The organism is Marinomonas foliarum, assembly GCF_003337275.1.
In the GTDB taxonomy this organism is placed as follows: Bacteria; Pseudomonadota; Gammaproteobacteria; order Pseudomonadales; family Marinomonadaceae; genus Marinomonas; species Marinomonas foliarum.
Window position 1 is genome coordinate 115,344 of record NZ_QPJQ01000003.1, and the last position, 57,671, is coordinate 173,014.

54 protein-coding genes (2 of these 54 cut by a window edge) are annotated in these 57,671 nt (G+C 42.4%); 35 read left to right on the forward strand and 19 right to left on the reverse strand.

The features are described from left to right. From DFP77_RS02480 to DFP77_RS02510, 7 genes are all read left to right on the forward strand, one after another. On the forward strand, positions 1-1,313 hold the 3' portion of the coding sequence (locus DFP77_RS02480) for a malate synthase G (RefSeq protein WP_114410716.1). Its footprint begins 874 nt before the window's first position; only the last 1,313 of its 2,187 coding nucleotides appear in the window; its start codon lies off the left edge, out of view; its stop codon occupies positions 1,311-1,313. 60 nt (positions 1,314-1,373) lie between these two features. Then, positions 1,374-2,975: an isocitrate lyase gene (locus tag DFP77_RS02485; RefSeq protein WP_114410717.1), complete on the forward strand. Its 1,602-nt coding sequence runs from the start codon at positions 1,374-1,376 to the stop codon at positions 2,973-2,975. A gap of 169 nt (positions 2,976-3,144) precedes the next feature. Beyond that, entirely contained in the window at positions 3,145-4,980 is a 1,836-nt protein-coding gene (locus DFP77_RS02490; RefSeq protein ID WP_114410786.1) for an ATP-binding protein, read from the forward strand. Positions 4,981-5,171: 191 nt separating this feature from the next. Then, positions 5,172-6,590, forward strand: coding sequence for an esterase-like activity of phytase family protein (locus tag DFP77_RS02495; protein WP_114410718.1), 1,419 nt, complete (start codon positions 5,172-5,174; stop codon positions 6,588-6,590). Positions 6,591-6,885: 295 nt separating this feature from the next. Continuing rightward, positions 6,886-8,874 (forward strand): cache domain-containing protein, encoded by a 1,989-nt coding sequence (locus DFP77_RS02500; protein ID WP_114410719.1) that lies wholly within the window; start codon positions 6,886-6,888, stop codon positions 8,872-8,874. Between the two features lie 94 nt (positions 8,875-8,968). Further along, positions 8,969-9,463 carry an MgtC/SapB family protein gene (locus DFP77_RS02505; RefSeq protein WP_114410720.1) on the forward strand — a complete coding sequence of 165 codons (495 nt, stop codon included), beginning with the start codon at positions 8,969-8,971 and terminating at the stop codon, positions 9,461-9,463. Then, complete coding sequence (locus DFP77_RS02510) at positions 9,464-9,892, forward strand: GNAT family N-acetyltransferase (protein WP_114410721.1); 429 nt, start codon at positions 9,464-9,466, stop codon at positions 9,890-9,892. It abuts the gene before it with no gap. A 1-nt stretch (position 9,893) separates the two neighbouring features. Here DFP77_RS02510 and DFP77_RS02515 read toward each other — a convergent pair whose 3' ends face one another. Further along, complete coding sequence (locus DFP77_RS02515) at positions 9,894-10,937, reverse strand: GGDEF domain-containing protein (RefSeq protein WP_114410722.1); 1,044 nt, start codon at positions 10,935-10,937, stop codon at positions 9,894-9,896. Positions 10,938-11,210: 273 nt separating this feature from the next. On the opposite strand from DFP77_RS02515, the gene DFP77_RS02520 reads away from it, so the two are divergent. Then, positions 11,211-11,942 carry a YccT family protein gene (locus tag DFP77_RS02520; protein WP_114410723.1) on the forward strand — a complete coding sequence of 244 codons (732 nt, stop codon included), beginning with the start codon at positions 11,211-11,213 and terminating at the stop codon, positions 11,940-11,942. A gap of 79 nt (positions 11,943-12,021) precedes the next feature. On the opposite strand, the gene DFP77_RS02525 is transcribed toward DFP77_RS02520, so the two are convergent. Then, complete coding sequence (locus tag DFP77_RS02525; protein ID WP_114410724.1) at positions 12,022-12,897, reverse strand: carboxylate/amino acid/amine transporter; 876 nt, start codon at positions 12,895-12,897, stop codon at positions 12,022-12,024. A 313-nt stretch (positions 12,898-13,210) separates the two neighbouring features. Here DFP77_RS02525 and DFP77_RS02530 point away from each other — a divergent pair, with 313 nt between their 5' ends. Both DFP77_RS02530 and DFP77_RS02535 read left to right on the forward strand, forming a co-directional pair. Further along, positions 13,211-13,822 carry an OmpW family outer membrane protein gene (locus DFP77_RS02530; RefSeq protein ID WP_114410725.1) on the forward strand — a complete coding sequence of 204 codons (612 nt, stop codon included), beginning with the start codon at positions 13,211-13,213 and terminating at the stop codon, positions 13,820-13,822. Positions 13,823-13,984: 162 nt separating this feature from the next. Continuing rightward, positions 13,985-14,623, forward strand: coding sequence for an HD domain-containing protein (locus DFP77_RS02535; RefSeq protein ID WP_114410726.1), 639 nt, complete (start codon positions 13,985-13,987; stop codon positions 14,621-14,623). A gap of 29 nt (positions 14,624-14,652) precedes the next feature. Here the strand turns inward: DFP77_RS02535 and DFP77_RS02540 are convergent, their stop codons facing one another. The 5 genes from DFP77_RS02540 to DFP77_RS02555 all read right to left on the reverse strand — a co-directional run bounded on the left by DFP77_RS02540 (position 14,653) and on the right by DFP77_RS02555 (position 16,744). Then, positions 14,653-15,453, reverse strand: a complete 801-nt coding sequence (locus tag DFP77_RS02540) for a molybdenum ABC transporter ATP-binding protein (protein WP_114410727.1) — start codon at positions 15,451-15,453, stop codon at positions 14,653-14,655. Beyond that, entirely contained in the window at positions 15,408-15,668 is a 261-nt protein-coding gene (locus DFP77_RS02545; RefSeq protein ID WP_181858484.1) for an ATP-binding cassette domain-containing protein, read from the reverse strand. Before DFP77_RS02545 ends, DFP77_RS02540 begins: the two co-directional genes overlap by 46 nt. Beyond that, positions 15,665-16,033, reverse strand: coding sequence for a molybdate ABC transporter permease subunit (locus tag DFP77_RS02550; RefSeq protein ID WP_309477152.1), 369 nt, complete (start codon positions 16,031-16,033; stop codon positions 15,665-15,667). Before DFP77_RS02550 ends, DFP77_RS02545 begins: the two co-directional genes overlap by 4 nt. Before the next feature lie 3 nt (positions 16,034-16,036). Further along, positions 16,037-16,207 carry a hypothetical protein gene (locus tag DFP77_RS19940; RefSeq protein WP_309477151.1) on the reverse strand — a complete coding sequence of 57 codons (171 nt, stop codon included), beginning with the start codon at positions 16,205-16,207 and terminating at the stop codon, positions 16,037-16,039. Between the two features lie 207 nt (positions 16,208-16,414). Further along, a complete protein-coding gene (locus DFP77_RS02555; protein ID WP_114410729.1) occupies positions 16,415-16,744 on the reverse strand; it encodes a Rieske (2Fe-2S) protein in 330 nt (109 codons plus the stop codon). A gap of 365 nt (positions 16,745-17,109) precedes the next feature. On the opposite strand from DFP77_RS02555, the gene DFP77_RS02560 reads away from it, so the two are divergent. Together DFP77_RS02560 and DFP77_RS02565 are read left to right on the forward strand one after the other, a co-directional pair. Further along, on the forward strand, positions 17,110-19,326 hold the full coding sequence (locus DFP77_RS02560; protein ID WP_258861050.1) for a transglycosylase domain-containing protein: 2,217 nt from the start codon (positions 17,110-17,112) through the stop codon (positions 19,324-19,326). A gap of 281 nt (positions 19,327-19,607) precedes the next feature. Further along, entirely contained in the window at positions 19,608-20,441 is an 834-nt protein-coding gene (locus DFP77_RS02565; protein ID WP_114410731.1) for a substrate-binding periplasmic protein, read from the forward strand. 30 nt (positions 20,442-20,471) lie between these two features. On the opposite strand, the gene glgA is transcribed toward DFP77_RS02565, so the two are convergent. Further along, on the reverse strand, positions 20,472-21,908 hold the full coding sequence (gene glgA / locus DFP77_RS02570) for a glycogen synthase GlgA (protein WP_114410732.1): 1,437 nt from the start codon (positions 21,906-21,908) through the stop codon (positions 20,472-20,474). A 93-nt stretch (positions 21,909-22,001) separates the two neighbouring features. Between glgA and glgC the strand changes: the two genes are divergently transcribed. The 8 genes from glgC (at position 22,002) to acpS (ending at position 29,896) form a co-directional block, all read left to right on the forward strand. Then, positions 22,002-23,258 carry a glucose-1-phosphate adenylyltransferase gene (gene glgC, locus DFP77_RS02575; RefSeq protein WP_114410733.1) on the forward strand — a complete coding sequence of 419 codons (1,257 nt, stop codon included), beginning with the start codon at positions 22,002-22,004 and terminating at the stop codon, positions 23,256-23,258. Between the two features lie 324 nt (positions 23,259-23,582). Next, positions 23,583-24,215 carry a riboflavin synthase subunit alpha gene (locus tag DFP77_RS02580; RefSeq protein ID WP_114410734.1) on the forward strand — a complete coding sequence of 211 codons (633 nt, stop codon included), beginning with the start codon at positions 23,583-23,585 and terminating at the stop codon, positions 24,213-24,215. A 246-nt stretch (positions 24,216-24,461) separates the two neighbouring features. Continuing rightward, entirely contained in the window at positions 24,462-26,267 is a 1,806-nt protein-coding gene (gene lepA / locus DFP77_RS02585; protein WP_114410735.1) for a translation elongation factor 4, read from the forward strand. 50 nt (positions 26,268-26,317) lie between these two features. Further along, positions 26,318-27,142 carry a signal peptidase I gene (gene lepB / locus DFP77_RS02590; protein ID WP_114410736.1) on the forward strand — a complete coding sequence of 275 codons (825 nt, stop codon included), beginning with the start codon at positions 26,318-26,320 and terminating at the stop codon, positions 27,140-27,142. A gap of 18 nt (positions 27,143-27,160) precedes the next feature. Continuing rightward, positions 27,161-27,844, forward strand: a complete 684-nt coding sequence (rnc, locus tag DFP77_RS02595; protein WP_114410737.1) for a ribonuclease III — start codon at positions 27,161-27,163, stop codon at positions 27,842-27,844. Further along, entirely contained in the window at positions 27,837-28,739 is a 903-nt protein-coding gene (era, locus tag DFP77_RS02600) for a GTPase Era (RefSeq protein WP_114410738.1), read from the forward strand. Before rnc ends, era begins: the two co-directional genes overlap by 8 nt. Before the next feature lie 5 nt (positions 28,740-28,744). Beyond that, positions 28,745-29,488, forward strand: coding sequence for a DNA repair protein RecO (gene recO, locus DFP77_RS02605; protein WP_114410739.1), 744 nt, complete (start codon positions 28,745-28,747; stop codon positions 29,486-29,488). A gap of 21 nt (positions 29,489-29,509) precedes the next feature. Then, positions 29,510-29,896 (forward strand): holo-ACP synthase, encoded by a 387-nt coding sequence (gene acpS / locus DFP77_RS02610; RefSeq protein ID WP_114410740.1) that lies wholly within the window; start codon positions 29,510-29,512, stop codon positions 29,894-29,896. Here acpS and DFP77_RS02615 read toward each other — a convergent pair. Then, entirely contained in the window at positions 29,863-32,664 is a 2,802-nt protein-coding gene (locus tag DFP77_RS02615; RefSeq protein ID WP_114410741.1) for a response regulator, read from the reverse strand. The two genes, acpS and DFP77_RS02615, sit on opposite strands and share 34 nt — an antisense overlap. Before the next feature lie 447 nt (positions 32,665-33,111). Between DFP77_RS02615 and cysM the strand changes: the two genes are divergently transcribed. The 9 genes from cysM (at position 33,112) to DFP77_RS02665 (ending at position 44,522) form a co-directional block, all read left to right on the forward strand. Beyond that, complete coding sequence (gene cysM / locus DFP77_RS02625) at positions 33,112-34,005, forward strand: cysteine synthase CysM (protein ID WP_114410743.1); 894 nt, start codon at positions 33,112-33,114, stop codon at positions 34,003-34,005. Between the two features lie 103 nt (positions 34,006-34,108). Then, positions 34,109-35,425, forward strand: coding sequence for a 23S rRNA (uracil(1939)-C(5))-methyltransferase RlmD (gene rlmD, locus DFP77_RS02630; protein WP_114410744.1), 1,317 nt, complete (start codon positions 34,109-34,111; stop codon positions 35,423-35,425). Between the two features lie 16 nt (positions 35,426-35,441). Then, a complete protein-coding gene (gene relA / locus DFP77_RS02635) occupies positions 35,442-37,691 on the forward strand; it encodes a GTP diphosphokinase (protein WP_114410745.1) in 2,250 nt (749 codons plus the stop codon). Then, the gene (mazG, locus tag DFP77_RS02640; protein ID WP_114410746.1) at positions 37,688-38,491 is read left to right on the forward strand and encodes a nucleoside triphosphate pyrophosphohydrolase; all 804 of its coding nucleotides are present in this window, start codon (positions 37,688-37,690) and stop codon (positions 38,489-38,491) included. The genes relA and mazG overlap by 4 nt, the downstream gene beginning before the upstream one ends. Positions 38,492-38,563: 72 nt before the next feature. Beyond that, a complete protein-coding gene (gene ppc, locus DFP77_RS02645) occupies positions 38,564-41,194 on the forward strand; it encodes a phosphoenolpyruvate carboxylase (protein ID WP_114410747.1) in 2,631 nt (876 codons plus the stop codon). A 224-nt stretch (positions 41,195-41,418) separates the two neighbouring features. Further along, the gene (adk, locus tag DFP77_RS02650) at positions 41,419-42,075 is read left to right on the forward strand and encodes an adenylate kinase (protein ID WP_114410748.1); all 657 of its coding nucleotides are present in this window, start codon (positions 41,419-41,421) and stop codon (positions 42,073-42,075) included. Positions 42,076-42,082: 7 nt separating this feature from the next. After that, positions 42,083-42,790, forward strand: a complete 708-nt coding sequence (tsaB, locus tag DFP77_RS02655) for a tRNA (adenosine(37)-N6)-threonylcarbamoyltransferase complex dimerization subunit type 1 TsaB (RefSeq protein WP_114410749.1) — start codon at positions 42,083-42,085, stop codon at positions 42,788-42,790. A 6-nt stretch (positions 42,791-42,796) separates the two neighbouring features. Next, positions 42,797-43,600 (forward strand): undecaprenyl-diphosphate phosphatase, encoded by an 804-nt coding sequence (locus tag DFP77_RS02660; protein WP_114410750.1) that lies wholly within the window; start codon positions 42,797-42,799, stop codon positions 43,598-43,600. A gap of 130 nt (positions 43,601-43,730) precedes the next feature. Then, on the forward strand, positions 43,731-44,522 hold the full coding sequence (locus DFP77_RS02665; RefSeq protein WP_114410751.1) for a class I SAM-dependent methyltransferase: 792 nt from the start codon (positions 43,731-43,733) through the stop codon (positions 44,520-44,522). 11 nt (positions 44,523-44,533) lie between these two features. Here DFP77_RS02665 and DFP77_RS02670 read toward each other — a convergent pair whose 3' ends face one another. After that, positions 44,534-44,746, reverse strand: a complete 213-nt coding sequence (locus DFP77_RS02670) for a SlyX family protein (RefSeq protein ID WP_114410752.1) — start codon at positions 44,744-44,746, stop codon at positions 44,534-44,536. A gap of 286 nt (positions 44,747-45,032) precedes the next feature. Here DFP77_RS02670 and DFP77_RS19945 point away from each other — a divergent pair, with 286 nt between their 5' ends. Next, positions 45,033-45,503, forward strand: coding sequence for a cold-shock protein (locus tag DFP77_RS19945; protein WP_114410753.1), 471 nt, complete (start codon positions 45,033-45,035; stop codon positions 45,501-45,503). Between the two features lie 26 nt (positions 45,504-45,529). After that, the gene (gene tpx, locus DFP77_RS02680) at positions 45,530-46,027 is read left to right on the forward strand and encodes a thiol peroxidase (RefSeq protein ID WP_114410754.1); all 498 of its coding nucleotides are present in this window, start codon (positions 45,530-45,532) and stop codon (positions 46,025-46,027) included. A 98-nt stretch (positions 46,028-46,125) separates the two neighbouring features. On the opposite strand, the gene panD is transcribed toward tpx, so the two are convergent. Genes panD through dapE form a run of 4 tightly spaced genes read right to left on the reverse strand, consistent with a single transcriptional unit; the run spans position 46,126 to position 48,383 of the window. Then, positions 46,126-46,506, reverse strand: a complete 381-nt coding sequence (gene panD / locus DFP77_RS02685) for an aspartate 1-decarboxylase (RefSeq protein ID WP_114410755.1) — start codon at positions 46,504-46,506, stop codon at positions 46,126-46,128. Positions 46,507-46,550: 44 nt separating this feature from the next. Next, the gene (locus DFP77_RS02690; protein WP_114410756.1) at positions 46,551-46,925 is read right to left on the reverse strand and encodes a hypothetical protein; all 375 of its coding nucleotides are present in this window, start codon (positions 46,923-46,925) and stop codon (positions 46,551-46,553) included. Positions 46,926-46,929: 4 nt separating this feature from the next. Further along, positions 46,930-47,169, reverse strand: a complete 240-nt coding sequence (locus DFP77_RS02695; RefSeq protein ID WP_258861051.1) for a hypothetical protein — start codon at positions 47,167-47,169, stop codon at positions 46,930-46,932. A 56-nt stretch (positions 47,170-47,225) separates the two neighbouring features. Further along, on the reverse strand, positions 47,226-48,383 hold the full coding sequence (dapE, locus tag DFP77_RS02700) for a succinyl-diaminopimelate desuccinylase (RefSeq protein ID WP_114410758.1): 1,158 nt from the start codon (positions 48,381-48,383) through the stop codon (positions 47,226-47,228). 79 nt (positions 48,384-48,462) lie between these two features. Here dapE and DFP77_RS19460 point away from each other — a divergent pair, with 79 nt between their 5' ends. Further along, positions 48,463-48,657, forward strand: a complete 195-nt coding sequence (locus DFP77_RS19460; protein ID WP_147270545.1) for a hypothetical protein — start codon at positions 48,463-48,465, stop codon at positions 48,655-48,657. On the opposite strand, the gene DFP77_RS02710 is transcribed toward DFP77_RS19460, so the two are convergent. The 5 genes from DFP77_RS02710 to map all read right to left on the reverse strand — a co-directional run bounded on the left by DFP77_RS02710 (position 48,654) and on the right by map (position 54,973). Next, positions 48,654-49,001: an ArsC family reductase gene (locus DFP77_RS02710; RefSeq protein ID WP_114410760.1), complete on the reverse strand. Its 348-nt coding sequence runs from the start codon at positions 48,999-49,001 to the stop codon at positions 48,654-48,656. The two genes, DFP77_RS19460 and DFP77_RS02710, sit on opposite strands and share 4 nt — an antisense overlap. 58 nt (positions 49,002-49,059) lie before the next feature. Further along, positions 49,060-50,097 carry a 2,3,4,5-tetrahydropyridine-2,6-dicarboxylate N-succinyltransferase gene (gene dapD, locus DFP77_RS02715; protein WP_114410761.1) on the reverse strand — a complete coding sequence of 346 codons (1,038 nt, stop codon included), beginning with the start codon at positions 50,095-50,097 and terminating at the stop codon, positions 49,060-49,062. 45 nt (positions 50,098-50,142) lie between these two features. Further along, complete coding sequence (dapC, locus tag DFP77_RS02720; RefSeq protein WP_114410762.1) at positions 50,143-51,330, reverse strand: succinyldiaminopimelate transaminase; 1,188 nt, start codon at positions 51,328-51,330, stop codon at positions 50,143-50,145. 6 nt (positions 51,331-51,336) lie between these two features. Further along, positions 51,337-54,030: a [protein-PII] uridylyltransferase gene (gene glnD, locus DFP77_RS02725; RefSeq protein ID WP_114410763.1), complete on the reverse strand. Its 2,694-nt coding sequence runs from the start codon at positions 54,028-54,030 to the stop codon at positions 51,337-51,339. Positions 54,031-54,115: 85 nt separating this feature from the next. Further along, positions 54,116-54,973, reverse strand: coding sequence for a type I methionyl aminopeptidase (gene map, locus DFP77_RS02730; protein ID WP_114410764.1), 858 nt, complete (start codon positions 54,971-54,973; stop codon positions 54,116-54,118). A gap of 332 nt (positions 54,974-55,305) precedes the next feature. Here map and rpsB point away from each other — a divergent pair, with 332 nt between their 5' ends. The 3 genes from rpsB to pyrH form a co-directional block, all read left to right on the forward strand. Next, on the forward strand, positions 55,306-56,040 hold the full coding sequence (gene rpsB, locus DFP77_RS02735; protein ID WP_114410765.1) for a 30S ribosomal protein S2: 735 nt from the start codon (positions 55,306-55,308) through the stop codon (positions 56,038-56,040). Positions 56,041-56,125: 85 nt separating this feature from the next. Continuing rightward, positions 56,126-56,986, forward strand: coding sequence for a translation elongation factor Ts (gene tsf / locus DFP77_RS02740; RefSeq protein WP_114410766.1), 861 nt, complete (start codon positions 56,126-56,128; stop codon positions 56,984-56,986). 129 nt (positions 56,987-57,115) lie between these two features. Next, a protein-coding gene (gene pyrH, locus DFP77_RS02745; protein ID WP_114410787.1) for a UMP kinase crosses the window boundary here: on the forward strand, positions 57,116-57,671 show its 5' portion. Its footprint extends 167 nt past the window's final position; the window shows 556 of its 723 coding nt (coding positions 1-556); the start codon lies at positions 57,116-57,118; the stop codon falls past the right edge of the window.

Consider the following 57,671-nt stretch of genomic DNA (forward strand, 5'->3'; position numbering starts at 1 on the left):
GGCTTGGCCTAATGCAAGGCACGCTAGAAGCTCGCTTCGAAAAAGATGGGCAGACGCAAACGCGCCGCATGAACCCAGACCGTATTTTTACGGACTTAGACAATCAAGAATACCGCTTACATGGCCGTTCTTTGTTGTTGATTCGCAATGTCGGTCACTTGATGGAATGTGACTTGATGCAAGACGAACTGGGTAACTTTGTGCCTGAAGGCATTATTGATGCGGTCGTAACAAGCTTGATTGCCGCATTAGATTTGCTGCCTACAGCAGGCGAACAGCAGAAAAAAATGAGCAATAGCCGAACTGGCAGCATTTATATCGTTAAGCCCAAGATGCACGGCCCAGAAGAGGTAGCGTTTAGCTGTGAGTTATTTGCTCGAGTAGAGCAGATGCTTGGCTTACCAGAAAACACCATCAAGATCGGCATTATGGACGAAGAACGCCGTACGACCTTGAATTTGAAAGAGTGTATTCGTCAGGCGAAATCTCGGGTGTTTTTCATCAATACGGGGTTTCTGGATCGAACTGGTGACGAGATTCACACCAGTATGCAAGCGGGCGCTTTCTTGCCAAAAGATCAGATTAAAACTCAGCCTTGGATTCAGGCTTATGAAAATCGCAACGTCGACATAGGCTTGCAGTGTGGTTTGCCTGGCAAAGCACAAATTGGCAAAGGAATGTGGGCCATGCCAGATGAAATGGCAGCGATGATGGCGGCGAAAGTAGCCCATCCGAAAGCGGGCGCGAATACGGCTTGGGTGCCATCACCAACCGCGGCGACTTTACATGCATTGCATTATCACCAAGTGGATGTGTTTGAAGTGCAGGAGCGACTAAAAAATCGTCCGAAAGCGAGCCTAACAGATTTACTAACCATCCCGACGATTCCAAGCAATTTGACCTTGTCGCAGCAAGTGATTGAACGAGAAATCGAAAACAACGTTCAAGGTTTATTGGGCTATGTGGTGCGCTGGATTGAAGCGGGCGTGGGGTGTTCGAAAGTGCCTGACATTAACAATGTGGGTTTGATGGAAGACCGTGCCACCTTGCGAATTTCCAGTCAGCACCTGGCGAACTGGTTACTGCATGGAATCTGTAGCAAAGAGCAAATTGATGAGGTGATGCAACGCATGGCATTGGTGGTAGATGAACAAAATAAAGCCACCGAGGGATATCGTCCAATGGCGAAAAATGCCAATAGTGTCGCTTTTAAAGCCGCGCAGGATTTGATCTTCAAAGGTGCTATTCAACCTAACGGTTATACAGAGCCCTTGCTACATGCCTACCGAATACAGGTAAAGGACACGCACTGAAAACGAATTAATTGTTAAGAATTTGTACCCATTTAAACAACCTAAAGAGTGAGAAGAGCCATGCAAACTTATAATAATAAAACACAGCAAGCGAGCAATACGATCAATCAACAAGGCCCAACTTGGGCGGCGATGAACCCTGAATTCGTAGCGAGAATGCAATTGCAAAACCGTTTTAATACGGGGTTAGATATCGCCAAATACACAGCTAAAATCATGCGTGAAGACATGGCGAGCTACGACAAAGATCCAGCGAATTACACCCAGTCTTTGGGGTGCTGGCATGGTTTTGTTGGCCAACAAAAAATGATTTCTATCAAGAAGCATTTTGGCACCACACGTAGCCGTTACTTGTACCTGTCTGGTTGGATGGTCGCTGCCATGCGTTCTGAGTTTGGCCCATTGCCAGATCAATCTATGCATGAAAAAACGTCTGTGCCAGCGTTGATTGAAGAGTTGTACACCTTTTTGAAGCAAGCGGATGCCCGTGAATTACAGCACATATTTAAAGAAATGGATGACGCCAGAGAAGCGGGTGATCAAGTCCGTGAACAAGCCGCTCAGCAAAAAATTGATAACTTCGAAACCCATGTAGTGCCAATTATCGCGGATATTGATGCAGGCTTTGGTAACGAAGAAGCGACCTATTTGCTAGCGAAAAAAATGATTGAAGCGGGCGCTTGTTGTATCCAGATCGAAAACCAAGTGTCTGATGCAAAGCAATGTGGTCACCAAGATGGCAAGGTGACAGTTCCTCATGAAGATTTCTTAGCGAAAATTAACGCGGTACGTTATGCCTTTTTAGAACTGGGTGTAGACGATGGTGTGATCGTAGCGCGTACGGATTCGTTAGGCGCGGGTTTAACGCAAAAAATTCCTGTATCGCAAACGCCTGGAGATTTAGCCGACCAATACAATGCCTTTATCGATGGCGAAGAAGTGACCTCACTTGCGCAGATGCAATCTGGCGATATGGCAATCAAACTGGGCGAGCGATTAATTAAGCCCACTCGTTTGCCGAATGGTTTGGTGCGCTTTAAACCGAATACGGGTGAAGACCGCGTGGTGTTGGATTGCATTACCTCTTTGCAAAATGGCGCGGATCTATTGTGGATCGAAACGGAAAAACCACATATTGGGCAAATCGCCGCGATTGTGAATCGTATTCGTGACGTTATGCCAAATGCCAAGCTTGTGTATAACAATAGTCCTTCTTTCAACTGGACATTGAACTTCCGTCAGCAAGTGTTTGATGCGTGGTTGGAAGAAGGCAAAGATGTTAGCCAATACCAACGTGAGAAACTGATGTCACAAGATTTTGATGGCAGCATGTTAGCCGAGGAAGCGGATGAGCGTATTCGACGCTTCCAGAAAGATGCCGCTGCGCAAGCAGGTATCTTCCATCATTTGATTACCTTGCCGACGTACCATACGGCCGCCTTGTCTACGGATAATTTGGCGAAAGATTACTTCGGTGAGCTAGGCATGTTGGGTTATGTGAGAGAAGTACAGCGCAAGGAAATTCGCCAAGGCTTGGCCTGTGTGAAACACCAAGACATGTCGGGTTCTAACATAGGTGATGATCACAAAGAGTACTTTTCTGGTGAGCAAGCGCTTAAAGCATCTGGCAAAGATAACACCATGAATCAATTTGCAGTCTGATGAAATGAAATAAGCGTCAGAGTGTATTGATAACAAAGACCAGCAGTCTTCCCCCTGCTGGTTTTTTGCTTAGTTTTTAATATTTTGTAAATGGATTATTATGGTGTAAGTCAGTTTTTTGGAAACTGGTTTTCTCAAACTTTTTTGGCCACTGAATTCGAGGGTTTTATTGAATAATTCACGTTATGCGCTGGGTGATAAGCAAGTTAGTGAGATTAGCTTAAAAGATTTAGCTAAACGTTCTCGATATGGCGGGATCTTTTACTTACTTGCGTTTTGGGCTGCTGTTTTTAGTTCCGCAACGGCGCGTGAGCATCTAGATACTATTGGCGTTTTTTCCGGCTGTTTTATGCTTCTCCAAATCTATCGCTTGGTTTTGTTTTTCAAAGTATTTTCTTCACACGATATAGATTACCCTTCGTACTTCTCTCGTTATGCTTTTATTTATAATTCCTCCGCTATTGTGTGGGTTAGTGGCTCTGCTTGGCTTTTTTATATTAATCCGATTGTCGACTTGGCAGTAACCATTAATATGATGGCGGCGGCAGGTATCAGCATTGGTGGCATCACTGTATTAGCTCCTTCCTATAAAATAATGCGCAGCTATTGGCTGTTAATCTGTTTGCCTTTTGCTTTGTCGGCGGGTGTGTTTTTGAATGAGCCTGGTAACTTGATTGTTGTTGGCTTAATTCTGGGTTATGGCCTGTTTATTTTGATGACGGGAAAGCAACAAAACCGTGCTTATTGGCAGGCGCTGAATGACAATTTAAAGCTGTCAGAGCAGGCTGAAGAGCTTGAGAAAGCGAAAATAGCGGCCGAGTTAGCGGGGCAGGCCAAAGCCGATTTTTTATCTTCGATGACCCATGAATTACGGACGCCCATGAATGGCGTACTTGGTATGGCGCAATTACTTGCGATGGGAGACCTTAACGAAAAGCAACAGCAGCAGGTTACGGTGATCAACAACGCTGGTAGAACACTGATGCACATTATTAATAATATATTAGATTACTCGAAAATTAATGCCGAGCAATTAGAATTGGAAAAAGTTGCATTTAGCCCGCGTAAGGTTGTTGATGAAGTAATGTTGCTGCTTTCACCTCAGTTTGAAAAAAAGCCAATAACGCTAACGTGTGCAATAGATGATATACCAGAGCTAGTCCAAGGAGACTCTTTCCGGCTTCATCAAATCCTTTATAACCTTGTTGGTAATGCCTTTAAATTTACCGATGAAGGGACAATTTCGATTGAGGTTTCTAGTAAGCAAAGTGATGACGACAAGACTGTAATTTTGTCTTTTGCTATTAGAGACACGGGCATTGGTATATCGTCTGAAGAGCAACAGCAAATTTTTGAGCAGTTTTATCAGGTTAACCATTTTAATCCTAATATCCGAGGCACGGGGTTGGGGCTAAGTATTACACAGCGTTTAGTCGAGCTTATGGGGGGGACTATTTCTGTTGAAAGTGAAGTGGGTGTGGGCAGTACTTTTACTATCGAGATTCCTTTTGCTCTGACTGTCCCGTCGGTTTTTAAGGAGTCACTAGAGTCTGGGAGTACATTAACAAAACCTGATCTCCCAACTAACTTGCATGTTCTGTTGGCTGAAGATAATAAAGTAAATCAAATGATCTGCGAGCAGTTCTTCTTTAAATTGGGATGTTCGGTGGATTTAGTAGAAACGGGCGTTATGGCGTTGGAGAGGTTTAATGGCTCTCAACATTATGATGTTATTTTCATGGACTGTAACATGCCGGAAATGGACGGCTTTTCAACCACTGTTGCTATTAGGCAGATTGAAAAAAGCAAAGGTCTAAATCAAACTCCGATTATCGCTCTGACTGCCCATGTGGAAGAAGATATTAAGCGACAATGCCTTGATTCTGGTATGAATGCTTTTATCAGTAAACCTTTCTTGTTTGAAGACCTGGAGTCCATAGTAAACAAAGTTCGAGCTGGTATGCGCAATGAGATTACATTAAAAGAGGTTAGCAAAAAGAGTTAGGTTACTTTTCATTGGCTGATTTCTTTGCATCGGTTAATCCGTGAGGTCAAGCATTTCAAGTTAAGCCTAAGCCATTGAAACTCAATGCTTGGGCTTTTTTATGTCTGTTCATTAAATCGTCACAGCGAAACGCTAATCTTTGTGAGAATCATAGAAGTACGACAAGTACTCTCACATAAAAGGGCGAAAAAATGACAAGTAAAATTTGGTTAGCAAGTTTGGTCTCAGTTGGTGTTTTATCGGGTTGTACGACGAACTCCGCTACGACATCGACAACCGGTTTTGTTGATAGTTTTCCATCAGAAGGTAGTGAACTGCCTTACTCTGTATTGCGTAATGATTTGATCGATGGAAAAACTAATCGACCATTCGAAATTCGTAATGGTGGTTTTGGGTCGGCTATGGTAGCGAACCCAAATCAAGCTAACCAGTTTTATGCGTTGACAGATCGTGGTCCAAATGCAAATTATAATGGCGGTTACGGTAAGGGGAAAAGCTTTCCTGTCGCTTCTTACACGCCTCGTATTGGTCTTTTCGAAGTCGATGCAGGTGGCAAAGTCACTATGGTTAAAAGTATTTTGCTTAAACGTCCAAATGGCAGTTTGATTTCTGGTTTGCCAAATACCTCTGCGTTAGGTGGAACAGGTGAAACTCCCTATCATGCCGATGGTAGCCCTGTGTTGATGGATGATAGTAAGCCGCATGATAAGACAACCAATCCTATTAAGCTGGATGATTACGGTTTAGATGGGGAGGGTTTAGTCGCACTTAAAGATGGTACGTTTTGGGTGAGCGATGAGTATGGTCCGCACATTGTTCACTTCGATAGCAACGGTGTGGAGATTGGCCGCATTAATGCGTTTAAAGACGACAGTCGTAACGTCTATCATCTGCCTGCTGTTTTTGCGCATCGTCGAGCCAACCGAGGCATGGAAGGGCTAGCCATTACGCCAGACGAAACGACCTTAGTTGGCATCATGCAATCGACTTTGCAGAACCCAGATAAAGCGGCACAAAAAAGTGATTTAACGCGTATTGTCACAGTGAATTTAACCACGGGTAAAACTGAGCAGTATTTGTATCGCCAAGAGAAAAATGAAAACTCGAATTCTGAAATATCGGCTTTAACGACGAATAAGTTCTTGGTTATTGAGCGAGATGGCGCCTTTTTACTAGGCGGCCCTGGTGGTGACTCTAAAGCCAAGCCGAATGCCCAAAAGCATGTTTACCGTATTGATTTAACAACAGGCACGCCGCTTTCATCGATTAGTCTGTCAGACTCTGTTAAGCGTGATGATAGTCACGGTTTAATGATCGAAGGTTTAACGCTAGAGCAGTTCGCGATGAAAAATGGCTGGGATGCTTTGTCAGATAGAGGGGTCAAGCCTGTGAATAAAGCTTTGGTGGTTGATATGGTGAAAGCAACTTCTTATCCACACGATAAAATGGAAGGCTTGTGGGTGATTGATGATCATCATCTTGGTGTATTAAACGATGATGATTTTGCTACCTGGTCGACTAAAGGAAAATTAGAGCAAAAATTATTGGATAATACGACAGTGGATTCTAATAAACTTTATATTATTAAAGCTGATTTGATGGGGAATTAATTCCTCCAAAGAATGATTTTTAAAAAAGAAATGCCGCAGTGCATTTCTTTTTTTATTTTATGAAATGATTATTCTTGTAAGGGCTTCTTTAAATTGAAAAGCAAACCTATTCCTGCAGGCCATGCTCCTACCGAGAGAGTTAAGTTGATTGACCTTTAAAATAACATTTTTTATAAGCGATGAATTCCGTTTTTAAATCATTTAGGCCCACTATTTTTGGGTTTTTATTAGTGACTATACATATTGGCAAAGAAATTGCTTTGATAGCGGTCTTAAGATTTTACAGGACATTAAAATGGAAGTGTTTCTTTCAAAGAACCAGTCTTTGATAAAACGTTTTATTAGAGGCATTGATAAGTACGATCAGACATTGCATTCATTAAGTTCGTGGTGGGGGAAAATATCTCTAATAGGGAAGATTAATAGTTTAGAAGTTGCATCGACCATTTTGGAAGATATGGACCATACGTTGGATCAGTTCCACCACCTTCAGAAACGCTTAATTGAAAGTCTAACGAATGAACAGGCTCGAAAGGTGGTGACTCAGGACCTAGCCCGTTGTCAGATGGCTATCGATGTATTAATACGTAATTTGTTTGAACGAACAGCTGATATCGGATTCTTATCAGCCGATTATGATGTTGTCCAATTTCTAAAAAATAATGATATAAAAGAAGAAGATAAAGATTTTTTGAGGCTCAGACTACAAGCCTATGTCGATATATATTCTGTCTATCAGGACGTGTTATTGATTGCACCCGATGGGGATCTGGTTTTTCAGCTTAGTCAGCCTGCTCGCAATGAAAACGTGCAAGATGCCTTCATTCAACAAGCGCTGGCTAAGCCAGATCAATACGTCGAGTATTTTGGCTGTACTAGCTTGTTAGAGGGAACACAGCCGAACCTCTTGTATGCCAATGCAGTTGTAGATGAAGGGAAAGTGGTTGGTGTTATTGTATTATGTTTTCGCTTTGATAATGAGCTAGAGGAAATTACTAATCGCCTTTTATTTGAACAGGAAGAAAACCATTTCTTGCTCTTAAATGGCGCAGGGGATGTTCTGTTCGCCCCACAATATTATAAGCAAACTTTTCCAGAGAATCTAACAATCAGCTTGTCACCTAAAATGGTGTCTTTAAATAACAAAAAAATGGTGCAAGTAACTGCCAAAGGACAAGCTTACCAAGGCTATTCTGGACCTAAAGATTGGAATGTAGGGTCTTTATTAGCACTTGAAACAATAGGGCAAGAGACTATTGATGAACATAGCTTCGCTTCTTTTACGCACTTAACGGGTATTATTTCAGCTGACTTATTTGATATTCGGCATCAATCCATATCAATCAATGATGACCTAGAGCTGATTGTATTAAATGGCATCATCACGGCTGCGCGTAAGGAAGCGGTTGAATTTATGCCTGTGTTAGAAGCGATAAAAAAAATAGGGCGGGATATTGATAATGTATTTGCCGATTCGATTAAATCTTTATTTTCTACAATAGTCTCTGGTCAATTAAATTCGATACGCTTACAGGCAAGTTTGGCTGTCGATATCATGGACCGTAATTTGTATGAGCGTGCGAATGATTGTCGCTGGTGGAGCCTAGGTAGCCAATTGCAGTTAGCTTTGTCGAGTACAAAAATTGATACTGCGAGTATTCGTGAAACGCTTGCCAAGATTCATTCTCTTTATACGGTTTACCACACTTTATATGTCTATGATCAGAATGGGCATTATGTGGCTTTTTCTGATGATAGCTACCAGGACAAAGTTGGTCTGCCTATAGAGAAAAGCTCTTGTGGGCAGGCTGTGTTTAAGTTGCAAGATATCTATGCCTATAGCGTATCCGCTTTTACAACATTTGACTGTTATGGCGGAGAGCACACTTATATTTATAATGCAGCAATACGAGACTCACAAGATAGTCGTCAGACCATTGGTGGAATTGGGATTGTTTTCGATTCCAAGCATGAGTTTAGGGCCATTCTTCAAGATATTTTGCCTCGTGAAAATGGTAAAGTGAAAGCGGGGGCTAAGGCAGTGTTCACCACGGATACAGGTTTTGTTGTATCCAGTTCATCGGATGATCATCCGGTTGGCTCTGTATTTTGGGTTGATATTGATCGTACGGAACTGCAACAAAATGGCTCGACAGCTTCTATTATTAAATTAGCTGATAAGGCTTATCTTGTTGGTGCTGCAAAGTCAGAAGGTTATCGAGAATACAAACGTCAGGATGGGTATGAGAATAGTATAGTTTCTTGGGTGCTTGTTCCTTGTTAGTGTAAAAAATATTAAGCTGATGCTGTGGAAGATATGATAATTTAATGGTTCCATTGTGTTTTAAAAACATGACATTAACCCTAAGAAACATTGTATGAATTTAGAGTCGTTATTTTCTATTGATCCTTATCGTTGGAGCTCGATAGCTACCGCTATTTTTTGCGGTGTCATTGTTGGTTTAGAGCGTCAGTTAAGGGGAAAGCCTGTAGGAATTAGAACCTCGGCGCTAATTGTATTGGGCACTTATGTGTTTATTGCCTCGTCGATGTTTATTGCTGCTGAGACGACAGATCCTTCTCGAATTATTGGGCAGGTGATTACTGGAATTGGTTTTCTTGGGGCTGGTGTTATGTTGTCTAAAGATGGTGCCGTTATTGGTGTGACCTCTGCTGCAACGATTTGGACACTTGCTGCCATTGGGGTATGCATTGCGATTATTGGCTCTTATGTGGCGATTAAATTGTCTTTTGTTGTTGTCGCTATTTTATATGGTGTAGATATTCTTGAAGGCTATTCGTCGAATTTTACTCGCGGAGTACATTCTAAATACAGTCGCTGGCGTAAACGAGACGTGAATAGAGAGGACTAGATGGTTTCAGGTTATCGAGTGAGTAGTGATAGTAATGAAATGGATGTTGACGTCATTTATAGTTACATATCGAGCTCTTATTGGGCAGCGGGCATACCTAAAGAAACGCTTAAAAAAGCGCTAGAAAACTCGCTGTGCTTTGGGGTGTTTTCGTCTGATGGGAAGCAAGTTGGCTTTGCTAGAATGATTACGGACCAAGCCACTTTTGCGTATTTGGCGGATGTTTTTATTGATGAAGAGCACCGAGGACAGGGGCTGTCAAAGTGGTTGATGCAGCGTGTTCATGAGCATCCATCACTACAGGGATTGCGAAGGATTTTATTGGCTACTCGAGACGCGCATAGTTTATATCAGCAGTTTGGTTATACCGCATTGGGTTCACCTGAGACTTTTATGCAAAAATGGCAGCCTGATGTCTACAAAGGGTAGTTTACTCAGACAGCTCGACACAGTTTCTTCCTCTGTCTTTCCCTCTGTAAAGTGCCTTATCGGCACGTTTAATCATATTAAGTGCGTTATCATTTTGTTTGTGTCGTTCTGCAAGGCCAAGCGTAATGGTTAATGGAAGACTAAAGTCGCTGAACTTGTCTTGAGCTATGATTTTTCTCAAATTGTCCGCTATTTTGGCGGCCTCATTTTGTGAGGTATTCGGTAAAAGGATAATAAATTCCTCACCGCCAAATCGGGCGATTGTGTCTGTTTTTCTTATATTATTTGATAATACTGTTCCGACTTCTATTAAACAGATATCACCAATGTCATGCCCATACATATCATTTACTTTTTTGAATAAATCAATATCAATCAGTATTAAGCTTAGCGGTGTAGAAGACATTTCTGCAGTTTCTAGTGCAAGGCTAAAGTTACGGTTTAAGCCTCGTCGATTAAGTAAGCCAGTTAGAGGATCATGGATATTCTCGTCTTTTAGCTGATCAGTAAATTCAGTGTGTTTTTTTAAGAAAAATAGGCCGAACACACCGCTGAATACAATGGATATTGTTAGCCAAAAACCGCGAGCGATGGATTTTTCGTTTGAGTGTATTTCTCCTGTTAAGTCTGGAATTAGGCCATTGAAAATAGTGGTAATAATCACGCTTATGGATAAAAAAGCGGTGACAAGTAATGATTCTCGGAAACCACCAATCAGGGCTGCAAATATGGGATACAGGGGTAAAGCGACAGCAACATGGCTGTTAACACCACCTGATAGATAAAAGGTTGGTGTAATTAGCACTATGGCTAGCAATAGAGAAAGTGTTATTTCCTGCTTTGTCGCAATGTTCAGGCGAACGATAATATAAAAAATAGTAACCAGAGTTAGGTTGATTAAATCCAGCACAGTAAATATGACTGGCAATGTCACAAAAAAGGGTCGAAAAAACACAGATGCAATTATGGCTGCAATGGTTAGTTTGATAACTTTGAGCGTTAAGTTATGAGTGAGTGCGTTTGGGGTATTGTTGCTATTTTGCATGCCGCTACGAGAAGTGCCTTTTTAATTTTATCTGAGAATGAGAGACTCTGGGTTGTATTAAGCGGTGCTCTAACGATCTCTTGAGTTCTGACATAGTACTTAGCTTAAAGGCTTTTTACGATATATTTTCTGTGTACTATTGTTCGACTTTATTTATTGTAGAAGAAAAAAGATAAAATCGCGCAAGTGCTGTTGAATTAGGCTTACACACGTAATTAAAACAGAATTCTATGTTAGATTTGTTTGAAATATTATGATGTTTAAGGATGTAGGATGAAGGTAAAACACGGATTTAGTGCAGTGGTGATGTTTGTTAGCTGCTTCACGGCACTCCCAGCCATGGCAGCGACTTTTGAAGTGCCCAGATCTTTTGAAATTATGTATGTTGACTTAGAAAGTTCTCGGCAATTTGGCAACGACTTCAAAGTCAATGTAGATGAAGGGCCGCATCAAATTGTTGTTCGATTTAATAAAATACTACGTAGTGGCGGGGATTCTCAAACTTTCCAGTCTGAGCCAATTGTGTTGGATTTACAGTTTCAAAGTGATACATACCTTAGCCTGAAAGCACCTTATATATCTACGGTTAGGCAAGCTGAAGACAATGTAAAAGAGCCTCAGTTCTCAATTGTTGATGAGGTAAGTGGCCAAGAAATCGACTACAAGCAGCAAATGCTCACTAAGAAGTCTGGGTTACAAAACACCCGTGATTTTGTGACGGAAGTTGAGCGTTTGACAGCAAAAAATTCAATGAAGGTGAATGCATCATCAGCTGGTCCTGATGTTGCGCCTGTTAGAATGTCTGATGATGTCGAGCTGCAAATGATGCAGTTTTGGTATAACCAATCAGACAAGGTGACTCGTAAGAATATTCGAGTTTGGATTGCGGATGATTTGTACAAACCAGAGGTCTCTAGCATTCAGTTTGAGATGTCAACATTTTGGTTTAATAAAGCTGACAAGCAATCACAGCAAGCTTTTCAGCAGTGGTTGATTAAAGAGTAGCGCTCTATTAACGAACAAAAAAACGGCCAGCGTGGTTGATTACCGCGTTGGCCGTTTTTTGTCTGAAAATTGTATTATTTTAAAAGGCGGTTTGCGTCTTGTTCTGTTTTTGGTTGAATTTATCATTTACCCAAAGTGCCAGTAATATAATCCCGCCACCAATGCTTAAACGTAGAATATCAGCATCACGGTTCCAGAAAAGCACATTGACCAGTATGCCTGCAGGAATCAGTAGGTTATTCGCTACCGCCAATGTGCCTATATTGACTAAGGTCGCACCCTTGTTCCAAGCAAAGTAGCCAAGGCCCGAAGCAACAATTCCCAAGTAAGTCAAAATAGACCACTGAAGTGTTGTAGTAGGCAGCTTATCTGGGTTGCCAAGCGCAAGATAACAAGGGATGACGACAGCAAGAGCTCCTAGGAAGAACCAGCCAAATACAGTACGTTGAGGTAAGTCTGGGCGCTCTTTTGCAATGACTCGCTTGTAACCTACTTGCCCAGCTGCAAAACAAAGATTCGCACATTGAACAATCAAGAGCCCTTTCACGAAGCCTTCATCTATGCCTTGGTAGCGAATAGCAACAGCACCCAGAATGGCAAGCAATGCACTGATAGCAAAACCGATATTGATACGGCGATCTAACATGTCATTAATGAGCGTGACATAAAGAGGGGTCATAACGGTAAAAAGTAATACTTCTGGAACAGACAGGTACAAAAATGACTGATAGTAAAAGCCATACATGATGCCGAGCTGAAGTGCACCACAGACCATTAATTTTAAAGCTATTTTTGCTTCTATCTGGCGTAGTTTTAGAAAAGGTAGAAACACAACTGTCGCTAGTGCGACTCGCATTAATACAGAGAACCAAGCATCAACCTGACCAGCAAGGTAGACCCCAATTAAGCTAAAGGAAAACGCCCAGAGCAGCGTGACGGCAATAAGTATAGGCATATTATTCTTTATCCAGGTTAAATTTTTTGCAAATCTTACCGATTAATTGCACTGTGGTAAATCAGTTTACTTTTATATTTTTGCTGGTTTACTAGTGTTTCAATATCAACTTTTTGAAGTTGGCCTCTTTTTCTGCATATTTTAGTAAAAAGTGATTCTATTTTGGCAGTTCGCTTTTTGTTGACCTAATGGGTGTGTTCCCCTGGTTGTATCTTTCGGGCGAGCAAAACCTTGATCTAGATTAAAAAGTCGATTTTAGATCCTGTTACTTTTTTGTCACAGACATGTTGTTTGACCAAAAAAGGAATCGATTATGAAAGCTTTACTCCCTGTTGCTCTATTTTCTGTACTTTGTTCATCTGCTGCATTGGCTCATGATGCTGGTGATATCTTTGTGCGTGGCGGTCTAGCGGTTGTCATGCCAAACGAAAGCAGTGATGACGTTGCTAGTTCTGGTGAATTGGAACTGGATAATGATACTCAAATCGGGGTAACGCTTACCTATATGCTGACTGAGCAGTTTGGAGTTGAACTTTTGGCAGCCACCCCATTTACTCATAAAGTATCTACTGGCGGTTTAGGAGAGGTTGCTGAGGTTTCACATTTACCGCCTTCTATCATGGCACAATATTATTTTGGCCAAGCCAACAGCCAAATTCGCCCTTATGTTGGTGCCGGTTTGAATTACACTATTTTCTTTGATGAAGAAGGTAAGGGCGATTTGGCCAATACGGATGTTGACCTTGATAGCTCATTGGGTTTGGCTGCTCAAGTGGGTGTAGACGTGAAACTATCTGAACGTTGGTTCGCCAATGCGTCTCTTTGGTACATGGATATTAACACCGATGTTCATACATCAGTCGGCACTTTCAATGCGGACATTGACCCTATTACCTTTATGGCAAGTGTTGGCTACACCTTCTAATTCTTTAGCAGTTTAAAAAAGGGCCTTAATTCGAAATTAAGACCCTTTTTTGTTATTGCGCCCAAGGAACTGGCTCCTAGTTTTGAAATGTCATTTGTTTTGATTTATGCGTTTGGTATAGGCTTACGGGTCTTTATGAAGAAACATTTCTAGGAAAATATAGTGTTGTTAACTTTTCTAATTGAGTTTGAACAGAAGAGCCGTGTTTTTTTGCAAACGCAAGAAGAAACGGATGTTGCTCATGATATAAGCCATATTCTGCGAGTTGTAAAAACGGCGAAGCAGCTTGCTGAAGCAGAGAAGGCTGACTTAGCGGTGGTTGTGCCTGCGGCTTGGCTTCATGACTGTGTGTCGTTACCTAAAAACCACCCTAACAGACACTTGGCTTCGAGGATGGCTGCCGACAAGGCGATAGAGTTTCTTGTTTCAATTAATTATCCAAGCGAGTACTACAAAGCGATTCATCACGCGATTTGTTCCCATAGTTTTAGTGCCAATATTTCGACTGACACATTGGAAGCCAAAATAGTACAAGATGCGGACCGCTTGGATGCGTTAGGGGCGGTTGGTATTGCTCGCTGTATGCAGGTTAGTGGGGCGCTAAATCGAACTCTCTATTCTTTTTATGATCCGTTTTGCGAACAGCGTGAGCCAAATGATGCGTTATATTCCATTGATCATTTTTATAACAAACTGTTTCATATTGTAGATCGTTTGAATACGCCTTCAGCTCAACTGGAAGGACGAAGACGAGAGCGTGTTATGCGGACTTTCTTAGAGCAATTGGCCTATGAAATCTAGCAAGCGGTGGCTGGTGGCTTACTAAAAAATTAGGAGAGAACCGCTGTGGATTTGATTTGAGCAATGACGGATTTTCCTTGTACTAGTGAAAGGCGATGGACCGATAAGGCCGTTAATTTGGCTAATATTGGGGTTTTGTCGCCTACCAATAATCGGACGATCACTGTATTTGGGTCTTTAGGATCATTTTCCATGTCGTCAATAATAGCGTTCAGGCGGTTTAAGATGCTTGAGTCATTTTCTTTGCTTAGGGACAAGCTGACATCTTTCGATTGAATTCTTAATCGCACGGTATCATTGAGCTTTTCATTGCCTTGCTTAAAAGCAATGGTCTGGTTATCGAAGCTGAGCCATGAAAGTCCCCATTTCGCTTCTTGTTTTGCTACTGTGCCGGAAATAACTACGCTGGCATCTTGGTATCGTGAAAATGAGGTGCCAAGTTTACCAAGCAAGGTATGAATTTCCCCTTCCTCTAAGACTCGCCCTTTATCTAATACCACCATATGGTCGGCTAACCTGATCACTTCATCTAGAGCGGCTAGGGGTTCATCCATAAGTAATAATTTTGGCTGAATAAGCAGTGCTCTGGCAATGGCGACTCGCTGACGCTCGCCACCCGATAATTGTGCCGGATATTGGGGCAAAATAGATTCGATATTCATTAGCTGAGTGATTTCATTATAAGAAATAACTGATTGATCTTTATCAGCACGTTTCATTGCAAAGCGCAGGTTACCTTCAGCTGTTAAATGCTCAAATAGGTTTGCATCTTGGAAGACAAAGCCTATGGGTCGTTTATGGGGGGGAGAGATGTTTGAGGAGTTTGCCACACAGTATTTTCTAGGCGAATATGGCTGTTATTACTTGCCTCCAAACCTGCTATATGACGCAATACCGTGGTTTTTCCTGAACCTGATGATCCAAATAATGCCGTAACACCAGTACTTGGGAGATGGAGGTTAATATCTAAAGAGAAGTTTGAGTGCCTGATTGATGGCTTAACAATTTGTATGTGCAATGATTTGTCATCGTCTAAAAGAGTCAAAATACCACCCCAGAAACCGCTTTGCTTTTTGGATGTTTCTGCACACCGTATAAAAAGGCGAGCACAACAAATGCAAAAGCTACCATCAGCAGAGGCAAAGTATGAGCTTGTCCGTATTCTAGAGCTTCAACATGGTCATATATCTGTATAGAAATAACTCTTGTTTCATTTGAGATGTTTCCGCCTATCATAAGAACCACACCTAATTCGCCCACCGTATGGGCAAATCCAAGAATAGCGGCACTGATATAACCAGGTCTTGCTAATGGAATAGCCACATGGAAGAAACGGTTTAAGGGCGAAGATCGTAAGGTGGCCGCTGCTTCTAAAGGCCCTTTTCCAATGGTTAAAAAAGCATTTTGAATAGGTTATACAACAAAAGGAAGTGAGTAAAGCATGGAAGCAATGACTAAGCCTGCAAAGCTAAAAGGTAACGGCGATAGCCCTATGTTATTGATTACAGAGCCCACAGCCCCTTGAGGGCTTAACAGAAGCAGTAAATAGAAACCAAGTACTGTCGGAGGTAATACTAGTGGCATTCTCATAGTCTTTCGCTAACTGCTGTATTGGCGAAATAAAATTAGTGGCTACAGCAAGGTGAAGTCCGTCTGTAGCGAATAATTTGGCCGAGAGTAGAAAGCCATAGTTAACAAGACGCTAAATTTGCTTAGTAAAAATAGCGTTTTGTTAACTAAAAATGCCTTATGAGCCATGTTTTTCCATTCTGTAATTTAATAAAAGAAGCTTTATGCAAAGAGTAGATAGCAGTTGCCTTGCTCAATGCCTACCGTGGCTTTTTTTAAGTGGCTGCCTTGGCAGGGTCCAGTTATGCATACCCCATCGATAGGAGAGAAAAGAGCACCGTGGTGGTGGCACTTCAAATAATCTCCATCGTCATCTAAGGTTGGATTAGAAGACCAACTTAACTGTTTTTTCTGGTGAGGGCAAAGGTTCTCATAGGCTAAAATTTGACCTTTTTGCTTAGTCACCAAAAAGTTGTACTCTGCTACTTTTATGTTCAGCGCTTTGCCTTCAGGAAGGTTTTGCGCGTCAGGAATAAGATGCTTATTAAACACGTGATTACCGCACTTTTTATAATGGATTGCTTATTTAAGAGAATTGGCGCATTTCATGTTTATGCGAACTAGAATGATAGAGTTATCCATTTCAATCTAGTGCTGTTTTCTTTCAATTCTACGGCCGTTTAAGTGATTAAATATCAAGGAAATGTCAGTAAATTAAACATTCCGTGAGGAACGACTCTAAAGTGCTATGGCAAGTGAGTCAATATGCAATAATTTAGCTAGTTGTATTTTGATCGTTGCTTGCGTTTGGTAAGCTCCTTATACTTGCCGCTATGGCTAAAAAAACTCCGGCAAAACCCTCTCGTAAGTCTTCGTCTCAAACGAAAAAAATCCCTCGATCTTCTTTTTTGAAGAGGATGTTTCGTTTTCTTTTTAAGTGGGGCTTCATCCTTTCATTAGTAGCTAGTATCCCATTTTTCGCTTGGGTATGGTGGTTAAATGGACAAGTTGTTGAACGCTTTGAAGGCCAAAAATGGCAGGTGCCTTCTGAGGTGTATAGTGCTCCTATTATTTTATCGAGTGGCGCGCCTTGGAAAAAGCAAGATCTCGAGAGCTTGCTGGAGGAAACGGGTTATCGTTTTGGCCGAAACAGTCAAAAGGTAGGCTGGGCAGCTCGTAGCCAAACGAAAGTAAGCGCGCATCTTCGCTCTTATGTCGATCATCTTGGTTTCCATGAAAGTGAAAGGCGCATCTTTTCATTTGAAAATGGTCGTTTGGTTATCCAAGCATTGAATGGTGATGAAATCAGTGAGGCAAGAATAGAGCCTCAACGAATCGGCTATTTATATGGTGGTAATACTGAAAGCCGTCAAATATTAACTTACAACGAAATACCTAAACCCCTTATTGATATCCTCGTGGCCGTTGAGGATCAGGAGTTTTATCATCACTGGGGGATTTCTTTAACAGGGATTGCGCGAGCTGTTGTTGTTAATTTTACCCAAGGCTCTAGGCGTCAGGGTGGCTCTACACTGACTCAGCAGTTGGTTAAAAACATGTATTTGAGTTCTGAGCGAACTTACACACGCAAATTAACCGAAGTTGTGATGAGTTTGTTGCTTGAATATCATTATTCAAAAGAAGCTATCATCACGGCGTATATGAATGAAGTCTATCTCGCACAGCTTGGTAGTAGCGCATTACATGGCTTTGCCGCTGCTAGCCAGCACTTCTTCGGCCGCCCTTTGAACGAGCTTAATATAGATGAGTTCGCACTCTTAGTTGGCATGGTAAAAGGTCCATCTTTATACAACCCTGAACGCTCGCCAAATAGAGCAAAAGCTCGACGGAATACTGTATTGGCAGTGTTGAAAGAACAAGGGCGCTTATCTGATAAAGATTACAATAGTCTAATAAAACAGCCCATTCGGCTTGCAAGTAAGCAGAAAGAGCGCTCGGTATATGGTGACTACCTAGATCTTGTTGCTATGCAGCTTTCGCGAGATTTTGATGAAGCGACTTTAGCAACAAAAAATCTACGCATTTATACTGGGGTTGATATTAGAGCTCAGCGTGCTGCAAGTGCGGCTATGCAGCGTCAAGTAGCCGCACTGGGAAGACGTGATGCGAAATTAAAGGGCCTACAAGGTGCGATGGTGGTTACCGACCGAATAACGGGGCAGGTGCGAGCTATCGTTGGTTCGAGTGACCAATATTACACAGGATTTAACCGAGCGTTAGGAGCCGTAAGACCTATTGGGTCATTAGTAAAACCACCGCTTTATATGTCTGCTTTGGCGACAGGGCGCTATACATGGTGGTCAAAAATTGAAGATAAGCGACTTCGGTTCAAAGTAGGTGGTCAGATCTGGGAGCCTGAAAACTATGATCGAAAGACTCATGGTGTGATGCATCTTTATGAGGCGATGGCGAAATCCTATAATTTGGCGACAGTCTCTTTGGCAGAGCAAATAGGCTTCGATAGAGTAGGGGATACGTTAAGACAATTAGGGGTTAAGCGCTCATTTACCATGCACCCCGCCATGGCGTTGGGTGCATTAGAGTTGTCTCCGTTTGAAGTGTCGCGTTTGTATCAGCCGATTGCGTCTCAGGGAAAAAGTAGTGAGCTTGGGGTTGTGCTAGCTGTTATGGATCAGAATGATCGATTAATGAAGCGTTTTGATCAGCAAAATGATGTGCCTTTTACTGATGCTCTGCTTGCTGTGACTTTGGATGGAATGACAAAAACACCTAAGATAGGTACTGCACGAGCTGCGCAAGCTGCGTTTCCAGACTTGAATTTTGCTGCTAAAACCGGAACAACAAATCAACAAAAAGACAGTTGGTTTGTTGGGATTACTGGAGATTATTCTTCAACTGTATGGTTAGGTGACGATAATAACGTGCCGCTCAGTATAACTGGAAGCAGCGGTGCTCAGAAAGTTTGGATAGACTTTACTAAAAACGTCAATCCTAGATCATTACCTACTAGTTTGCCCAATGGTGCAGCTCGTTATGATGTGCTGAATGAGGAGTTTGAAATGGCAGCCAGCCGTTGTAGCGATAAAACCTCACTGGCTTTTATTTTGGGAACTGAACCCAAAGACAGTAGCTCATGTTTTTGGCCTTTTTAAGTCAATTACGATTAGTAAAAGTAAGCGCCTTTTAAATAGTTAGGTTTTATATTGTCCCTTAGGTTGTTGAAATTAAACAGATTGCTGTTTTTTTTCATCGAATCGTGATTATATTTACCGACGATACTATTTTTTAGCGAAAGAGTTCAGTTAAGTGGCATGTACTTATGTGTTTTTTCACTGTAACGTGGTTACCATAGTTGTAGGATACAAAGCGTCACTTGTAGTTTGAATTCGTCACTTGTAGTTTGAATTTTATTTGTTAAAGGGAGTGGCGTGATATGCGACTACTTACACACCTAGTTTGCTGTTTATTAATAGCGACTTTTTTTAAGAGTGCTATCGTTTTAGGTGAAGAAACTCTTCCTTTATCATCATGTACTCAGCTTACTGCATCAGGTAACTCAGAATACCCTCCTTTCTTGTGGCAAGAAAAACCAAACGCAAAAACTCTAGAAGGTGTTAACCGCCTTATTATTGATGAGTTAAGTCGACGTATAAATATTCCCATTAAGTTAGTCCATGTCGGCCCTTGGTCGCGAGCACAAACCGAAGTGAAAAATGGTCGTGTCGATTTAATGGCGGGCGCGTTTTATACCACTGAGCGAGCGGATTATATGGACTATTTTACCCCTGTAATGCTCCATACAACGAGCGTTGTATGGCAACGTAAAGACAAGCGCTTTGCTTTTAATAAGAAAGAAGATTTGATTGGTAAATGGGGGGTGACAGTTATAAATAATAGTTTTGGTCAAGAGTTTGATCAATTTGCTCAGCGCAAGCTAAATATTTTGTCTGTTGCTAGTTTATCTCAAGCTTTGCGAATGCTTGCTGCCGATCGTGTGGATTATGTTTTGTATGAGAGGAGTCCAGCTCTTGCTTACTCTGTGGTTTTGGGGTTGTCTGACACTATTTTTCCTCAACAGCCTTTTATAAGTAGTGAAGGTTTGTACCTTACTATGTCTAAAAAGTCGCCATGTAATGAAGATAGCCTGAAGTATCGTATTGCTGTTGCCTTGCAAGAAATGAGGCAAGAAGGTTTTACTGAGCAGGCATTAATTGATGGCGAAAAAATATGGAAGGAAAGTCTTCATGCTGGGTTATCTCTTGAATAAAAGCTAACCCGCTTTGTGAGTTTCGACTTATTATTCGGTCAATAGTACTTTATATAGCGCTTCCCATTGGTGCGTAACTGCCTCCCAGCTGTAGTCATAGCCCATCGCATTCGTTTGTAATGCTTGCCAGTGTTCTTTATCGTGATGAAAACACTCCATGCAGCGTTCCATAGCTGCCTCTAAAGCCTTAGTGCTTGCTTCCTCAAAGACAAACCCATTTGGCTTCTCTCCTTGCTCAAACACGCTGTCAGCTAATCCACCTGTCTGCCTTACGATTGGCAATGTTCCGTATTTTAAGGCGTAAAGTTGTGTTAAACCACATGGTTCAAATCGAGAAGGTATGAGTAAAGCATCAATCCCTGCCTGGATGCGATGAGAGTAGTCTTCAAAATATCCAATACGAACTGACACTTGTTCTGGGTAAGTATCTTGTAGTGCTAAATAGCCTGCTTCTAGGTACTTATCCCCAGAACCTAACACAACAAGTCGTGCACCTTTATCTAATAGTTTCGGCATGATTTCTAAAATAAGGTCTAGCCCTTTTTGCTCCGTTAATCGGCTAATCACACCGAAAATAGGCTGGTTGAGGTCTTCTGATAGATTGTTCTCTTGCAGCAAGGCGAGCTTGTTTGTCTGCTTTTGTTCTAAGTTATCTGTGTTGTATTGTTTAGAAATGAGAGAGTCGATTTCTGGTGACCATTGCTCATAGTCTACGCCATTCAATATACCGACTAGCTTTTCGGGTATTGCTCTTAGTGTGCCATCGAGTCCATCACCGTATTCAGGAGTAAGGATTTCTTGTGCATAGGTTGGGCTAACCGTGGTGATAGCGTCTGCATAAACAAGGCCTGCTTTTAATCCAGAGAAGCGCCCATAAAACTCCATGCCATGCATGCTGAGCAATTCTGTCGATAGAAGCGTCTCAGAGAATTGATTCATATCAAAACTCCCGTTGTAGCGTAAATTATGTACTGTCGTCACAACCGGAAGATGTTTTACTTTCCAGCTTTCAAGATAGGCTGCTGCAAACCCAGTCTGCCAGTCATTCAAATGTAGGATATCTGCCTGCCAGTCAATCAGGCTTCCATGTAAGGCGAGTGTCGCTGTGGCCCATGATAAGGCGGCAAAGCGGATATGGTTGTCTTTGAAATCTATTCCATTTTTGTCAACGTAAGGGCCATCTGCACGCTCGTATAGAGCTTGGCATTGAAGCAAGTAAATTGGAGTGCCGTTTTCGGGAATATGGGTCTCTAGTAAAAGTAAATCCCCGGCTCCAAATGGATTTCCTAGGTTGATACTCTGTTGAATTGGCGCTACCTTTTCAAGTATGCCTTGGTATGCAGGCATGATAAGTTTGACATCAAGGCCTTTTTTTCGGAGGGCAACTGGAAGAGCGCCTGCGACATCGGCCAATCCACCAGTTTTAATGAGAGGGTAAATTTCGGAAGCGGCAAAGAGTATTTTCATTGTTAGGCGTCTTATTGATTTGGAATAATGATACGAGTATACCTAAATGAAACTTCAAATTGAGTGTGTTGACAAAAATTTTAAGGGCATTACATGGATTTAAATACGGCGCGTATGAAAACTTTGTCCATTATTTTAGCCGGTGGGCGAGGCTCAAGATTAAAACAATTAACGGATAACCGCTCTAAGCCTGCCGTTCCTATTGCAGGTAAATACAAGATAATTGATTTTCCGCTTTCTAATTGTATGAATTCGGGAATGAGGCGAATCGCCGTTTTAACTCAATATCGGTCACATACTTTAAATCAACATGTGCAACGTGGCTGGAACTTCTTGCGTTCCGATTTTAATGAATTTATTGAACTCTGGCCTGCTCAGCAGCAGACTGGGGGGGACTGGTATCGTGGAACGGCTGACGCCGTCTATCAAAATTTAAGCATGATTAATGGCCTAGATAGCGAGTTTATTTTAATTCTCGCGGGTGACCATGTTTATAAACAAGATTATAGTGTTATGTTGCAAGAGCACATTGATAGCGGTGCAGATGTCACTGTGGCGTGTATTCAAGTTCCACTGGCTGAAGCTGACCAGTTTGGCATTATGCACGTTGATGAAAATGACAATATCATCGCGTTTGAAGAAAAACCTTCCAATCCACCTACTATGCCAGGCAAGCCCGATGTATCACTAGCAAGTATGGGAATATATATTTTCAACACCAAATTTTTGTCTGAGAACCTACGTTCGGATGCCAGCGATGATGCGTCGAGCCATGACTTTGGTAAAGACCTAATTCCTCTTTTTGTTGGTAGAAGTAAAATAAAAGCCCATCATTTTGCTAACAGTGTGATTGATAATAAAAGCTATCCAGATAAACCTTATTGGCGTGATGTAGGTACCTTGACGGCGTATTGGGAAGCCAATATGGATTTAACGCGTTTAGTTCCTGAGCTGGATCTATATGATGAAGATTGGCCTATTCGTACTACCCAATATCAGCGTCCTGCTGCTAAATTTAATTATAATTACGAAGAGCGTATTGGCACGGCATTAAACTCAGTTGTGTCCGCAGGCTGCATTGTTTCAGGCTCCACGGTCGAGCAGTCTATACTGTTCAATAATGTCCGAGTCAATTCTTACTCACAGGTAAATAAATGCGTCATTTTGCCTCGTTGTGATATAGGACGTAATTGTCGCTTGAACAAAGTGGTTGTGGATTCTGATTGTCATATTCCTGAAGGAACAGTAATTGGTGAAGATGCTGTTGCGGATGCTGAGCGTTTTTATCGTAGTTCTGATGGGATTGTCTTGGTGACTCAGGGCATGATTGACGCCTTATCTGAGCAGTAATGTTAATTGAATAGATTTTATGTAAAGACTGAAAAAAGCCGCTTGCGAAGCGGCTTTTTTGTAATTTTACCGAGTAATACTTAATGCTAACTTGAAAATGGATAAAATGGGCGCATTAGTAGGGTTTGGTTTTTATCTTTTTATGATGAGACTGTTATCCCCGTAACCTGTGGATAACCCTATTGGTGACACTGTGATAACTTGCGCAAAACCAGCTCTGATGCTGCTTTGAATAAAAGTGTTCATTTCTTCTTCAGTCACTCGGGTGGCCTGCGTTAAGTCCATCATACAGCACGTTTTTTCACCTATAAATGAGGATTATTTATGTTTACAGGTATTGTTCAAGGTACTGCAACGGTCCAGCTTGCGAGCCAGGTTGGGCGAAATAAGCGATTAGAAATTGTTTTCCCGGCGGGAGTTATGTTAGGTCAGCAGCTAGGAGCAAGTGTCGCGATTAACGGTGTGTGTCTGACCGTTGCCGAGATAGGGCATGACATTTTAACTTTTGATGTGATTGATACTACGTTAGCACTAACCAATATTGGCTTATTGCAAGCGGGTGACACGGTAAACTTTGAACGTGCAGCACGCATGGGTGATGAAATTGGCGGGCACGTTATGTCTGGTCATATCATGACGTCTGTTTGTGTCACGCGTATTGAAAAAATTGAAGAAAGTGTCCATATCCGCTTTACGACAGATCGCCAGTATGACGTCGATGCCCGACGTTATTTGTTTGATAAAGGTTATGTCGGTTTGAATGGCGCTAGCTTGACGATCAGTAATATCGGAAATGATTGGCTTGAGGTTTCTTTGATCCCTGAAACGTTGAGATTGACTACTTTTGGCATGTTAAGTGTGGGTGACAGAGTCAATCTTGAAATCGATTCTCATACTCAGGCGACAGTAGACACCGTCGAGCGAGTCTTAAAAGAAAAGGGGATTGTGCTGCCTTAGCTGTGCGCATTGTTCTAACTTGCTGGGTTCTATCTGGTTGCCTTCTGAAATAAATGGAGTCCACGCTCGATTTTCGGTAGAATGCTCGCCAATTTCTATCCTGAAAATGTGTTGATAAGCTTTTTCATAGTACAAGCATGGTAATGGGGCTCAATTTGAGTGCCGTTTTGATGAAAATGTGTGCATATGTGGCTTATTTATCAACAGGTAATCATTCAAATATCGCTTTTAAAGTGTGAGTAAATAGTGTCTTCCAATAATCTTAAGCACATACGCAATTTTAGTATCATCGCACATATCGACCACGGAAAATCGACCTTAGCCGATCGCTTCATCCAGACTTGTGAAGGCTTGAGCGAGCGTGAGATGTCGGCTCAGGTTCTCGACTCAATGGATATTGAGCGTGAACGAGGCATTACCATCAAGGCACAAAGTGTCACGTTGGACTACCATGCGAAAGATGGTCAGGTTTATCAATTGAACTTTATCGATACACCAGGACACGTGGATTTCTCTTATGAAGTATCACGTTCTCTTGCTGCCTGTGAAGGTGCATTGCTGGTGGTTGATGCAGCACAAGGTGTTGAAGCTCAATCTGTTGCTAACTGCTATACCGCTATCGAGCAAGGCCTCGAAGTAATGCCCGTTCTTAATAAAATTGACTTGCCTCAAGCTGAGCCTGAACGTGTATGTGCAGAAATTGAAGAGATCATTGGTATCGATGCAATGAATGCCGTGACTTGTTCTGCAAAAACCGGCATGGGCGTTGATGATGTTTTAGAACGGTTGGTTGCGACGATTCCGCCACCAGTGGGCGACGTAGATGCACCGCTTCAAGCGCTTATCATTGATTCTTGGTTTGATAATTATCTAGGCGTTGTTTCCCTTGTTCGTATCAAGCAAGGAACATTGCGCAAGAAAGACAAGATTTATATCAAATCGACTAAACACACTCACCCTGTAGATATGGCTGGTATTTTTACGCCTAAACGTAAAGAAACAGGTGTTCTTCGTGCTGGTGAAGTTGGCTATGTAGTTGCAGGTATCAAAGACATCCATGGTGCGCCAGTAGGTGACACTATTACACATTCGTCGACTCCTGATGTACCTCAGTTGGCTGGTTTCCAGAAAGTAAAGCCGCAAGTATACGCTGGTGTCTTCCCTGTAAGCTCTGATCAATATGAAGATTTTCGTGTTGCTTTGGATAAATTAACCCTAAATGATGCCTCCTTGTTCTTCGAACCTGAAAGCTCCGATGCATTGGGTTTTGGTTTCCGTTGTGGTTTCTTGGGTATGCTCCATATGGAAATTATTCAGGAACGTCTTGAACGTGAATACGATTTAGACCTAATTACGACCGCGCCAACCGTAGTATTTGAAGTTGAGTTAAATAATGGTGACGTTATCAATGTTGATAGCCCATCAAAAATGCCAGATCCCGGCACCATTAAAGAGATGCGTGAGCCTATCGTGGAAGCCAATATTTTGGTACCACAAGAATACCTGGGGAACGTGATTACTTTGTGTGTTGAAAAACGCGGCATCCAAAAAGACATGTTATATGTTGGTCGTCAGGTGCAACTGCGTTATGAATTACCAATGAACGAAGTGGTAATGGATTTCTTCGATAAACTGAAGTCTTGTAGTCGCGGTTTTGCCTCTTTGGATTACAATTTTTCTCACTTTAGTCCTGCTCCTTTGTGTCGTTTGGATATCCTAATCAATGGCGAGCGTGTTGATGCGTTAGCGTTAATTATGCACAAAGATAACGTTCAATTTAGAGGACGTGCTTTGTGTGAAAAAATGAAAGATCTGATTCCTCGTCAGATGTTTGATGTTGCCATTCAAGGTGCGGTTGGTGCGAAAATTATTTCGCGTACTACGGTCAAAGCGTTACGTAAAAACGTAATAGCCAAATGTTATGGTGGTGACGTGAGTCGTAAGAAGAAGCTGCTACAGAAACAGAAAGAAGGTAAAAAACGTATGAAGCAGGTGGGTAACGTTGAAGTACCACAGTCTGCTTTCCTTGCAGTTTTGCAGCTTGATAGCTAGCCAGAAAATCAACAGGTGTGCGAGAGCGCATCTAGGTGGAGACATGAAGTATGAGTTTTGATTTCGAATTGATACTGGCGATTGCGTTTTTAGTAACCGGTGTTTTTTGGGTTTACGACCGCATTGTATACTTTCCAAAGCGCAAACGCGTACTGGCGAACATGGCGACAGAGGCGCGAAGTGCTTTAGGCAAAGAAGCACAGCAGCGCTTGGCTGAAACGCCTAAGTTTGTTGTAGAGGTTAAGTCTTACTTTGTCATTATTGCGATTATTTTTGGTCTGCGCTCTTTTGTTGTCGAACCTTTTCAAATTCCATCTGGTTCTATGTTGCCAACTTTGAAAATTGGCGACTTTATTCTAGTGAATAAATTTGACTATGGTTTGCGTTTACCGGTTTTGAATACCACTATTATTCCAACAACAGAGCCAAAGCGTGGTGATGTAGTGGTTTTTAAGTATCCGCTAAAACCTGATTTAAACTATATTAAACGTTTGGTCGGTCTTCCTGGGGATCAGGTGAGTTACCGTAATAAAATATTAACGGTAAATGGCCAACAAGTAAGCAAAGACCTTTTGGCAAAACTGTCAATATCGTTAAACCCAAATCAAGAGCCAGTGGAGCTGTTCTCTGAGAACTTGGGCGGTGTGGAGCATGAGGTTTATAACAGCTATCGATTTACACCTCATGAAGGGGAGTGGACGGTTCCTGAAGGTCATTACTTTGTAATGGGAGATAATCGAGATAATAGTGCAGACAGCCGATTCTGGGGCTTTGTTCCTGATGAAAACATGAAAGGCCGCGCTTTTTACGTGTGGCTGCATTGGGATGAGTTTTTCAGTATTCCAAGCTTTAAAAATAACGGTTTGATTGAATAAGTATTTTTTGGAGAAATTTTGAGTTCATTGTATCAGAAGCTGAGTCGGCGAATAGGTTACTTTTTTGCCGACCTTGGACTGCTTGAGCTGGCGCTAACGCATCGTAGTTTTGGTGGGAAAAATAATGAGCGCCTTGAATTTTTAGGTGACTCGATTCTTAACTATGTGATCGCTGAAGACCTATTTCATCGTTTTCCAAAAGCCAAGGAAGGTGAGTTGAGCCGCTTACGTGCTTCTTTAGTGAAAGGCGACACGCTAGCTGAACTCGCTCGCGAATTTCAACTAGGTGATTATTTAAAGCTGGGGGCTGGCGAATTAAAAAGTGGCGGCTTTAGACGTGACTCTATTTTGGCGGATACGGTAGAAGGTATTATTGGCGCCATGTATTTAGATGCGGGCATGGATGTTTGTCGAGAACATATTTTGTCATGGTACAAGGAGCGTTTAGACGCGACATCTTTGAAGATCGTTACTAAAGATGCAAAAACGCGCCTACAAGAGTATTTACAAGCTCGTAAGCACGCTTTGCCTCAGTATGATGTGGTAGACATTGTCGGTGAACCACATGACCAGACGTTTCATGTTCACTGTTATATAGAACTCTGTGAAGACGCTATTGAAGGGAAAGGCAATAGTCGCCGTATAGCGGAGCAAAATGCCGCTTCAAAAGCACTGAAACAATTGGAAAAGAAAGATGTCTGAGGTTGAAATTACACACTGTGGTTATATTGCTATTGTTGGTCGCCCTAATGTGGGTAAATCAACGTTACTTAACCATATCTTGGGTCAAAAATTGTCGATTACGTCTCGTAAGCCGCAAACGACACGTGACCAAATTCTTGGTGTAAAAACAGAAGGGCATGTTCAAGCTATCTATGTTGATACGCCTGGATTACATATCGGTGAAGCTAAAGCCATAAACCGAATTATGAATAAAACTGCTGCGGCCGCTTTGAAAGACGTCGATGTTGTGTTGTTTGTTATTGATGCTGACCGTTGGACCGAAGAAGATGAATCTGTTCTTCAGAAGGTGAAGCATGCACGTTGCCCGGTTATTTTAGTGGTAAATAAGGTTGATCAATTAGATCAAAAAGAAAGCCTATTGCCGCGTTTGGCGAATTTATCTGATCGAATGAATTTTGCGCAAATAGTGCCTATATCGGCGCTTCGTAATAATAACCTTGACCGTTTAGAGCGTTTGGTTGAGAGCTATATTCCAGAAGGTACACAATTTTACCCAGAAGATCAGATTACCAATCGTAGCTCACGCTTTTTAGCGGCAGAAATAGTGCGAGAGAAAATTACTCGTCAGCTCGGTCAAGAAGTGCCATACGAAGTTGCTGTGCAAATTGAAGAGTTTGTTTTTGAAGAGTCCGCTATTCATATTAGTGCGCTAATTTTGGTTGAGAGAAATGGTCAAAAACGCATTATTATCGGTGACCGTGGTGAAAAAATTAAGTTAATTGGCAAAGAAGCGCGTATTGATATGGAGAACCTGTTTCAACATAAAGTAATGTTGAATCTCTGGATCAAGATTCGTTCAGGCTGGTCTGATGATGAGCGTGCGTTAGCCAGTTTAGGCTATCAGGAAGAGTAATTCCGATGCGCGCATCAGCGTATGTTATCCACACCCGTCCTTTTCAAGACAATAAAATATTGCTCGATGTATTAACGCTTGAGCAAGGTTTGGTGAGAGGGGTTTGGCGATTACCTAAAAAAGAGGCTCGGGTCATACCTGGGCCTTTTTTGTGTTATGAAATGGAGTTTTCTGGTCGCAGCGATTTAAAAACAGTGAAAAGTTTAGAGTCTCTTACGTCTGCTTCTTCTCTTGAAGGTTTGCCTTTGTACGCAGCTCTATATATTCATGAATTGTTAGAAAAACTACTACCAATTAATCTTCCTTTGCCTGATGTGTATGAGCTTTATAAATGGCTTATTGAAAGTTTGTACACAGGGGCTCCTATAGCACCTTTGTTACGACGTTTTGAGGTAGGGTTGTTCTCTGAATTGGGGGTTGCTATCAATATGCTTTCTACAAGCCGTGGAGAATTGATAGACGCAAATCAGTTGTATCAGTTTCATTATAAGTTTGGCTTGCGCCCATACCATGGTGAGATACCAAAACTCATGCCAATGCTGTTTGTCGAAGGGCAAGTCGCGCTTAATTATCAAGCGGGTAAGTGGATGGATAAGCAGGTATTAAGTCTCGCTAAGGAATTGCACCGTGGTTGGTTGGATAGTTTGTTAAATGGTAAACCTGTCGTTGCGAGGCGTTTATTGCCAAAACAGCCCTTCCAAGGGGAGCGGCATTTAGGTGTGCCAATTTTTCGTGCGTTGAAAGTTTGAGTTGATTTGAGAGGTTGTCACTTGATTATTGGTGTTGGAACTGACCTGGTAGAAATTGCTCGTATTGCGAAGTCTATCGCGCGTTTGGGAGAGCGTTTTATTGATCGTATCCTGACCGAAGACGAGAAAAAATGCTGGCAAGGCATTGCCAATGAAGATAAGGCTATCGCATATGTTGCGAAACGTTTTGCTGCGAAAGAAGCTGCAGTGAAAGCGTTAGGGACGGGGATTGGTTCAGGGGTGAGCTTCCAGCACTTTAGTGTAATGAATTTGCCTACAGGACAGCCAATTCTCATCGTTGATGATGTCATTTCTTCCCGTTATGATTTTTCTGTTTCGTGGCATTTGAGCTTAACGGATGAAAAGGCTTATGCTCAGGCCTTTGTGGTGCTTGAATCTAAGGATTGAGTCCAAGGGATAAGCTGACGATGAGCTAGTAGTTCATCGATGGCTTCTACAAAGTCTTCGGTGACGCCCTCGGCGTCTTCCATTCCAAGTTCTTTCAAATGAGTTTCTAGAAAATTTGCATTGCGTGCAATATTAACTGTGCCAGTGTATTTTGAGGCGCCGTGTATTCTGTGAACCACTTCAATCAGTTTTTTGGTGTCTTTGTTTTCTAAGTGATGCTTAATCAGCTTCTTCTCCGCGCTGAGTGAGTCCGCCAACATATCAAACATCTCTTTTGCGATCTCTTCTTTGCCGTCCACAATGGACAGGGCTTTTTCTAAGTCAAAAATGCCAATCAGCTTAGCATTAACCTGATCTTGAAAAGAGTCTGTGTTGGCGCACCATTTTTCGATCGTACTAATCAGCACGTCTTCGTCAATAGGTTTGGTTAGGTAGGCATTCATGCCACTGCTGAGCATCTGTTGCTGCTCTGACCCCAGCGCATGTGCTGTTAGAGCAATAATAGGTGTATTTTTATAGGCATTTAGTTGCCTTAGGTGCTGGGTTGCTTCCATACCATCCATTTCTGGCATTTGAATGTCCATAAAAATTAGGTCGAAGTGTTTATTCATCGCCAGATCTATAGCCTGTTGTCCGCTGTAGGCCAAAGTGACCTCTAGGCCTATTGGTATCAGCCAATGGTTAAGTAATTGTAGATTGATCGGCGAGTCATCAACGGCGAGCACACTAAGGCCTTTAATTTTTTCTCGCTGTGCGCCGATTTTCTGGGGCTGAGGAGTCGTGACCGGACTCATTCCTAAGTGCTGAAGAGCATGATAAAGACGATCATGGCTGATTGGCTTTAGCAGAACATCACTGCAAATGTCCTTCAGGTCTGGGTAATGTGTAATCTGTCCCGGTGGCTGGATCATTAGTATGCAAGGTATGGAGAATTGTTGTGTTGAATACATGATGAGCTCTCGAATTTCGCAAATACTTTGCTCGTTTGGTATAACGCTTAATAAAATAGCATCGATTTTGTCATGTTGTTTGTTTAATAAGGCAACGGTTTGTTCAACATCTGAACATGTACTGCAAGTCACCCCGATACTGTTTAGGTAGTTGTTCAAATAACTTTTATAGGTGGAGCTAGGTTCGAGTATAAGGGTATGAAGTTCGAGAGGGGTGGGGTCGCTTTTGATTTTGGTTGATTTCTTAAGTGTGATCGTGAAGCGGAAGGTCGAGCCAATACTTGGGTCACTGCTTATTTCAATTTTGCCGTTCATTTGTTCAACAAGTTTTTTGGTTATCACTAATCCCAACCCTGTTCCGCCAAACTGCCTTGTAGTGCTGGTGTCGACTTGGGAAAAAGGTTTAAACAAACGATGAATCTTGTTTTCTGCGATGCCAATACCTGTATCGATAATTTGAAATGACAGACTGATATCTTGATCATTCTCAGTAGCGATAGCAACGCGGGTTCTTACGGAACCTTGATGCGTGAACTTAATTGCGTTGCCGATCAAGTTGGTTATAATTTGACGTACTCGAGTGCTGTCGCCAATAAACCATTCCGGTACATCCAGCCCAAACTCAGGGACTAGATCAATTTGTTTTTCCTTGCTGAGCAAGTTGATACTTAATGTCTGGTAAACATCGTCTATCAAGGTTTTAAGGTTAAAGTGATTACTTTCTAAGCTTAATTTCCCTGCTTCAATTTTAGAAAAGTCTAAAATATCACCAATAATGGCCAGTAGACTGTTGGTGGATTGCTCAATCGTGTCAACGTAGAGGCGGTGTTGGGGATCCGTAATGTCTTTTTGCAGTGTTTTTGTATACCCTAGAATAGCGTTTAGAGGGGTTCTTACCTCATGACTTATGTTGGCTAAAAATTGCGACTTTAAACGATTTGATTCCATAGCTTCGCGGTTTGCTATGTGCAGCTGTGCACTTTTTTCTTCCATGCTATCCAGGCTACGACGAATGTCTTCTGTTGACTGCTCTATACCTGAAACCAACTCTTCATTATGGTATTCCAGCCTTTCTGTTAAATCGAGCAAGTCTCTTTGGATCGAGGTATATTCTGCTGGCAGTTTCATCAACTTAGCGGTGGAGAATTGGCCTTTAACCAGTTTGCCTAATACAGAAGCCAGTTTGTTAATTGGTTGGGTCAGTGTTTTTGAAGTATGAAACGCGCATAAGATCATGGCGATGTTAAAAAGCAGAAAAGTGAAAATGACCAAGCTAGAGTATTGATACTTTTCTAATCGCAGAGAAGCTTTATTCGATTCAATTTTGACCCACCCAATTAAGCTTCGCTGATCTTGCGTATTGAAAGGGTCTGTTTGACTGTTAAAAATACCGTCGAGAGAGTTACTTGTATAGTGGATGGCGGTAATAGATTCGAGACGGTCATCATATTCTGTTATTTCATTCTTTTCTGGAAAAAAAGGTCTGTCCTGAGTTGATGCATTGCCTAATTCTGCAATGATTTTTTGTTCGCTGTTGAAGAGTTGTACGCTGCTTATGTTTGGATTGTTTAGCGCGTTTTGTAAGATCCGATACATCATATTTTGGTCGGAAAACACAATCGCGTAGGCGCTGGTTATTGAGACTTGTTCTGTAATGTGACGCGATTGCTCGTGTAGGTTCCGATTTAAATCACTAAAGCGTGTCGATAGTAAGAAGATGGCAACCAGCAAAGAGACAATGAATGCGGGAGTGAATAATACCCAAAATAACTTACTATTTAGGCTCAGTGAGGAGACGTTAACAAAAGGGGTTTTCATTGTGAGAGCCATCGCTATAGAAGATTAGTAGCATGCTAAGCTGCCTTGTTTTTTACGTGTGCCACATTCTTTTTCATAGTTTTCACATGTCTTTATATCATCACTGGACGCGGAGTCGAGGTAAGCACATGCTCGCCAAGCTTTACGCAGTTCTGCGTTGCTTAGCTCTGAAAAATCTTCTGCTGGCTTGTCACAACTGCTTATTATTAGCGATAAAAAAAGCATTGTGAAAAAGCGTGTAGAGCGCATATGGTTAGTCCAGACGGAGTGTAAGCACCAGATTTTACCTACCTAAAAAGGTAGAGTAACCTGTTTTATTTTTCAAAATGAGAAACTGACACTAAGTTTATAACGCTTTCTTATTGTACTGTTGGGCGTAAGTGGTCTTAAATAGGCCTAATGCGTTAAGTTTCATTCCCTAAGTCATCAATGTCAATGAAGTTTTTTATGATCCAATACCCTAGCATCGAGTCCTTAATTGGACAAACTCCTCTGGTTCGCTTACAGCGTATCAACCCAAACCCGAGTAATACCATTTTATTAAAGCTTGAAGGCCAAAACCCGGCAGGGTCAGTAAAAGATCGCCCTGCATTAAATATGATACTTCAAGCTGAACTTCGCGGTGACATCAAGCCCGGTGACAGTTTAATCGAGGCGACAAGTGGTAATACAGGGATTGCTTTGGCCATGGCTGCGGCAATCAAGGGCTATAAAATGCACCTGATCATGCCGGATAACATGAGCCAAGAACGAAAGTCTGCAATGACGGCTTATGGTGCCATATTGCATTTGGTGACAAAAGAGGAGGGCATGGAAAGGGCCCGCGACCTTGCCCAAGAGATGCAAGAACAAGGTGTTGGTGTCGTCTTGAACCAGTTTGCTAATCAAGACAACCCTAATGCGCACTACCTAACCACAGGGCCTGAAATTTGGCAGCAAACACAAGGAACGATAACGCACTTTGTTAGCTCGATGGGGACTACTGGTACCATTATGGGGGTATCGCATTATTTGAAAGAGCAGAATAAAGAAATTCAAATTGTTGGTCTTCAGCCCCAAGACGGTTCGAGTATCCCAGGGATTCGTCGTTGGCCAAAAGAGTATTTGCCTTCGATATTTGACGACAGCAGAGTGGATACTGTGATGGATGTGTCGCAAGACGCTGCGGAAACAACAATGCGCCGTTTAGCGAAAGAAGAAGGTATTTTTTGTGGTGTTTCTTCAGGTGGCTCTGTGGCAATGGCGATAGAATTGTCTAAACAGTTGAGTGATGCCGTTATCGTCGCGATTGTATGTGACCGTGGAGATCGCTACCTTTCAACGGGCGTGTTTGATGGCTGAGTGATCAATGGCTATTAAGGCTCGCTTTCGCGTACAGTTCTACTAATAGATGAGATAGAATGGGGGGGCGTTTATCCTATACTCAGGAACAAGAGAGCCTCCTTTGAGAAGAAGAACATCCCCTCGTCGAATAACCAAACCCCATGTGATGGGGCCTGTGCAGACCTATCATGTAGAAGGTATCACTCATGAAGCCAAAGGTGTTGCCCGTCTAGATGGCAAAGTTACCTTTATTGAAGGGGCTTTGCCTGGTGAATCAGTGACTGCACAAGTGATTAAAGCGGGGCGTCGTTTTGATGAAGCCGTTTTACATTCCATTATCGAGCCAAGCGACTACCGAGTTGATCCTGTCTGCCCACACTTTTCTATTTGTGGCGGTTGTAGCTTTCAGCATTTAACTGATGAGAGGCAATTAGCTGCAAAAACTGATTGGTTGCAAGGGCAGTTGCGTAAAGTCGTTACGACTCAAAACTTTGAACCTCTTTCGGATGTCTCTACACAATATCGCCGCCGAGCCCGCATAGCCATTGATCAAAAAAAAGGTGTGGTGGCGATGGGCTTTCGTGGAAAGTCTTCAAGCGATATCGTTTCGATCGATCAATGTGTTGTTCTTACCCCCCCTTTGCAAAAAACCTTTCAGTCGCTAAAAAATGCCTTGTTGCAAAATGAACTAGCAGGTTTGCTTGGGCATATTGAGTTATTAGAAGATACAAAAGGTATATCAGTTTTGTTTCGATTGAACTTTGACGTGACTGATGTGCTCAAAGAAGCATGGGAAAGCTGGGCGCAAAAAGATCAAGTTACTCTATATTGGCAAGCACCAAAAGCGAGCAAGGCTGAGGTGTCATTAGAAAAAATGCGTCATTATGAGCTTGGCGGGTTGAAATTGAATTATCACCCTCAAGATTTTATCCAGGTAAATGCCGCGATGAATCAGAAAATGGTGACGCAAGCAATTGATTGGCTGATGTTAAATAATCAAGATATTGTGTTGGATTTATTTTGTGGAGTGGGGAACTTTTCGTTGCCATTGGCTCAGCATGCGCAAAAAGTCATTGGCGTTGAAGTACAAGCTTCTATGGTAGAAGCTGCGCGTCAAAATGCGCAACGTAATGGACTGGATAATGTCGCATTTGTTGCTGCAGACTTGACTCAGCCAGTTGAAAATGGGCTTATTAACAAACAAATAACAAAAGTGCTGCTTGATCCTCCTCGTGCGGGAGCATTTGAATTCTTAGACAGCATAATAAAAATTGCACCAATACAAATATTGTATGTTTCTTGCAATGCTTCTACTTTAGCAAGGGATGCCGAATATCTAGTTGCAAAAGGATATCGTGTTTTGCGAGTTAGTTTGATGGATATGTTTCCGCAAACTTCCCATGTTGAGACGATGATGTTGTTGCAAAAAAAGAAGTAACTTGAAGGGCGGATAAATGGTAACGGTAAGAAAAGATCACCCTGTATTAGATGATGGTAGCGTGGACATTGATGGTTGGATGGGGCACTTTTCTCATTTAATCGATGACAGTGCTAGAGTGCCATTGCGAATGGCTTGTGAATTAGCCAGACAGGCAGAATTGCAAAGCGCAAGACCATCCTATTGGGGAGCGCAGGCGAGTACTTTTCGAGCCGGACTAGAAATGGTCGAAATTTTGTCCGGCTTTCGAGCGGATCAAGACTCTTTAGTGGCTGCAGCTGTATATCGCGCAGTAAGAGAAGACCAGCTTCCTATTTCCCGAGTCACGGATATGTTTGGCCGTAAGGTTGCTCTGATTGTCGAAGGTGTCATAAAAATGGGTGAGGTTTCTAAGAACCTCACGGCGGATACGGCAGCAGAAGTGCTTGGAAGTAGTGAGAATCAATTAGAATCCTTACGTAAAATGTTAGTCTCTATTATTGATGATGTTCGTGTTGTATTGATTAAGCTGGCTGAGCGCGCCTGTGCAATCAAAGAAGCGAAGCACCAAAGTGAAGAGCGACGTGTTGCCGTTGCTTTAGAGGTACAAAGTGTTTATGCCCCATTGGCTCATCGTTTAGGCATTGGCCATATCAAATGGGAGCTGGAAGATCTGTCATTTCGTTACCTATACCCTTCTGACTACAAACGTATTGCTACCTGGTTGGATGAAAAGCGCTTAGATCGTCAGCAATTCATTGACGATGTTATCTCTTTGCTAGATGAACGACTAAAAGCCATTAATATTCACGCCGATCTAATGGGACGTGCCAAGCACATCTACAGTATTTGGCGAAAAATGAAGCGTAAAAATATAGGCTTCGATGAAGTCTATGATGTGCGTGCCGTGCGTATCTTGGTGGATGAACCAATGGAGTGTTACGGTGTTCTTGGTGTTGTTCATAATTTATGGCGTCCCATTCCCCAAGAATTTGATGATTACATCAGTAACCCTAAATCTAACGGCTATCAGTCATTGCATACTGCGGTGGTCGGTCCTCAAGGGCGAGCCCTTGAGATCCAAATTCGTACACATAAGATGCATGAAGATGCGGAGCTTGGTGTGTGTGCGCATTGGAAATACAAAGGTACAGACTTAAGCTCTAACAGCACTAGCTATGAAGAGAAGTTGCAGTGGCTGCGTACTATTTTAGATTTCCATGAAGTTCAAGGTGATTTGGAGTCTTTGTCTGAACAAGTTCGTAGTGACATAGAGCAGGACCGTATTTACGTCTTTACGCCTGATGGTCATGTGGTTGATTTGCCGATTAACGCTACTCCCGTTGATTTTGCTTACCGTGTTCACACGGAAATTGGTCATCGCTGCCGAGGTGCGAAAGTAAACGGCAAGATTATCTCTTTGGTGACGCACCTCAAAACGGGCGATAAAGTCGAAATATTAACCACTAAAGAAGGGGGGCCAAGTCGCGATTGGCTTCACCCTACATTGGGTTATGTTCAAACTAACCGTGCCAGAGCCAAAATTCAGAATTGGTTTAGAAAAGAAGATCGAGAGAAAAACCTCGAAGCGGGTAAGCATCTATTAGATAAACAGCTAAAGCGTCTAGGGCTTGAAGATAATCGTATTGATTTACAAGCGATATCATCACGCTTTAACTTTTCTTATGCTGAAGAAGTGTACGTCGCATTAGGTGCTGGCGATATACAGTTAGCGCGCGTTCTAAGAGTGATTGATGACTTCTACAATCTTAACGGTGAAACGGCCCCTACACGTCCAATTCGCCTTAAGAAGAGCCGCCATAAATCATCTGATAACGATGTTCATATATTGGGTGTTGGTAAATTACTCACCCAAATGGCCAAATGCTGCACGCCAATTCCTGGGGACGATATCGTTGGTTTTATTACCCAAGGACGTGGTGTGTCGGTACATAGGCAGGATTGTATTAATATCGTTCAGTTAGGGCTGGACGAGCCTGAACGAATCATTGATGTAAGCTGGGGTGAAGAGCTAGACAATCAGTATCCTGTGAACATTCAGGTCGAAGCTTATGATCGTACAGGTTTGCTTAATGATATTACGAGCTTACTTGCCAACGAGAAGGTCAATTTATTGTCAATGAATACTTTGTCTGCAAAGGAAAATCATACGGCGAGCATACGTTTTACTATCGAGGTGGGCGAGTTGAGTGTGTTAAGTAAGCTGCTTCATCGTATTAACCAGCTTCCAAACGTTTTAAATGTATTTAGAGAGAGAGACTTTTGAGTAACGCCATTACCCAATTGCAATATCTAATGAAATGCTTGAGAGATGAGCAATTTGGCTGTGCCTGGGATAAAAAGCAAACCTACAAAAGTATTGCTCCTTACACTCTCGAAGAAGCTTATGAAGTGTTAGATGCTATTGAGCGAGAAGATTTTGAGCACTTAAAAGAAGAGCTTGGGGATTTACTGTTTCAAGTGATTTTTTATGCGCAAATGGCCGAAGAGGAACAGTATTTTTCCTTTGAAGATATTGCTGCTGGTATTGTTAAGAAAATGCTGCGACGTCATCCTCATGTCTTTCCAGACGCTGATATCACGCGTTTTGGCGAACCGACAGCTTTAACGGATCAAGAAATTGCAGAGCAATGGCAGCAAATTAAGGCGCAAGAAAAGGGCGATAAAAAAGAGAGTATGTTAGCGGATGTGCCAGTGTCCATGCCTGCCTTAATGCAAGCCGTTAAAATTCAGAAAAAAGTGTCGAAAGTGGGCTTTGATTGGCCAAATATTGAGCCTGTTTTTGACAAGATTCGAGAAGAGTTGGATGAGCTTGAAGAGGCGATCAAAGAGCAAAATCAGCTCCATATAGAAGAAGAAATGGGGGATGTCTTGTTTGCGATGACGAATTTGTCTCGTCATCTTGATGTGTCCCCTGATGTCGCTCTAAATAAAACTAATGTTAAATTCCGCAGACGGTTTGCTAGAATTGAAGCACTTGTATCGGAGCAAAATAAAAGGCTAATAGATTGTTCTTTAAGGGAACTGGATAATTATTGGGATCAAGCTAAACGTGAAGGTTTGTGAGTTTGATTTTTGATCGGATAATAAAAATACCTTTGAATAAATAGGTGTGATTAGCAAGATTAGGAGGGTGAAGTGAGTGATCGTCAGGCGTCATTACGTGAAAATGTTAGGTTGCTAGGAGATTGTCTTGGCGAAAGTATGAGTAATCATTTAGGAGAAGGTTTTCTTGAAAAAGTAGAAAATATTCGACTGCTTTCAAAGGATGGACGTCAATCAGGTGACTCTGCCGCTCTTATTCAAGCCTTAGAAGAGTTAGACGACAAAGAAATTGTTCCAGTAGCTAGGGCTTTTAACCAGTTCTTAAACCTGTCCAATATTGCAGAGCAGTATCACCGAGTTCATCGTAGACGCACAAACGAGAGTTTAGGTGTTTATCATAATCCTGTAGGGGATTTGTTGGCTCGTCTTGATAAGCAAAATTTTACTGCCGAGCAAATGATCGATTCTTTGCAATCACAATCTATTGAGCTGGTGCTAACTGCGCATCCTACTGAAGTAGTACGCCGTTCTTTGATTCGTAAATATGACAATATTTCCACTGAACTAGAGGCTCTGGATAAAGATAATATCTTGCCACTAGAGGAAACAAAACACGTAAGACGACTGAAAGAAATTATTACTCAAGCGTGGCATACCGATGAAATTCGTGAAGAACGACCAACTCCTGTTGATGAGGCTAAGTGGGGGTTTGCGGTTATAGAGCAGTCTTTATGGCAAGCGGTACCACGCTTTTTTCGCCAACTCGATGAGCAGTTTAGTGAGTTTTCAAAAGAAGACCGCCTGCCATTAGATCTGGCTCCGATTCGCTTTGCAACTTGGATGGGCGGCGACCGAGATGGTAATCCAAATGTGACCCATACGGTAACCAAAGAAGTTACATTATTGGCTCGCTGGATGGCGGCAGACCTTTATATTAAAGACTTGAATATATTACGTTCCGAATTCTCGATGACTCAGTGCAATGCAGCTCTGCGTGAACGAGTGGGGGATAGCGCTCAACCTTATCGTGAAGTGTTACGTCACCTAGAAAATAAGATGCTTGCTACCAAAAATTGGGCGAAAGCCAGTTTGGAAGGTAAGCCGACGACAGATGATGATATTTTTCTTGATATACAAGAACTCACCGATGATCTGATTCTTTGTTATCAGTCGTTGTTAGATTGCGGGATGAAGGTGATTGCCAATGGGTCATTACTTGACCTTATTCGTTGTGCGGCCACCTTTGGGGCAACGCTAGTGCGTTTGGATGTTCGTCAGGATGCTTCTCGCCATATCGACGCTTTATCAGCGATTACCCGCTTTTATGGGTTAGGAGATTATGCCGAGTGGGATGAAGCTTCTCGACAAGCCTTTCTATTGACAGAGTTAAACTCCAAGCGTCCACTTTTACCTATGGAGTGGACGCCAACGGCAGAAGTTAAAGAAGTCCTTGATACCTTTAAGATGATTTCAAATGGTCAGCAGAATTCATTTGGCTCTTATGTCATTTCAATGGCTAGCGCGCCTTCTGATGTATTGGCTGTTGCTTTAATGCTGAAAGAATCGGGTGTAACTTTTCCCATGCGAATTGTTCCATTGTTTGAAACCTTAGCGGATTTGGATAATGCAGAGCCTATTATCGAGCAATTATTTTCATTGCCTTGGTATAAATCCTATATCAACGGTCAACAGGAAGTGATGATTGGTTATTCTGACTCGGCCAAAGATGCAGGGCAAATTGCGGCAACATGGGGGCAGTACAGAGCGCAAGAAGCCTTGACTCGCTTGTGTAAAAAGCACGGAATTCATCTGACATTATTTCATGGGCGCGGTGGCACAGTTGGTCGCGGCGGTGGCCCTGCCCATGTGGCGATTTTGTCGCAGCCGCCTGGCTCTGTTAATGGGGCTATTCGAGTGACCGAACAAGGCGAGATGATTCGCTTCAAGTTTGGTATCCCTGATATTGCTGTACGCTCCTTAGAATTGTACTGCTCTGCTGTTATGGAGGCGTCTTTGATTCCTGCCGAGCTACCGAAAGAGGAATGGCGTGCCATTATGGATGAGATGGCAGAAGTGGGGATGAATCAGTATCGGTCTATTGTTCGTGGTCACGAGGACTTTGTTCCTTACTTTAGAGCAACTACACCTGAACAAGAGTTGGCTAAGTTGCCGTTGGGATCGCGTCCTGCTCGTCGCCGTTCTGATGGCGGAGTTGAAAGTTTGCGGGCCATTCCTTGGATTTTTGCTTGGATGCAAATTCGTCTCATGCTGCCTGCTTGGTTGGGTGCCGAGAGTGCATTACAGCAAGGAGTTGAGTCCGGTAATTTAGAAAAGTTGCGTGAAATGCATAAGAAATGGCCTTTCTTTGGTGCTTACTTAGACATGCTCGACATGGTGTTGGCGAAGGCTGAGCCTGAAATTGCTGAATATTATGAAAAGCGGTTGGTTGGTGAAGAGCTTCAGGGGTTAGGACGCTTGTTACGAGGCAAGCTAAAGCAAGTAAGTGAGCTTGTGAAAATGCTGAAAAAACAAGAGCGCTTAATTGAAGATAATAAAACGATTCGTCAATCTATTGATGTTCGTAACCCTTATATTGATCCACTGCATTATTTACAGGCAGAGCTTTTGTATCGTAGTCGCAAAGACGAAGATAACGCCGAGGTTAATAAAGCTCTAATGATTACCATGGCTGGGATTGCTAGTGGTATGCAAAATACGGGCTAATAGTAAATATGGTTAATAAATGCTCAGTATGAGTAAGAAAAACATAAAAAAAGGCACGTAAATTTGCATAAAGGATGGCTGCTTGGGTATGCTTGGCGGCCATTCAATTTATTAGTATGCAAATGGTGTAATTTTTCATAGTGCTGCCGTGCTTTTTGCACGTTGATGGTGCGCTGTGTCAGTTAGCCTTGCTTATCAGTTAACGCTGTCTTTTGGAGACGTTTATGCGAGTAATATTATTAGGTGCGCCAGGCGCTGGTAAAGGCACTCAAGCTCAATTTATTACAGAAGAGTTTGGTATTCCACAAATCTCTACTGGAGACATGCTGCGTGCCGCCGTGAAAGCAGGAAGCGAAATGGGTTTAAAAGCCAAAGCGGTTATGGACGCAGGTCAGCTTGTTTCAGATGACATTATTATTGGCTTAGTAAAAGAACGCCTAACACAAGATGATTGTGTGAATGGCGCGCTTTTTGATGGCTTTCCTCGTACGATTCCTCAAGCGGATGCTTTAAAAGACGCTGGTGTTAAGATCGATTATGTTGTTGAAATCGATGTTCCAGATGAAGAGATTGTTAAGCGCATGAGTGGACGTCGTGTCCATGAAGCGTCAGGTCGTACATACCACATTGTGTACAACCCGCCGAAAGTAGAAGGTAAGGACGATGTAACGGGCGATGACCTTGTGCAGCGTGCCGATGATACAGAAGAGACTGTTCGTCTTCGTTTAGGTGTTTACCATGATCAAACAGCGCCACTGATTGGTTATTACCAAGATTGGTTAAAATCAGATAGCTCAACGGCTCCTAAGTTCGTCAAGGTTAATGGTATTGGTGATTTGAATGACATTAAGCAAAGTCTTTTAGAATCACTAAAGGCTTAATTACTTCATGTCGGTGATTTTAGCTCTTGATACGTCAACGCCAGCTTGTTCTGTGGCGTTGAACATAAATGGCGCTGTGTTAGAAGATTTTCGCATGGCGCCACGTCTTCATAATGATTTGATTCTTCCTATGGTCGATCAAATTCTAGACCAAGCTGGTATTACCCTGTCAGATCTAGATGCTATCGCATTTGGAAGAGGGCCTGGCTCTTTTACTGGTCTGAGAATAAGTGCGGGTGTTGTGCAGGGGCTTGCCTTTGGTGCTGATTTGCCTGTTATTCCTGTATCGACATTGGCGGCACTATCTCTGGAAGGTTTTCAGAAAACGGGAAAAAATCGTTGGCTGGCTGCACTTGATGCCCGTATGGGCGAAATTTACATGGGTGGTTACACTGTTAATAAAGTGGAAGGCCGCTATGTAATAGAGTCATTGATTGATGAGTGTGTTGTGAAGCCTGAATCCCTAAAAGGTTTTACTGAACACTATAACGGCGTAGGTTCTGGCTGGTGTTATGAAGACATTCTTAGTTCATTAATGCCTGCTGCTCCAGAGTACATATTAACGGACGCTGCTCCTCGAGCAGCGTGTATTGCTGATCTAGCTATGCTTCAATTTCAACAGGGTGCGACGGTATCTTCTTACGAAGCAATACCGACCTATTTGAGAGATGAAATAAGCTGGGAAAAGCAAGCTCCACGGATAGGAAAGCGATAACAAATTATGTTGTGGTATCACATTGTTTTTTTGGCAGTAATACAGGGTCTTACTGAGTTTCTGCCAATTTCAAGTTCTGCTCATTTAATTCTCCCAGCTCAGTTGCTTCATTGGCCAGACCAAGGTTTGGCCTTTGATGTCGCGGTTCATGTTGGCACTTTAATGGCCATCCTTGGCTATTTTAGGAAAGATATTTTTGCCATTGTTGTTGCTTGGTTTGTGTCCCTAAAGACTAGACAGTCTACACCTGAAAGTCGTCTAGCTTGGTGGATCGTGTTAGCTACCTTACCGGCTTGCGCAGCAGGTTTGCTGTTTGATGGCTTTATCAGTACACACTTACGTTCTTTAGAGGTTATTGCGTATACCACTATCGGCTTTGGTGTTTTGCTTTGGTTTTCTGATAAATACGGTACATCGAATAAAACAGAGCGTGATTTCGGTATAAAGAGTGTTCTTTGTATTGGTTTTGCTCAAGCTCTTGCATTAATTCCTGGAACATCACGTTCCGGTATTACCATGACTGCTGCACGCTTTTTGGGATTTGGTCGTGAGTCAGCGGCAAAGTTTTCTTTTCTTCTGTCTATTCCTTTGATTTTAGCGGCTGGTGGTTTAAAGGCGGTTGAGCTGGCGTCATCTAATTTAGCCGTTGATTGGGGAAGTATTCTTGCTGGCGTTATTTTGTCGGCGATAAGTGCTTATTGTTGTATTTATCTGTTCCTAAAATGGCTAAACACGATTGGTTTTTTCCCCTTTTTCATATATCGCCTTGTTCTAGGGTTTATTCTTCTATTTATCGTTTATGTTTTATAAGCGTTTTCCTTTATTCTGTTGTAAAAGTGGCTAAATACATTGCTGGCGGTTTAGATAGCCTACTGCTGTTTTAAAAGTAGGCTGAGCCTATTTTGAGCCTGTTTTATGGTCTTTTTCGGAGAAGTGCCTTTTGCTTAATTCTATTGCTGTAGCAACGATTGATAAGCTGTTAGAGGCTGAGTCTCGTTTATTGTCAAAGTCACTGGATCTTGACTTTCTGCCTTTGCGTGAACCCATTAAGTTTGTTTCTCAATATGATTATCTTCTGCTTAATACACAGGAAGGGCTTGCTGTTGCTAAAACAGGAAAAGGGGCGCCAAAACCTGTTTATGTTGATTTTACCTCTGGTGCAGTTGACCATCGTCGACGCTTTGGCGGTGGTAAAGGGCAGGACATAGCCAAAGCGGTTGGCTTGAATAAACGTGCTAACTTATCTGTGCTTGATGCGACTGCTGGGTTAGGGCGTGATGCGTTCGTTTTAGCGTGTCTTGGTTGCTCTGTTTCATTGTGTGAGCGTGTTGGTTTTGTCAGAGCTATGTTAAAAGATGGTTTATATCGAGCTTCATTCCATTTTGAAGTGGCCGAGATTACAGAGAAAATGCAGCTGCTGGAGACAGATATCACTGCTATAGATAGCAGTACGAAGTTTGATGTTGTGTATTTGGATCCTATGTATCCTCATACTGAAAAATCTTCTGCAGCGGCGAAAAAAGAAATGGCATTCTTTAGAGATTTGATTGGTAAAGATGAGGATGCTGATCGTTTATTGCCTTATGCAATAGCATTAGCTGATTATCGAGTAGTGGTTAAGCGCCCTAAAGGTGCACCTTATTTAAATGACGTCGAACCAACTTACCAATTGGAAGGGAAGTCGGGCCGATTCGACATTTATGTTTCAAAATCTCTTGATAGCTCAGAATAGCAGTCGCAATATTAATAGTGCGGCGGTCTATCTCCATCCTGAATGGGCTGTTGCTGTCGGTAGGATTCTAATTGATTTCCTAATAAAACGAGCTTTTCTTGCATCCGCAACATGTCTTTTTGTTGGCTGACCAAAGCTTGGTTTAAACTATCAATTGTGTCTTCTTGAAATTGTAGTTTGAATTCTAGTTCGTCGATGCGTTGATTGATTTGTGAGGTGTTCATAGATACCTTCTGTGTGTTAACCTTACGAAACTAAATTCGTATTTTATAAGCTATTCTATACAAATATATGATGTAGCTACTGATCATTTTATGTGTAGGGTGGCGTGAAAATTGCTCTAAAATGAAGGTAAGTATTTTACTACTATCTTCTTTCGCTTCACACAGTGATTTAAAAAGAGTTTAGTAATAATATTTATTTATTCACTATATGTACTAATACGGAGTCTATTTTTGTAAGTAGACTCTGCTTCACAATAATATTCAATTTAATAAGAGATATATTTTTATGAATGATCATCAGGATAATGTTTCGCATAACAAAGGGTCTTCTGTTGGTTCAGGTTTGTTTTCCTTGCGCACGTTTATCGTTAGCCTTGTTATTGCTTTAATTGTACCTCTGCTTATTGCGGGCGTCTTGAAAGAAGAAATGGGTACAAACTTCTTAGTGTATTTCGCCTTTATTTTGGTGTCTGTTTATGTTGGTGCTATGGTCAGCCAGGCCAGTTCTGCCGGTTTAGATTCTGAGTCTGATGAAGACGAAGATGATGATCGTGAACAGGGGACGGTTAAGTGGTTCAACTCTTCAAAAGGCTTTGGCTTCTTAACAATGGAAAATGGTGATGATGTTTTTGTTCATTACCGTGCTATTCGTGGTCGTGGTCGCCGTTTCTTGGTTGAAGGTCAACTAGTTCGCTTTTATGTCACTGAAGGTGAGAAAGGCAAACAAGCTGAAAATGTATCTATAATCCGCGGTTAATTTTTCATTCGATTTAAGAGGTATTTATGGCAACGGTAACATTAAAAGGTAATCCTTTTGAAACTGTAGGCTCTCTTCCTGTTTTGGGTTCTGTCGCTCCAGCGTTTGAGCTTGTTAAAACGGATTTGTCTGTCGCTACATTGGCAGACTACCAAGGCGCTAAATTGGTACTAAACATTTTTCCATCTGTTGATACACCGACTTGTGCCATGTCTATTCGTAAATTTAATGAATCTGCGGCAGCATTAAAAGGCGTGAATGTTATTTGCGTTTCTGCTGATCTGCCTTTTGCGGCAGCGCGCTTTTGTGGTGCAGAAGGTATTGATAATGTCGATACTGGTTCTACTTTCCGTTCAACGTTCGGCAAAGATTACGGTCTTGCTTTTGCAACTGGTCCGTTAACTGGTTTGTTGTCTCGTGCAGTTGTGGTGTTGGATGAAAAGGGTTCTGTGATTTATACAGAGCAAGTTGCTGAAACGGCTGATGAGCCTGATTATGAAGCGGCTTTGGCTGTATTGTCGTAATTGATAATGATAAAAAAGGCCGTTTCTGGGTTGATCAGAAGCGGCCTTTTTTTGTCTTTGTAAAAGAGTTTTGGCTCTTAAACCCAGAAAGTTTGGTATTAGTCTTTTTGCATAGCAATAGTATTGGTTGTTCTTTCTACACTATTGTCTTTGTTTAGATAGACTAGTTTTGGTTTGAATTCATCGGCTTGTGCTTCGTTCATTTGGCCGTAAGCGGCAATGATAACTCGATCACCTACTTGTACTTTTCTTGCTGCAGCACCGTTCATTGAGATCGTACCAGACCCTGATTCAGCTAAAATTACGTAGGTGTGGAAGCGCTCGCCATTATCAACGTTATAGATGTCTATTTGTTCGAACTCTCTGAATCCTGCTAGCTCCACTAAGTCTTTGTCTATTGCACAAGAGCCGTCATACCACAGCTCAGCTTGCGTAACGCTGGCCATGTGAAGTTTGCCTTTTAGAAGTGTTATTTGCATGTGTAAAAGTCTCTAATGATATATTTCTGTTTTTGAGTGGCTCGTTAATTCCAAATGAAAGGGCCTTCTTCGTGGCTATTAATGCGCCACCATTGGTCTGGATCTTGGTTGCCTTCCTCTTCCCATCCTTGAAAGTTGCAACGTACTTCACAGTTGAGGGCTTCAAATGCTTGCTTGGCGCAAGCGATATCATCTTCCCAAGGGGTTTTATCTGAGTCAAACCAGATAGAGGTAAAACGTTTTCCTGCCGCTTGTTCTAAAATGGTGACTTCTATTTCATTGTTGTCTACGGCAATCGTTGCTTTGGTGCAGAGTGGCGATGGACTGCTTTTATCTATGAGGGTAAAAGTGCTTTCTAGCCAAGTTATGATTTTCTCTGTCGGGCAGGACAATACATATATTTCAATATCTTCTTGCATCGTTCTAATCCTTCTTATTGATCATGTGATAAATCCTGAGAACGCTCATGGACAAATAGCCAAATAATGTCCATAGCACGCCACAGCCAGCTAGAATTAAGCCAAATAGCGCCATAATCTCTTGGGCAAGAGATTCTACAATGACACGGTCAGCAACCATAAGCATTAGCACACCAAAAACAAACACAAGTCCACCTTGGATCATTTTGATAAGTGCTTGCCTTGGGTTATTTCCCAGTTTCATGGCTAATTTATGTATGGCGTTTTTCATATTGGGTTGAATGAGTGCTCTGCTGTAGGCTACTTATTGTCCGACTCACCTTTAGTAAAGAGGTTTTCAAGTATACGAGCGTAAATGGTTGAAAGGTGGTTTAAGCTTTCAGCGTCTATACACTCATTAATTTGATGGATTGTAGCGTTAATAGGGCCAAGCTCTACAACTTGTGTTCCCATTTTTGCGATAAAACGGCCATCAGAAGTGCCGCCCGAAGTAGATAGTTCAGGGGTAATGTTGACGGTAGTTTGCACTGCTTCAACAATGGCATCAACCAATTCGCCGGGACGAGTTAAGAATGGTAAGCCATTATAGGTCCACTCGATGTCGTAGCGTAAGTTATGCTTATCTAGGATCTCAAGTACACGAAGTTTAAGTGCACCGAAGTCCAGCTCAGAAGAAAAACGGAAGTTAAACTGCGCATTCAGTTTGCCTGGGACAACATTGGTAGCGCCTGTGCCAGATTGAATGTTGGATATTTGAAAGCTGGTTGGTGGGAAAAAATCATTACCATTGTCCCAATGAGCATTTGCCATTTCATCAAGTGCTGGTGCAGCTAGGTGAATAGGATTTTCTGCCAAATGAGGGTAAGCAACGTGGCCTTGCTTTCCGTATACAGTTAAGTCACCGCTGAATGAGCCGCGGCGACCATTTTTTATGATATCGCCAAGTGTTTTGGTGCTGGAAGGTTCGCCAACAATACACCAATCGACCTTTTCCTCTCGTGCGATGAGCGCATCAACAACACGGGTGGTGCCATCGACAAATGGTCCTTCTTCATCGCTAGTGATCAAAAAAGAAATTTGCCCCTGATGATCAGGATGTTTGGCTACAAAATCTTCTACCGCAGTAACCATAGCTGCAAGGCTACCTTTCATGTCAGCGGCGCCACGTCCAAACAGCATACCATCTACAATACACGGAGAAAACGGCGGTACTTTCCATTCGCTTTCTGGGCCTGTTGGAACAACATCAGTGTGACCTGCGAAGCAAAGGTTTGGTCCAGAGGTTCCGCGTTTAGCGTAGAAGTTTTTTACTTCTCCGAAGGGCATGTATTCAATTTCGAAACCGATTTTTTTTAATCGCTCTATCATTAGATCCTGACAGCCAGCGTCTTCTGGTGTCACTGAAGGACGAGAAATGAGGTCTATGGCAAGTTTTAGTGTAGGGGACAAGTCTGACATTCTTTACCTTTGTGTTGGTTTTCGCTACCTTATAGAAGATACTGTTACTATAACAGGAGATTCAGATAAAGGTGGTCTTATGAAGTTAGGTGTTGTTGTTTTTTTAGGGTTGATTTCTGCTGGTTGTAGTCTTTTTGCGCCGCCTGTTCATCAAGAGTCGTACTTTGTTCCTGTGATACGTTCTGATACTTCAACCTCTGGTTATGTACCAACCGTAGCCCCAGCAGTACAGAGAAAAGAAAGACCTAGAATTTATACGCCTGCTTTTAACTAAAGTAGTTTTTCTGCGTATTCTTCGCTTTTAAAACCGAGCAAATATTCTGACTCTTTTAGCCTCAATAAAGGTCGCTTAATAATAGATGGCTGAGCAAGCATTATGTTAACTGCTTTTTCATTGTCTATTGTGTTTTTTACTTCATCGTCTAGCTTTCGCCATGTAGTGCCGCGTTTGTTAATGACGTTTTCCCAGCCTAATAAATCTATCCATGCTTTGGCCATTGTTTCATCTACGCCGGCTTTTTTGTAGTCATGGAAGTGGTATTCAATATTATTTTCATCAAGCCAGCGAAAGGCTTTCTTCATGGTGTCGCAGTTTTTAATGCCAAATATAGTAATCATTGTATGTTCCGTTAAAGGCCATTTTGATGCAATCAAAATGGCCTTTTGGGTTTGGTTGTTAGTTATGTGCGTGCAGCGCTTCGTTTAGCTCTATAGCGGTCTTGTTCGTTTTGCATTCAATTGCGCCAGAAGCAGAGTTGCGACGGAATAAAAGGTCTGATTGGCCAGAAAGATCGCGAGCCTTCACGGTTGATACAACTTGGTTGTTTTCATCCAAAACAGCGACTTTTGATCCAGCAGTGATATAAAGACCGGATTCAACGATACAGCGATCGCCAAGACCAATACCAATTCCTGCATTCGCACCGATCAAGCATTTCTCGCCAACAGCGATGACGATATTACCGCCACCAGACAATGTGCCCATAGTAGAACAGCCGCCACCAAGGTCAGAGCCGTTTCCTACAACAACGCCAGCAGAAATACGCCCTTCAACCATGCTGTTGCCTAGTGTGCCTGCATTGAAGTTTACAAAGCCTTCATGCATGACTGTTGTGCCTTCTGCTAAATGAGCGCCTAAGCGAACGCGAGCAGCATCACCAACTCGAATCCCTGTAGGAACGATGAAATTCAACATTTTAGGGAACTTATCAACACTGAATACTTCGATGGTGCGTCCTTCCATGCGAGCGCTTAGCTGGCGATCAGCTAATTCGCGAACGTCGATAGGACCTTCGCTTGTCCATGCGGTATTGATTAATAGACCAAACATACCGTCTAGCACAGTGTTGTGAGGTGTAACTAAGCGATGCGAGATTAGTTGAAGCTTTAGGTAAACTTCAGCAGGGCTTGTTGGTGCTTCGTCACTGGCTAGAACACAAAGAATCACAGGCTTAGTAGAGGCTTTTAGGCGAGAAGCTAATTCTGCTTGCTCGATATTGCCGGCTTTTAGAAGGCTCATGTGTAAGCGGTTTAGATCGCTTTCATCTAATGCCAGCGTGCAGTTACCGCCTTCGTAATTTGTGCTTTCTAAAATGGCGTCAAGCGTACTTTTTTCTACATTTACGCTTGGTGTTGGGTAGAAAACTTCTAGCCAGTTGCCTTCTTTATTTTGTGCTCCGATACCAAGTCCGAATGCGAAAATTGTGTTACTCATGTCTATTCTCCAACTGAGTTGTTTAACTAAAGGGGGGGGTAAGGGTTATCGGCGACTGAGGAAGCTTCTGATTCTTTTTGCTGCCTCAACGCACTCAGATTCTTCAGCAACTAAGGCCATGCGTACATGGCGACTGCCAGGATTATGACCATTGTCTTCTCTGCCTAAATAGCTGCCGGGCAAGACTAAAACGGACTCTTCTTGATATAGCGAGGTGCAAAACTCTTCATCTGTCATGTTTAATTCAGGCCAAAGGTAAAAGCCGGCCTCGGGTTTAGATATCGGCATTACTGGCGATAATATTTCTAAAACGGAGTCAAATTTGCGAGTGTATATTTGGCGATTTTTGATCACATGCTCTTCATCATTCCAAGCGGCAATGGAGGCGTCTTGATGATGGATCGGCATGGCACACCCTTGATAGGTGCGATACAACAAAAATGGCTTAAGAATAGAGGCATCACCAGCGACAAAACCTGATCGAAGGCCGGGCAAATTAGAGCGCTTCGACAGAGACTGGAATATTAGGCAGTGCTTATAATCTGTGTGACCCAGTTTATCGCAGGCTTCTAGTAAGCCCAGAGGTGGTTGGTCACCAAAGTAGATCTCTGAATAGCATTCATCTGCCACAATGGTGAAATTAAAGGTTTTGGCTTTTTCTATTAGGTAAGCGTATTCCTCTAGTGTCGTAATGCTGCCACTTGGGTTGTTGGGCGAGCAGACAAACAGTACTTCACACTGTTGCCACACCTGATCACTAACTTCTTGGTAATTTACTCTGTAGTTTGTTTCTGCTCCACAGGGTAGGAAGTGTAGGTTTGCTCCAGCAAGTATCCCTGCACCTTCATAAATTTGATAAAACGGGTTTGGGCTGACGACAAGAGCGTTCTGTTTTTCACCAACCAGTGTTTGTGTGATAGCAAACAGTGCTTCACGGGTTCCTGTTACTGGCAGGATTTCAGTGTCCGGGTTAAGCGCTTTGAGGTTAAAGCGTTTAGTCGCCCAATTGCTAATTGCCTGTCTAAGAGGGAGTTCCCCCTTTGTACTTGGGTACTTGCTTACGCCAGCTAAGCTTTTAGCTAGGGTGTCTAAAACAATCGCAGGTGCTTCGTGTTGAGGCTCGCCAATGGTTAATTTAATCAATGGCTTTTCTGGATTTGGTGTTAACCCTTCTATTAGCTCTGCGAGCTTCTGAAATGGGTATGGGTGCAAAGAATGTATAAGAGGGTTCATTTGTCTTTAGTCCATTGCTTGAGAGAAACGATCTATTTTCTCTTTTAAAAGGTCGCAGATAGTATTCATGTCATCAGGGGCTGTAATTAGATCACCATTTTCATCCGTGATGTAAAAGGTGTCTTCTACTCGTTCGCCTAAAGTGGCGATTTTAGCCTTGTGTAACATGATGTTGTGGTTCATAAAAAACTGTCCAACTAACGCCAATAGCCCCGGTCTGTCTGGAGCGGTTATTTCGAGTGCCGACCATACTTCTTCTGGTTGGCTAACAAAATGAGCGGTTGAAGGAGAGTTAAATATTTTCAAAATTCTTGGTGTATGGCGTTGTACTACGCTTTCAAACATAGATGGGGTTTCTAATTGCTCCATCAAAGTTTTGCGAATTAGTGTGATGCGTTCTTTGTCTAAATGCAGGTTAGCGTCGTTGTCATTACTGTCCATCACGACGAAGCTATCTAAACTGTAGTTGTCGCTAGTATGGCTTATTTTTGCATCTAAAATGGTTAGGCCTAATTGCTCAAAGGTAGCGGCGGTTACGGCAAAGAGGTGTTTACTGATTGGGGTGTAGATAAATATTTTACTGGCGCCAGAGAAATTGCGTCCACCCAGAGGTGTGATGGCAATGAGAGGTTTGTCGCTAGGGCGATGACGTATAATGGCTTCTGTGTTCCAGGCAATTTCGTCACCGTTTGAGCGAATGAAATATTCCTCTTCAATGGTTTCCCATATGTTTTCTGCTTCCACGATATCAACGTTGCGTTCAATGATGATCTCTAAAGCGCGTTGTTTGTGCTCATCGCTGATCATGTCTGCGTCGATTGGGAAATCTAGGCCGCGACGGAGAGCGCGTTTGGTTTCCAAATAAAGTTGGCGCATCAATGACGCGCGCCAGCTGTTCCACATCGTTGGGTTGGTCGCGTTGATGTCGGCAACGGTGAGGATAAATAAATAATCTAGATGTTCTTGGTCTTTGACGTAGCTAGCAAATTCCCAGATAACTTCTGGATCGGATATGTCTTTGCGTTGAGCTGTCACAGACATAAATAGGTGGTTTCGCACCAACCAGACAACCAATTCAGTATCTCTTTTGGATAGACCATGGCGTTCGCAGAAAGCTTGAGCATCGACACAACCTAGTTCTGAATGATCACCACCGCGACCTTTTGCTATATCGTGATATAAACCCGCTATGTACAGTAACTCGACTTTTGCTATATGTCGAATCGCCTGGGCCGAAATCGGGAACTTTTGTTTAAATTCGGGTAGCCAAAGGCGGCGTAAGTTTTCAACAAGTTGTAGTGTGTGCGCATCAACCGTATAAATATGAAACAAATCGTGTTGCATCTGGCCTATGATGGCTCCGAACTCGGGTAAGTAGCGGCCCAGTAGTCCGAGGTGTTTCATTGATCTTAATATGCTTGTTAGTCTGTATCGACTGGCAATGATGTCGAGGAACAGGTCTGTATTAATTTTGTCGTTTCTAAAGTCGTCGTCAATCAAGTCTAAACTGTCGCGAAGTTGTCGCATGGTGTTGGCTCGAATGCCTTTTATGTTCTCATACTCTCCATATAAAACGTACAGTTCGAGCATGCTGGAGGGCGTGTCGTTGAATAGTGACGCTGAGCGTGCTTCAAGTTGTCCATTGGCAATTTGAAAGTGATCATTGATGATTTCTACCGTATTGACTGCATCGTTTGCTAAGAAAGATTCTTCGAAGTGCTGAAGTAGTAAATCATTTAGTTGTTGGATAGCGGCAACACTCTGATAATAGCCTTGCATGAAACGTTCAACGTTGCGCTTCAAGTCATCATCATCAAAACCAAATAATTTGGTTAGGGTGCGTTGGTGATCAAAAAGTAAGCGGTCTTCTTTGCGTCCTGCGACCATGTGAAGAGCCCAGCGGACTCGCCAGAGATGGCTAACAGCGCCTTTTATTTGTATATATTCATCTTCTGATAAAAACTCTTTTTCGATAAGGGCGCTAAGTCTATGAGTATGTAAGTGGCGTTTAGCAACCCAGTCGATTACTTGCATGTCTCTTAGTCCGCCAGGGCATTCTTTTAGGTTGGGTTCTAGGTTGTATGCGGTATTTTGGTATTTTGCGTGGCGCTGTTTTTGCTCAGCTAGTTTGGCCTGATAGAAAGAGTGGCCATCCCACATTTGTGAGATATCAACATGCAATTTAAGTGTCGCTAATAGATCATCTGGGCCAATCAGTGTGCGCGATTCGATTAGATTTGTGATAACTGTGATGTCTTTCGCGGCCATTTCTGTAGATTCATCAATGGTTCGGACGCTATGGCCGACATCTAAATTGATATCCCAGAGGAAGGTGATGAATGCCTCTATTTTATCTTTTGGAGCTAATGTTTCATTTTCGATTAAGATCAGCAAATCTATGTCTGATTTTGGATGCAGTTCTCCGCGACCGTATCCGCCAACTGCAACAAGACTGACATGAATTTCGTTGTTTAACCCCTTCGATATCCATGCGGCCTGCATGATTTCGTCATAGAAACAAGATAGACCTTTAACGAGTTTTTCAATGGGGTATAGAGAATGAAAAAGATCATTATAGCTGTTGGTTTTTTCTTCAATAATGGCTTTGTAGCGGGGAATCGAACAACCCGTTTTGGAAAGTTCGTTTTTTTCTTCCGTTGTCAGTAGTGGCGGAGCGTCTGGAAAAGCAGGGAAGTCCATACAAAAGCCTCGAAGAATGAATCGTTGTTGTTGGTGTTTGTGAAGTAAACTGTTAATTAAGTAAGCGTGTGTTAACTCGCTTCTCTTATGAGAAGCGAGTCTCTTCTGGTCGACGTGTTAGCACTTCAACGCCATCAGCTGTAACGAGCAAAGTGTGTTCGTATTGTGCAGATAGTCGTCCGTCTTTGGTTTTTGCAATCCAATTGTCTGGGCCTGAATGTTTAACTTGTTTCTTGCCAGCGTTGATCATGGGTTCGATAGTCAGAGTCATACCTTCTTCCAGCATGACGCCTGTGCCTGGCGTACCGTAATGGGCAACTTGAGGTTCGCCGTGAAAAGTCGTTCCAACGCCGTGCCCGCAATACTCTTCAACTACAGAGTAGTGGTGTTTGTGCGCATAGGCTGAAATGGCTGCGCCAATGTCGCCTAAGCGAGCGCCTGGTTTGACCATATCAATGGCGATATAAAGCGCCTCTTGCGTGACTTTAGCAAGTCGTTCTGCGTGAGGAAGAGCTGGGCCTGCAAAAAACATTCTGCTGGTATCACCATAATAGCCATCTTTAATAATGGTGATATCAATATTGACTACATCGCCTTTCTTTAGCGCTTTATCGTTTGGGATTCCGTGACAGATGACATCATTAACAGAGGTGCAGCAAGACTTAGGGAAGCCATGGTAGTTTAAAGGTGCTGGAATGGCGCCTTGTTCTTTAATGATGTAATTGTGAGCAATAATATCTATCTGCTCAGTTGTCACACCAGGAACCACAAATTCTTCCAGCATAACTAAAACGTCAGCGGCTAATTTTCCTGCTGTACGCATGCCCTCTAGATCACTAACGTCTGTGAAACGTGTTGACGCTGGGCGCGGAGTCCAACTAGGCGCGTCAATGCGACCATCTTTGGTTAATGCTTCAACTTTTTGTAAGATTTCGTTGCTCATAATTCACGTGTCTTAATTTGGTTTATGTCTACATAGAAACTGGTTTGCGAGATATTCTACATGACTTAAGCAGTAGAATCGCCTCTCTAAATGAAAAAAACGTGTAGATGGTGAAACGTAAAAAATATGTTTGGGTCTTTTGGTTTTTGGTTAAATGTGGTATAAAACGCCGGCTTATAGGGCTTGTGCTCAAAATAAGTGATAATTACTTAAATCAACGATCTTGCCGCTACTAAAGAAAGTGTCTTGGGTGTCTTAGGTTGCTTTAAACCTTATTTGACTGACGCTTTTAGCTGGTAAGCATAAACAACCCAAATTTAAAGGATAGTAAAATGCCTACAGTTTCTATGCGCGACCTATTATTGGTTGGTTCACACTTCGGTCACCAAACTCGTTACTGGAACCCAAAAATGAAGCCTTTCATTTTCGGTGCTCGTAACAAGATTCACATCATTAACCTTGAGCACACTGTTCCAGCTCTTAATAATGCTCTTGAGCTTGTTAAAAAAATGGCTGAAAACAAGAATAAGGTTTTGTTTGTTGGTACTAAGCGTGCTGCATCTAAAACGATTAAAGAGCAAGCTGCTCGCTCTGGTATGCCATACGTTAACCACCGTTGGTTAGGTGGTATGTTGACTAACTACAAAACTATTCGTGCATCTATCAAGCGTCTACGTGAGCTTGAAACACAAATGTCCGATGGTACTTTCGATAAGCTGACCAAAAAAGAAGCTTTGATGCGTACTCGTGAGCTTGATAAATTAGAGCTTTCTATGGGTGGTATCAAGGATATGGGCGGCCTTCCTGATGTAATGTTCGTAGTTGACGTTGATCATGAACGTATCGCAATCAAAGAAGCTAACAAATTAGGTATTCCTGTTATCGGTATCGTTGATACTAACAGTAATCCAGATGGTGTTGATTACATCATCCCAGCTAACGATGACGCGATTCGCGCTGTTCAGTTGTACGTTGGTGCATTTGCTGATGCTGTTCTAGAAGGTCGTAATGCGACTGCAGGAACTGCTGATGAATTCGTTGAAGTAAGCGAAGCTACTGAAGCGTAAGCAAACTTTCTAGTTTGTTCTGGTTTCTAAAGGGAGGTTTCTTGCCTCCTTTTTTAAATTTGAATTGGTATAAAGAGGATTTAACATGGCCGCAGTATCTGCAGCATTGGTAAAAGAGCTACGTGATCGTACTGGCCTAGGCATGATGGAGTGTAAAAAAGCACTTGTCGCTGCTAACGCTGACATCGAAGTGGCTATCGAAGAGCTACGTAAATCAAGTGGTATGAAGGCAGCTAAAAAAGCAGGTCGTACTGCAGCTGAAGGTACAATCATTATACGTGTAGCTGATGATTCATCTTATGGCGTCTTGGTTGAAATCAATTCTGAAACTGACTTTGCTTCTCGTGACGAAGGTTTCATTTCTTTCGCTAATAAAGTGGCTGATGTTGTTTTTGCAACAAAAGAAACTGACATGGCAAAAGTGATTTCAGGCGAAATGCTTGAAGCTCGTGAAGCTTTGGTTCAAAAAATTGGTGAAAACATTACACCTCGTCGTGCTGTTATCATTGAAGGTGGTTTGGTAGGTGGTTACCTTCACGGTAATGGTCAAATCGCTGTCTTGACTCAGTTAGAAGGCGGTGATGCGGAATTAGCTAAAGATGTGTCTATGCACGTTGCTGCTGTAGCTCCTCGCGTTGTTCGTGGTGAAGATATGCCTGCTGAAGCTCTTGAAAAAGAAGAAGAAATTGTTCGTGCACAGCCAGACATGGCTGGTAAACCAGCAGAAATCGTTGATAAAATGATTGTTGGTCGTATGAAGAAATTCTTGGCTGAAAACAGCTTGACTGAACAGCCTTTTGTTAAGAATCCAGAAATAAAAGTTGGTCAGCTTGTTAAAGATGCTGGCGCAACAGTGACTTCTTTCATTCGCCTTGAAGTGGGTGAGGGTATTGAGGTTGCTGAAGTAGATTTTGCAGCAGAAGTAGCAGCACAACTTAAAGGTTAATTCCTAGTTGTAATGTCTTGCAAAAAAAAGGGGCAGCTTGACTGCCCCTTTTTATGAAAGACAACTGCATGAGTGTCGGCTACATTAGCCTCAATTACTCAAGATATGAAATCATTGCCGGAGGTTGATATGCCAAAAGAAAAGAGTCCAAAATACAAAAGAATTTTGCTTAAGTTGAGTGGCGAAGCCTTAATGGGCGATGAGTCCTTTGGTATTGACCCTAAAGTGTTAAATCGCATTGCGTTAGAAATAGGGCAATTGCGTGGCATTGGCGTTGAAGTAGGTATCGTTATTGGTGGCGGTAATTTATTCCGTGGTCAAGCCTTGAGCCAAGCTGGCATGGATCGTGTGACTGGCGACCATATGGGGATGCTGGCGACGGTTATGAATGCATTGGCAATGCGAGATGCATTAGAGCGTGCCAATATTGCAACACGTGTAATGTCGGCTATTACTATGACAGGAATAGTTGAACCTTATGACAGACGTCGTGCTATGCGACTAATGAAAGAGGGGGATGTGCTTATTTTCTCTGCTGGTACAGGGAATCCTTTCTTTACAACAGACTCTGCTGCTTGTTTGCGTGGCATTGAGATTGATGCTGATGTTGTATTGAAAGCAACGAAAGTGGATGGTGTTTATTCTGCTGATCCAATGAAAGATCCTGCTGCTGTGAAATATGATA

What these genes read in the sequence shown, in the direction of transcription:
- DFP77_RS02485 (WP_114410717.1), top strand. Translation starts at nt 1,374, where the DNA reads ATGCAAACTTATAATAATAAAACACAGCAAGCGAGCAATACGATCAAT.
- DFP77_RS02495 (WP_114410718.1), top strand. Translation starts at nt 5,172, where the DNA reads ATGACAAGTAAAATTTGGTTAGCAAGTTTGGTCTCAGTTGGTGTTTTA.
- DFP77_RS02500 (WP_114410719.1), top strand. Translation starts at nt 6,886, where the DNA reads ATGGAAGTGTTTCTTTCAAAGAACCAGTCTTTGATAAAACGTTTTATT.
- DFP77_RS02505 (WP_114410720.1), top strand. Translation starts at nt 8,969, where the DNA reads ATGAATTTAGAGTCGTTATTTTCTATTGATCCTTATCGTTGGAGCTCG.
- DFP77_RS02510 (WP_114410721.1), top strand. Translation starts at nt 9,464, where the DNA reads ATGGTTTCAGGTTATCGAGTGAGTAGTGATAGTAATGAAATGGATGTT.
- DFP77_RS02515 (WP_114410722.1), bottom strand. Translation starts at nt 10,937, where the DNA reads ATGCAAAATAGCAACAATACCCCAAACGCACTCACTCATAACTTAACG.
- DFP77_RS02520 (WP_114410723.1), top strand. Translation starts at nt 11,211, where the DNA reads ATGAAGGTAAAACACGGATTTAGTGCAGTGGTGATGTTTGTTAGCTGC.
- DFP77_RS02525 (WP_114410724.1), bottom strand. Translation starts at nt 12,897, where the DNA reads ATGCCTATACTTATTGCCGTCACGCTGCTCTGGGCGTTTTCCTTTAGC.
- DFP77_RS02530 (WP_114410725.1), top strand. Translation starts at nt 13,211, where the DNA reads ATGAAAGCTTTACTCCCTGTTGCTCTATTTTCTGTACTTTGTTCATCT.
- DFP77_RS19940 (WP_309477151.1), bottom strand. Translation starts at nt 16,207, where the DNA reads ATGCCACTAGTATTACCTCCGACAGTACTTGGTTTCTATTTACTGCTT.
- DFP77_RS02560 (WP_258861050.1), top strand. Translation starts at nt 17,110, where the DNA reads ATGTTTCGTTTTCTTTTTAAGTGGGGCTTCATCCTTTCATTAGTAGCT.
- DFP77_RS02565 (WP_114410731.1), top strand. Translation starts at nt 19,608, where the DNA reads ATGCGACTACTTACACACCTAGTTTGCTGTTTATTAATAGCGACTTTT.
- glgA (WP_114410732.1), bottom strand. Translation starts at nt 21,908, where the DNA reads ATGAAAATACTCTTTGCCGCTTCCGAAATTTACCCTCTCATTAAAACT.
- glgC (WP_114410733.1), top strand. Translation starts at nt 22,002, where the DNA reads ATGGATTTAAATACGGCGCGTATGAAAACTTTGTCCATTATTTTAGCC.
- DFP77_RS02580 (WP_114410734.1), top strand. Translation starts at nt 23,583, where the DNA reads ATGTTTACAGGTATTGTTCAAGGTACTGCAACGGTCCAGCTTGCGAGC.
- lepB (WP_114410736.1), top strand. Translation starts at nt 26,318, where the DNA reads ATGAGTTTTGATTTCGAATTGATACTGGCGATTGCGTTTTTAGTAACC.
- era (WP_114410738.1), top strand. Translation starts at nt 27,837, where the DNA reads ATGTCTGAGGTTGAAATTACACACTGTGGTTATATTGCTATTGTTGGT.
- recO (WP_114410739.1), top strand. Translation starts at nt 28,745, where the DNA reads ATGCGCGCATCAGCGTATGTTATCCACACCCGTCCTTTTCAAGACAAT.
- DFP77_RS02615 (WP_114410741.1), bottom strand. Translation starts at nt 32,664, where the DNA reads ATGAAAACCCCTTTTGTTAACGTCTCCTCACTGAGCCTAAATAGTAAG.
- cysM (WP_114410743.1), top strand. Translation starts at nt 33,112, where the DNA reads ATGATCCAATACCCTAGCATCGAGTCCTTAATTGGACAAACTCCTCTG.
- relA (WP_114410745.1), top strand. Translation starts at nt 35,442, where the DNA reads ATGGTAACGGTAAGAAAAGATCACCCTGTATTAGATGATGGTAGCGTG.
- adk (WP_114410748.1), top strand. Translation starts at nt 41,419, where the DNA reads ATGCGAGTAATATTATTAGGTGCGCCAGGCGCTGGTAAAGGCACTCAA.
- tsaB (WP_114410749.1), top strand. Translation starts at nt 42,083, where the DNA reads ATGTCGGTGATTTTAGCTCTTGATACGTCAACGCCAGCTTGTTCTGTG.
- DFP77_RS02660 (WP_114410750.1), top strand. Translation starts at nt 42,797, where the DNA reads ATGTTGTGGTATCACATTGTTTTTTTGGCAGTAATACAGGGTCTTACT.
- DFP77_RS02670 (WP_114410752.1), bottom strand. Translation starts at nt 44,746, where the DNA reads ATGAACACCTCACAAATCAATCAACGCATCGACGAACTAGAATTCAAA.
- DFP77_RS19945 (WP_114410753.1), top strand. Translation starts at nt 45,033, where the DNA reads ATGAATGATCATCAGGATAATGTTTCGCATAACAAAGGGTCTTCTGTT.
- tpx (WP_114410754.1), top strand. Translation starts at nt 45,530, where the DNA reads ATGGCAACGGTAACATTAAAAGGTAATCCTTTTGAAACTGTAGGCTCT.
- panD (WP_114410755.1), bottom strand. Translation starts at nt 46,506, where the DNA reads ATGCAAATAACACTTCTAAAAGGCAAACTTCACATGGCCAGCGTTACG.
- DFP77_RS02690 (WP_114410756.1), bottom strand. Translation starts at nt 46,925, where the DNA reads ATGCAAGAAGATATTGAAATATATGTATTGTCCTGCCCGACAGAGAAA.
- DFP77_RS02695 (WP_258861051.1), bottom strand. Translation starts at nt 47,169, where the DNA reads ATGAAACTGGGAAATAACCCAAGGCAAGCACTTATCAAAATGATCCAA.
- dapE (WP_114410758.1), bottom strand. Translation starts at nt 48,383, where the DNA reads ATGTCAGACTTGTCCCCTACACTAAAACTTGCCATAGACCTCATTTCT.
- DFP77_RS19460 (WP_147270545.1), top strand. Translation starts at nt 48,463, where the DNA reads ATGAAGTTAGGTGTTGTTGTTTTTTTAGGGTTGATTTCTGCTGGTTGT.
- DFP77_RS02710 (WP_114410760.1), bottom strand. Translation starts at nt 49,001, where the DNA reads ATGATTACTATATTTGGCATTAAAAACTGCGACACCATGAAGAAAGCC.
- dapD (WP_114410761.1), bottom strand. Translation starts at nt 50,097, where the DNA reads ATGAGTAACACAATTTTCGCATTCGGACTTGGTATCGGAGCACAAAAT.
- dapC (WP_114410762.1), bottom strand. Translation starts at nt 51,330, where the DNA reads ATGAACCCTCTTATACATTCTTTGCACCCATACCCATTTCAGAAGCTC.
- glnD (WP_114410763.1), bottom strand. Translation starts at nt 54,030, where the DNA reads ATGGACTTCCCTGCTTTTCCAGACGCTCCGCCACTACTGACAACGGAA.
- map (WP_114410764.1), bottom strand. Translation starts at nt 54,973, where the DNA reads ATGAGCAACGAAATCTTACAAAAAGTTGAAGCATTAACCAAAGATGGT.
- rpsB (WP_114410765.1), top strand. Translation starts at nt 55,306, where the DNA reads ATGCCTACAGTTTCTATGCGCGACCTATTATTGGTTGGTTCACACTTC.
- tsf (WP_114410766.1), top strand. Translation starts at nt 56,126, where the DNA reads ATGGCCGCAGTATCTGCAGCATTGGTAAAAGAGCTACGTGATCGTACT.